Origin of the sequence: Candidatus Midichloria mitochondrii IricVA (genome assembly GCF_000219355.1) — a bacterium.
Classification (GTDB): Bacteria; Pseudomonadota; Alphaproteobacteria; order Rickettsiales; family Midichloriaceae; genus Midichloria; species Midichloria mitochondrii.
In genome coordinates this window covers 1,059,126-1,115,549 of the sequence record NC_015722.1, presented here as the reverse complement: position 1 = coordinate 1,115,549, position 56,424 = coordinate 1,059,126, and the positions used below count along the sequence as shown (strand labels likewise).

The window sequence follows — 56,424 nt, the reverse complement described above, 5'->3', positions numbered from 1 at the left end:
CTCCGGCTCCTCACCCAGAAACATTTTACTGAAGTCCATTGGCTTTTGAAGAATAGGAAATTTTTGTGGTATTGACGTTAAACCGTCAGCTATTGAATCTGGCTCCAGTAAACATTTCAAATCTGGCAGTATATCTTCTATATCTGATGAAATTGCTGATGCGGCGTTGCTCACAGAGCCCGGATCTAGTAGGTATCTCAGATCTGGCAATATATTCTCTATATCTGCTGAAATGGCCGATGCAGCTTTGCCCACCATTTTTGTACTCCGCTCAATAACTGTGCTTGTGCTGACATCAGGAAGCTCTGTTAACTCACTAAGAGCAGGAGCGACAGCTGCAGATTGGTCTGGTATGAAATTCCCAACCGCTCCAGATATTGTGTCTGGCAGTATAAATTGTGCTGCCTGTGATAAATTAGATACAGTAGCCTCCGAGATAGAAGTGGATACAGGACTTAAGACCTCTGTAACCCTTAAGTCCCCAGTTACATCAGTAACTGGGGAAGCTGATACTGCACTGCCAATTCTGCCAAATATTGTATCTTGTACTGCTGATTCGGCCGTTTGCAATAAATTAGGAACTACTACTTTTGGCATAGAAGTTGCTGCTCGAGTACCAAATGTAAAGGTGCTGTTTTTAACTATATCCCGTGCAATTGATGTCATGCTGCTTGCAGGAACATCAGCTGGTTTTAACAATGTAGCTGTCGCTGATAAGAGCCCAGTATTAAACACAGCTGGAACTTTTGTGGCTCCTGCTCGGCCATGCTCTTTTAAAGCGCTCAAGCTAAAAGCAGCCATATTTTTAAAAGTTGACCTGGCTGCACTTTCAAGTGCAGCATTATATGCTAATTGCTGATTTTCCCAAGTCTTTGATATAACCGGTATGGCTGACCTTGCTGCTAGATTTGTAATCCCCCTCGAAACTATGGACGACGCGAACATCTTTCCCTCCCTCATTATAATTTTCTGCTTATGATAAACGTTGAGGCTTACATAAGCAACTTAACATGACTAATTAATCAATAAAAAAACAACTTTTTGTATTCTTAAATTACGAAAAGAATAACTTAGAGGCTTAACGCTTTTTAAACGAACAAATTTCTAATAAGTTTTCTTTCTCCGCTGATCAGTTTTTAAGATCACATGGTTAACGACTTTTTCAACGCCATGGATTTTACTACAAATCTTAATAGCCTTTTCTAGCTCATCTTGAGATTGAGCAACTCCTAATAAGTAGACGACTGAATCATTTACATCATATTTATAATTCAGAGAATCAAAATGTTTTTCTAATAAAAATTTGGTTTTTATTTGGCTAGAAATCCAAATATCCTTTGCTTTATTTTGAGGAGTTGGAGCGACAACTAACTCATTTATCACCTCTTTCACCCCGTGAACCAGCCATGCCCGTCTAACTGCTTCATCAACATATTCATGAGCTTTTAAGGTTCCAGTCAACATTACTCTGCCTTCATAGGAATTCACACCTATTTTAGTTAACAGATTACTTGCATTAGTCTTTGAAAATTCTGATTTGATTTTAGTGATTACAACAGTATCATCAATTAACTCACCTGATGTTCTCTCATCAAGAACTATCATTCCGGCTGTTGTTGTGGCAGCAACAGGAACCAACACACTACAGCCAGTATTAAGTAACATAGATAAAGAAAGCAGTATACCTAAACCAAGACCTCTGATGTCAGCCATATTCCTATTTAAACCTTAAATCCCACAGCAGGATAGACATTTTTGGAGAAAACTACAAGAGAAAAAAGGAATTTGTAGCAATAAATACCGACAATAACACTAAGTTAAGGCTTTATTGCTGCAAAAAGTTTTTATTTAAAATCTGCAGGTGAGACCCATAGATACAATGGGCCACCACTTTGTGATTTTAGATAAATTTTCATTAATCTCCTCTCTTCCCCTTCTAAATAATCCAACAGTCCTGGAATTTGAGTTAAACATCCAGTGACAATTGATTTGGTAGATAATTGTGCCCTTGATACATGACTCCAAGCTCTGCAAAGAAGTGCCAAGATCCGTTATTAGTAAAAGCGCCAGAATAACCAACACTTAAGTAGGGTGAGTTTTTCAAATCCGGACCTCAATTCAGCGCTGCCTATTTCTTCCTTAACCAAAGTACGGCCTTTACGCGTTATATCATGAGCAGGCTTAATCTTAGTGGTAAGATTGTTATTATTGTGCATCAATCCGCCAGATAAAAAGAAGCCATTTGCAAAGGGTGAAGATTTAATCCTGAGCCAAGGGTAAAAGTAACTTCACCCTCGATATCGTCGCTTACATCTTCCATTTTAATAGGAGCTGAAAGAGAGAAATAATCACCCGCTAATCGTCCTACAAGGTAATCATTAATTTTATGTTCTCCTCTTAATCCAATCCCCAAGGCGCTAAGACCAGCTCCAACTGCAAAGTTTGAGTTGGTAGCCTCGGCTTGTAATAATAAAAGATAACCTGTTATGAAAAAATAGTGTTTTTTTCGAATTCGTTTTATAATTCAAATTGTGTTGAAGTACTGTACATAACCTGTAGTTGCTTCAGATGCAAGGAGTTTATCCGTTATGGTAGAAAAACTAAAAAATGCCGATACTAGAAAATAGTAACAACTATAGGCCGAAGCAGCATGAAGATGATCAAAGGATTCTACATTTCATTAATGGGTTCAATGCCAAGAAGCTTTAGTCCGCTGCTTATTATATTTGCAACAATTTGTACAAGTACTAAACGAGATTGAGTTAATTTTTTATCTTGTTCATTGATAAACCGAAGCTTGTTATTTGAGTTACCACCCGACCACAGTTGGTGAAAGCTGTTAGCCAGTTCTTGCAAATAGTAATTTAATCTATGAGGCTCATGGTAGCTAGCCGCTGCAGCTAGAATTTTTGGGTAGAGTGCAATCATTTTGATTAAGTTCATATCTTCTGGAAAGTAACTATAATCTAACTCTTCATTACTGCTTCCTAACTCCTGAGCTTTTTTTAGTACAGATTGGCACCTAGTGTGAGCATACTGCACATACCAGACAGGATTATCTTTATTTTGTTCTTTTAACGCTGCAAAATCGATATCTAACACCGTATCATTTTTCTTCGTTAGAATTGCAAACCTGAAAGTATCTTTTCCGATTTCATTAAGAACATCTCTTACAGTAATAAAGTTACCAGCTCTTTTAGACATCTTAAACGGCTGACCGTTTTTGTATAGATTAACTAATTGATTAATCTTCACATCTATTGTAGCTTTATTATCGCTTAAAGCGCTAACAATCGCTTTAATTCTTTTCACATAACCGCTATGATCCGCACCAAGCAGCAGTATCATATCATTGTAGCCTCTTTCAAGTTTGTAGTAATGATAAGCAATATCGCCGACAAAATAGGTATAGCTACCGTCAGATCTTATAATGGTTCTATCTCCATCATCACCAAAATTTGTTGACTTAAAAATAGTCTGTTGGGTCGCTTCCCAATCTTGTTCGTTTACTGATTTTGGTGCTTCTAGAATTCCTTGGTAGATTAATCCTTTCTCTTCTAACATCTCTAGAGCTATTTGAATTTTACTTTCTTTAATGATGTCATGATACTCAGAAACAAATACGTCATGTCTTATCCCCAAGTCTGCTAAGTCTTGTTTGATTAAATTCATCACCTCATTTACTGCAAAGTCGGCTAGTTCTCTTTGATCCACCACATCCAAATCAGCCTTGAATTGCTCTTTGGCTTTACTAGCTACATCAATAAGGTATTCACCGGGGTAACAGTCCGCTGGTATGCTTAAGTTTGCACCTGACAAATTTTTATATCTAATCTTAAGCGATTCTATAAGAGTGTTAATCTGTTTGCCCGCGTCATTTATGTAATATTCTTTGGTTATGTTGTAACCCATGGCGCTTAATATATTGGCAATTGCATCACCATATATAGCTCCACGTGCATGGCCTATATGAAGAGGGCCAGTTGGATTTACTGAGACAAACTCTAGATTTATTTGTTTGCCATTACCAATATTCTCCAAGCCGTACGTTTTAGAGCTTTTCAGGACATCTTTTAGAAATCCACTCCAGAACTGTTCTTTCAATCTGAAATTGATAAAGCCCGGTCCTTCAATTTGGACTTCTTTTATGAATTCTAACTTCCTAAAATCTCCTAAGAATAAGGTGGCAACCTCCCTGGGATTTTTCTTAATTGTCTTGCCGACTACTAAAGCGGCATTTGTCGATAACTCACCATGTTGGGGATTATTTGGTATTTCAACAACTATGTTTTCAAGATTATCAATAGAAAAAGACGACGTCAGAATCTTGTTAATATATTTAGACATGAGTAAGAATACGTTATCCATAATCGATTGAAACAAAATTAATAAAATTCACTTGCATAAAATTGATTTATCCGTCAATACTCTTGCAGCATATGCAATTTAATTTATAATTGGCTTTATGTCCAGTTCTTACACTACAGTTTCTATATCATTTTTGGTTTCAAAAAGGCCGTATATTGCTTGGATTGCTGCTGCAGTTTTCTACCTTTATCAGTATATGCTACGGGTCTCACCTGGTATGATGATTGAGGATATAAGGTCTTCGTTTTCTATAAGGGCAGAAGAATTTGCAACCTTAGGTTCTATTTACCTGATTTTTTATTCTCTGTTACAAATCCCATTGGGAATTTTAATCGATAAATTTGGTGTGAAAAAGATTCTAAGCTTATCCATTGTATTCTGTGTTATTGGATCTTTTATTGCCTCAATTGCTCCGAATTTTTTGGTAATGCAATTCTCAAGAGCTGTAATAGGTGCAGGGTCTGCTGCAGCTTTTATAGTTTCCTTAAAGATTGTTGCTGATAACTTTTCGCCAGGGAAGCGAGGGTTTTTAATGGGAACTACATTAACTCTGGGCACAGTAGGAGCATTATTTTCGGGACAAATAGTAGTTATGTTGCTGCAGGAATTTCATTGGCGCTACATTTGGCAATTCGCTAGTGTGCTCGGTATCGGCATCTTATTCTTGTCTCTGATATTTATTCCAGCCAGACAAGAAAAAGTTTATAAAAATATATCCAATGTAAAGCATAGTAAGAATGTTTTGCTAGAAATCGTCCAGGTAATGAAAGACAAAAATGTAATTTTGTATTCAGTTTTAGCATTAGGTCTATACACGCCACTTGCGGCTGTTGCTGATTTATGGGGCGGAGCTTTTATTAGCACAAAGTTTGGTTTTTCCATGGGATGCTCAACTCAACTTAATATGATGCTTTATTTAGGGTTGGCAATTGGAAGTATTCTACTGCCTTGGTTTTTTGAGCGTAACTCGTTATTAAATGCTGGCATAAGGTGGAGTGTGTTCATTATATTGATCGCATTTGCAATTGTTCTTTATGGGCCAAAGATATCTATCTTCAGTTTAACGGCTTTATTAATTATTATTGGCGTATTTTGCGGATCTGAAATGATATGCTTTACCGCTGCATTAAGATATGCGAATGAAAATAATTCTGGAGAGATTATTGGGGTCGTTAATACTTTAAACATGCTTGGAGGAGCACTTTTGCAACAACTGATTGGGTATCTTTTGGATATGAATTGGGACGGTGTTGTTGATCAAAGCGGTTTAAGGGTATATTCACTGCAAGATTTTATTTTTTCTTTATCAGCATTAATGATAGTGATATTTTGTTGTTGGTTGATTTCTCTAGTTTTAGATAAAAGACAATAGGGTTATTAGACTCCCTTTAATATGTTGTGATATGGCATTGCCTAATATTTATAGATAGAAGTTTCAAATCCAGCAAGTGCCTATGGAAGAAGAGGGTAAGAGTAGCGCAAAGCATCCTCAGGAATTTGCTGTAGCGCTTCATTCTTCGATTAAAACTAGCTAGATAATGCCTTAATTAAAGAATTCTTTGATTCTACAAATGAGGTCCCAGCTTTTGTTTTGTGATGGTGCGTGGAGATTTTATAGTATTCATAAACGCTGTAATCATCTGTACATGCTCAATTTATAACGTTCTTCAAAGCCTAAATGACAGGTTCATGTAGGGTTGCCTTGCTCCCGTCAACCTACCTTCAAAATCAATAATTTCACCCGCTCCTCTATCAACAGCAATCCATATAAAGGTGTACTCCCACTTCCATTCTTTGGTCTTTTTTTTATATATGTGCACAGCTCGTCAATCTCTAGGACCTCGATATCCTTAAGTGACTTTGTGCTGTTGCAGCTCTTATCTAACTTTTCTTGCACATAGCGCCCCCCCGTCCCTTCGATCCATGAAGATATTTGGCTGTTATGGATTCCAGTCAGTCTCTCTATCGTCCTAATCCCGCAGTCCTCAAGATTAGGTTTTAAGTCTATCATTCATAGTGTATTTCTGTCGCTTATTACCTTCTCGGTAATTCTTTTTGCAATTCTTGCAATCTACCTCTGCTGTCCCTATACCACGCCATTCTTCACCTGCTCGCTAGAGCCGCAATATTTACACTTGATTGTCATTTCCTACTCCCGTTTTACTGCGAAGATATCAACACCCTCTTATTGCTGTCTATAATTACTAGGCAAGCCTGTAATATAGACAGCTGTTAGTTGCTTTTGAAAGCTCACTGTGGTTAACTTGAATAGTATATAATTTAATTTTGTACACTATGAAGGAATCAAAAGACGAGACGCTCGTTGAATATATATCTAAGGTGATACTTAGACATGCCGGAATGAGCAAAAGTGCAATTAATGCAATATATAACAGCTCAGAGCTTCCTAGAAATAAAAAAATTATTCATGAGTTGACTCAACAGGCTAATGCGTTAATCGAAAATTGCCAGAACAAAGAAGGTAAGTTTAACAAAGAAGTTTTTGCTGGCAGAATAGAACTTAACACCAATAAAATGCTTGGTCAAATAGGGCAGGGACGTATTTTTGATTATAAAGGTGATGAAAAAATATTAGTGGCTGGAAAAAGGGATAAAGAAATTGCTTTAGAGAAGGGGGGCACTCCTGACTTTGATAAAAAAATTGAAAATGCTATTTTGCATCAAAGTAATCAAAGGAATAGAGGAGTAATGAGAGAATGTACGCTTCGTACTGGGGAAGTGGTGAAGCAAACTTCTAAACAAGCTGGTAATATTTTATTTAGGAAAGTCGTTGATAGTAAACTCGGGTTAGGACTAACCTTTTTTATAGGTATGACTATAGCACTAGGACCTGCGGGCCCCATAGCTGCCGCCCCTTTACTGGGGTATTTCGCTTATAGGGTTTTGGATAAGGTGGGCATAATGAAGCCCCTACTAGGAATACTTAAAGTTACTGAAAAGGGATTGCACGCCAGTAAAAGTTATAATGAACATGTATTGCAAAATTTTGAAAGTGAGCTGTCAGAAGTACTGCAAAAGACAGAATTATCTAAGAAACCCGATCCGGCTCCAGAAAAAGCACCGGAACCAGATGTGAAACCAGCTATATCAATCAAATTGACTCCTAATACTGTTGGGTCAGAAATCGAAATCACCCCAATACCCACAAAATTATCTGAAGGACATAAAGCAGCGCTCGCCGGTGCTTCACCTTCAAAAGGAAAAGGTAGATAATTTCAATCTGGATAACCTTTAATTAACCCCAGTTTGACGTAAGGAGTAGGCTCGCGAGCCTACTCCTTACGTCAAACTGGGGTTAATTAATATAAACAATACAAATTTAAGAGGGATAATGAAAGATACAAATCAACTAGTTGATCAAGCCCGAAGAGCCGGAATCAAGCTTGAACCTAGCAAATCTTACAGAAGCAATTCTAGGGATTAAAAACGAAGAAGAAACTTCTGTTATCGGTAGTGTAAATTTTACTCTTACAACAAATAGCAGTAAAAACCATAATGATATTCTAGTTAATATAAATTTGACGCTCGCTTAAAAAATGAAAAACATACGGACATCATAGCAAAAATAGAGTTTAAGGCAGATGAGTTAACTGTAGAAAACGAAGATAGAAAATATAAGAATACTACAGGGAATATAGATTTCACCGTTACTGAAGATAATGGCAAAAGCCAGAAAGAGGTTGCAGGTAAAGCGCATTTTAAAACAGAGGCTCTAATTACTGAAGATGAATACCATAATAACATTCTAGAAGATATAGATCTTAAGCTTACTGAAAGCGATGGGCAGACGTCTAAGAGCTTTATCGAAAGAATGGAGATGAAAAGCATGCTACTGTCACTGGTAATATGGATTTTACTAACAATACAGTAATTTAGAGTTTTACCAATCTAATTCCAGTTTGCCGTTGGTGCTAATACCTACCAACAAGCTACCCACTTTAAAGGACAGTACTAAATCTATTACTGATTCTATAAAACGCTACTTCCACTTAGGTTTAGGATTAGAGCAACCAATCTCTGCCCAGTTGTACTTACTGAATAAAATCGAAGAAGTAAGTATGAACCTTCGGGAAAAAATCACGTCAGAGACATCAGATGCTGCAATAGATATGATCAGTACTGCTGGCATAGAAGAAGTAATCTAGTTTTAGTCGCTCTCTCTAAGATCAAGTAAATCTCTATTTTCGTAAAGCATATAGCTGAGCTTCATAATGTGACTATGTGGCTCATTCTCTACCTTCGCTTTTTTTCTCGCATTCAAATTAAAATACTTTAGCTATGCGCTCATAGAGAGACAATCAATACCCATATAAAGTTTGTATAATACAACGCATAAGCCTTAGTGGTCAAATATTAGTAATATTTCAATGAAATACACAGAGTAGGGTTTTATATCAGTAGGATTGTGATTATAGTATATAGAACACAACTTCAGGAGGATATTAAGATGAAACGCAAAAGACAAGCGGAAATATGTCACTTGAATTCCATATTAGATATAGAGAACAACAATACAATGCCAGCTATGGTAAATGAACCGAGTGCTGTAAACGAAGAGGAGAGATACGGTGCTATCCCCCCCCTTTAGCTTATCTGAAGCGCTAAGCGCTCCCAATATAATCCAAGAAGAATTTACAAAGCGCCATTAGTACATGCGTAAAGGAAACCCCTTCTAGTATAGGCAACACAAATTTCACAGCAGATGAAGCAAGCATTAAAGATTATGGAATAGAGGTTCTGCCGCTCGCAAGCAAAGAAGAAGCAAATGGCGCCATTAGCGCATTATTAAGACTACACGAAAGTTTAATGAACGAGCTGAAAGCAATTAAACAACAAGAATTACAAAGTAATACAGTAGAGCTATGTCTCATAGATCCTCAAGCCCAAGCTGATATGGAGCTTGCTTTGAAGCTACACAGTAAAATGAAATAGATCGCCAAGAAAAGGCCTTGCGCGCTCAACAACTAAAAAAAGACGAGGAATTTGCGCATATGCTGCAACAAGAAGCTAACTAAAATTCAACTAGATACTACCAAAAAAGAGTTAAGCTCTAATTACATAAATCCAGGAATAAGAGATGAAACGTCTCAAGATATGGAAGGTACCTGGGAGATAATTACGGCTTCGGAGATATAGTAGGCATATTCAGTAATAATCAAAAAGAGTATTTTACTTTAGCAGAGAGTCTTTAGTTTACATTAAAGACTCTTTTTTTTGCAAAAAATAGCAGATTATGTTAATCAGGTTTTTGTATTTGAATTAATATTTTTAATGCTTGTGCGCTACTTCATGTTTTTGCTGTCTTTTCAATTATTACTTTCATCCTGCAGTGTTTTTGATCCAAATTATAATAAAGAAAAGTTGCCCGGAAAGCGTCAAAAGGTATTTATATCGAATAACAAAGAAGGCACTTTAGGTAGAAAAGTAGCTTTAACCAAAAGATGCACTAGTCTTCAATCTCTGGATAAAATAAAATTGCTTGCCCAGAAGAAAATAGATATGTTCCAAACTCTTGGTGTTACAAACAAACCCTTAATAACTAAGGACAAAGTGATAATTTTAACCTCAAAAGGGAGATTGTTAGCTTATAATTTGGACCTTAATAAAAAATTATGGAACAAGTCATTAAGTAGCTCCTTAACAACTGTAGGAAAAATTGTTGAAGAAGACGACATCTTATATGTTACTTATGGTATCAATAAATTGATTGCGGTAGATAGTCAAAGCGGCAAAGAAATTTGGACTGCCAAGTTCGATGATGTAGTGAAGGGCAGATCAATCATTTACGGAGATAAAATATTTCTCCATAGCGCCCATAATGAAATTTATGCCCTAAAGAAAAGCGATGGAACAATTATATGGCGCCATATAGATACAGATCATGTACAGTCAACAGTTGCCGATTTTGCACCAGTTGTTTATGATAAAAATGTTATCTTTCAGGTAGCAAATAATGAAATTATCGCACTCGATATAGAAAAAGGAACAGTTAGTAAAATATTCGTTATCAATAACCAATATGGATTTAACCGCGGTGAGACTCACAAACATATTCCGAACCACTTTTTTATTGAAAATAATATAATCTATGCTACCTCTAAGGATGGAAAATTTCTAGCAATTGATTATAAAACTCAAGAAGAACTGTGGCAGCAAGAGATCAATTCCAGCGCAAAGTTTCTGGTATATGGTAAGTTAATTTATGTTATCACAGATAAAGATGAATTAGCAGTACTAAACAAAAAAACAGGGCAAATTGAATATCTGGTTGATTTAAATAGCTGCATAAAGCTTAAGAATAATTATCATAAATGGACTAAGCCGGTAATTTACAATAAAAACAGTATTTTGATTACTAGCTATGACGGCTATTTGTTGAAATTTGATATTCATTCTGGAAAATTACTTGCGAGTATTGGAGATATGGAGTTTGTTACCTCTTCTCCTGCAGTTGCCGGTGATTATATTTATGTCGTTTCTAACAACGGACATATTTACAAGTATAGATAAGATATCCTGCTGCAACCAAAGTATCGCTGTAATTGATTACGGACTCAATTATGGAAGCCTTGGTTTACTCATGACAATGTTCGTAACTGGCATAGTTGGTAGCTTTACTCACTGCATTGGCATGTGTGGCCCAATAGCGATCAGCCAAATGAGTATGAGGCTTATGAACCTTCCTAAAGAGAAGATGACGCAAAAAAATAAGGTATTATGCGCCGCTTCTATACCTTACTATATAGGAAAAAAGCTTCAGTTATGCTCTTCTAGCAATGAGCTGGTTTGGTTTAGCTACTGTAACCTCTCAGAGTCATTTTATTAAAATACTAGGGGCAATTCTGATGTTAATCGCCGCACTATTTTTTATGACAAGCGCATTTGCCGGCAATCCGAGGATAGCGTCCAATTGGAACAGACTTAAAATTATGAGATCCTTTAGTAATAAGCTTGTAGCCATAGCACAATCATTTACTCATAACCCCTTTGGTTTTAAAGGCTGGGTACTTGGGTTACTTTTAGGGCTTATACCTTGTGGCTTAGTATATGCCTCAATTGCAACGGCCGTTTCTTATAGTAACAATTTTTTGTTAGCTGGACTCAGTTTATTTATCTTTGGTCTGGGCACAATCCCGGGGCTATTTCTAATAGCTTATTCTGGGGGTAAATATATTAATAAGGTGGAATAAGCTTTTCAGTGTGATATACTTCCTTGGTATGTTGTTCAACGCCTACCTGTTGGCTCGCGCTGCGCTGTACTATATAAAGGATTTTTTATGAATTAAATAAATGATAAAATAAAGCTATGGATGTTGTTGATAAGTATGATAATCAGGTGGTTAGATGGTTTGCAGCCGCCTCTATTTTTTGGGCAGTGGTAGGTCTCTCTGCTGGTGTTTTTATTGCTCTGCAAATGGCTTATCCTTTATTGAATTTTGATCTACCATGGACTACATTCGGAAGACTCAGGCCAGTACATACTTCTGGAGTAATATTTGCTTTTGGAGGGAATGTATTAATGGCAACTTCGTTCCTTGTGGTACAGCGCACCTGTAATATAAAGCTTCCTAATCCACTACTGGCGCGTTTCGTTTTTTTTGGTTACCAGCTTTTTATATTACTCGCTTTGTCTGGTTATGTAATGGGCATTACCCAAGGAAAGGAATATGCAGAACCTGAATGGTACGCTGATATACTACTGACTATTGTTTGGATAACATATTTATACGTATTTATGGCAGCTATTATCAAACGGCAAGAACCCCATATCTATGTAGCCAATTGGTTTTTTTTGGCATTTATAATTGTAGTTGCTATACTGCATTTGGGGAATAATGTTTCCATACCTGTTTCCCTACTTAGTACAGAGAGTATTAGCGCCTTTTCAGGGGTGCAGTCGGCTATGATTCAGTGGTGGTATGGTCATAATGCTGTAGGTTTCTTCCTAACAGCAGGTTTTCTTGGAATTGCGTATTATTTCTTGCCAAAAAGAGCTAATCAGCCCGTTTATTCTTATAGGCTTTCCATCCTCCACTTCTGGGGGTTAGTGTTTATTTATATTTGGGCAGGTCCTCATCACTTACACTATACTTCCTTACCAGACTGGGTACAAACGCTTGGTATGACTATGTCAATTATCCTATGGCTTCCTTCATGGGGAGGTATGATAAATGGTCTTATGACTTTATCCGGCGCTTGGCGTAGACTAAGAGAAGATCCGGTATTAAAATTTCTTATTACAGCCCTAGCCTTTTACGGAATGAGTACCTTTGAAGGACCGTTAATGGCAATAAAGTCAGTAAACGCATTTAAGCCATTACACAGAATGGACCATTAGTCATGTTCATTCTGGAGCCTTAGGGTGGGTTGCTATGATAAGTTTTGGTGCAATATATCACATGCTACCTATTTTATGGAAAAGAGAAAAAATGTATTCAGTAGAATTAGTAAATGTACACTTTTGGTTAGCAACAGTTGGCATTGTTTTATATATAACTTCTATGTGGACAGCGGGCATTACCCAAGGCTTAATGTGGCGCAGTTATGATAATATGGGCTTTTTAAAATATTCTTTCTTGCAGTCTGTTATAGCCCTGCATCCTTATTATGTGATTCGGGCAATAGGCGGTATTTTCTTTTTGTCTGGAGCACTTGTTTTAGTTTATAACGCGTTATGTACAATTGAGAGGATCCAAAAACAGGTTTATAATCAACCAGTATCCTTGGCAAGTTAGATATGACACAAAATTACCATAGCATTATAGAAAAAAGTTTGTTTGTTTTAGTTGTACTTATTGTGGTCGTTGCTTCGATAGGTGGCATGGTGCAAATATTACCACTATTTAAAAGAGAAATCGCGATAGAGGTAGTTGACGCTGGAAGACCTTATACTCCACTAGAACTTTTAGGCTTTGGCATATATAAAAGAGAAGGGTGTTATGGATGCCACAGTCAACAAGTCAGAACATTAAGAGATGAAGTTGAAAGGTATGGTCATTATTCGATATCAGCCGAAAGCCAATACGACTTTCCTTTTGTTTGGGGCTCAAAAAGAACTGGTCCTGACTTAGCACGGATAGGAGAGAAATATTCTGATGATTGGCACATTGAGCATTTACACGATCCACGTTCTGTAGTGCCAGAATCAATTATGCCTGGATATTCTTTTATGTTAAAGACTTTGCTTAATCTTGAAGATTTACGCAGAAAAATGGAGATATTGCAATCGTTAGGGGTCCTTATACTGATTCAGATATAGAACACTGCTATGAGGATATAAAAATTCAATTATCCCTCAGTGAAAATCAGGCAGCTACAGAAGATTTCAATAAACGTTACCCTGGCGCTAAAATAAGAAAGTTTAATAATAAATCTGCGGAAATTACAGAGATGGATGCAATTGTTGGCTATCTACAGAGTCTTGGCACAAGGCTAGATTTGAAAACTAATAAAGGACGGAAGTGGTAAAACTATGAATATAGACTTTATACCAATCGCTGAGCTTGTTGTAGTAATTGCTTCATGCATCGCAATTGTTGTTTGGCTCTATCGACCAAATCGTAGTAAAATTTATGATTAGCATGGTTGTATACCACTTAAAGACCAAGATAAGCAAAGTAATTCTGATGAACTGATATGCCTAGAGAAGTAAAGAAAAGGCCTGTTACTACTGGCCATGGTTGGGATGGTATAGAAGAATACAATAATCCTGATCCATTTTGGCTAAGATTATTTTTTTACGGCGCTTTATTCTTTACCTTAATATATTGGATGCTCTATCCATCCTGGCCCACTCCCCACAGCAATGGACTATTAGATTGGTCTTCACAAAAAGAGTTAGAAGAAAATCAAGCTGAGATAGTAGCAATTCGAGCTGAATATCAAGCTGAATTTGACAACGCCTCTTTTGAAGAAATCTTAAAAAATGAAAAACTTTTTAAATTTGCTCTTGCCGGCGGTAGATCAGCATTTGAGAACAACTGCGCCCCTTGTCATGGTGTAAGCGGCAGCGGCGGCATTGGCTACCCTAATTTAACTACGGGTGCTTGGCTTTGGGGTGGAAAGTTAGAAGATATTTATACCACAATAAAGTATGGTATTAGATCAGGCCATGAGGAAACAAGAGAGTCTCAAATGGCTGCCTTTGGTAAAGATAAAATTTTAACTTCAGAACAAATTGCTGCTTTAACTAATTGCGTCGTTTCTTTATCCAGCAAGAAACCCGATGAAGATTTTAGTGCGCACAGGCTATTTATAGAAAATTGCGCTTCCTGTCACGGAGTGGATGGAGGGGGAGGTCGGGAATTTGGAGCTCCAAACTTAAGGGATGCAGTATCACTTTATGGTAGCAGCTATGAAAGTATATTTGATGTCATCTACTCCGGTAGAAGCGGCGTAATGCCTTATTGGATCGGCAAACTATCTGATTCAACTATAAGACAATTAACGATTTGTGTGCATCAACTTGGAGGAGGAGAATAATTATTTTTTAGATGATTGGTAACTATTCCTGTGTATAATGTTACTTAATCGTTGTGAAATAAGTAGAACTGTCCTTCATTGGGAAATTGACAATAGCAGTATTATAAGGAAAATTTAAGTTTATAAATTAGTAAGATAAGGTATGGCGAAGTTAACTGTCAACGGTATAGAAATAGAAGTTCCAAATGGAGCAACGGTTTTACAAGCATGTGAAGCAGCTGGCGCTGAAATCCCAAGATTTTGCTACCATGAAAAACTAGCGATTGCAGGCAATTGTAGAATGTGTTTAGTAGAAATCGAAAAAAGTCCAAAGCCGGTAGCAAGTTGTGCTCAACCTGTTGCAGAGGGTATGATTGTGCATACTGATACTGCGATGGTAAAAAAAGCAAGAGAAGGAGTAATGGAATTTTTGCTGATTAACCATCCACTAGATTGCCCAATTTGTGACCAAGGTGGTGAATGTGACCTCCAGGATCAAGCTTTGAAATATGGCAATGGATACAGCAGATTTGAAGACGAAAAGCGTGCGGTTGTTGATAAATACATGGGGCCTTTGATCAGCACTAACATGAATCGCTGTATCCATTGCACAAGATGTGTTAGATTCTTAGAAGATGTAGCTGGAACCAATGAGCTTGGGGCTATAGGACGGGGTGAGGATGTAGAAATTACTACTTATATTGGAAAAGCTGTTTCTTCTGAATTATCAGGTAATATTATCGACCTTTGCCCAGTAGGAGCATTAACTGCTAAGCCATACGAATTTCAATTCCGTTCTTGGGAGCTCAAGAGGACCAACTCAATAGATGTATTAGATGCGGTTGGTAGTAATATAGTAATAAACAGTAGAGGAACAGAAGTGATGCGGATACTCCCAAATCCTAACGACGATATTAACGAAGAGTGGATTTCTGACAAGACAAGATTTGCATACGATGGCTTAAAATATCAAAGGCTTGATATACCAATGATCAAAAAGGACGGCAAATTAGAACCATGTGATTGGGATACCGCTTCAACCGAGATAAAAAATAAAATATTAGCTACTAATCCACAAAAAGTAGGAGCCGTAGCTGGAGACTTTACTGATGTGGAGACAATGTTTCTAGCTAAAAAACTTCTTAAGAGTCTTGGCAGTGATAGTTATGATTGTAGACAAGATGGCAGCCTCTTAGATAATTCTGAACGGTGGTTTTATACTTTTGGTACTACAATTAGTGGAATAGAAAAAGCTGATTTATGTCTCATAGTTGGCAGTAACCCAAGACATGAAGCCGCGATTATTAATGCAAGAATCAGAAAAGTCTTTTTGCATAACAAAACTCAAATTGCATTAATTGGTGAAAAGGTTGATTTGCAATATGACTACAAGCACTTAGGCAATAACCCTTGGATTTTAAAGCAAATTGCTGAAGGAGAACACCCGTTTAGTGAGCAACTGAAAACTGCTAAAAATCCAATAATTATAGTGGGTGCTGCAGTTTTCACTCGCCCTGACTTTGAAGCATTTGTGTATTATCTAAAAAAAATGTGTACCCAATTTGACATCATAAGGGATGACTGGAATGGCTTCAATATTCTTCATACTTCTGCTTCAAGGGTGGGTGGTTTAGATATAGGCTTTATACCAGAATCCAAATCTATTAATATTCAAAATATTCTGGAGGATTCAAAAGTACTTTTTTTGTTCGGCGCTGATGAAGTAGACTTAAAAAAGATTCCCCAAGACACTTTTGTGATATATCAGGGGCACCACGGTGACAAGGGAGCGTATAGAGCTGATATTATACTACCTAGCGCTGCTTATACCGAAAAAGACTCAACTTATGTTAACACTGAAGGTAGAGTTCAAAGGACTTATGCTGCAGTTCCACCTCCTAGATATGCTAAATCTGATTGGGAAATAGTAAACGCGTTGGCAAAGCTGTTAAAAGTAGATCTGGGAATCAATTCCTTAAGCGAACTAAGAAGAGCAATAGCAAAGGAATTCTCCATCTTCCAATATGTTGACAGTGTAATTCCGAGCGAAGTGAAAATTAATCCAGGAAAGATGAGGGAGTTTGAAAAAGACTCTTTTACTAATCCTAATAAGAATTTTTATATGAGTGATTGTATATCAAGAAATTCTAAAACAATGGCCCAATGTACCCAAGAAATATTGAATAAGCAATATGGTAATTTTAGCTTATAGAGCCCTTATTAGGATGTCTGGAACTGATAGAGCAGATTTCCTTCAAGGCATAGTAACTAATAATATCAATCTATTAAGTGATGACAGCCTTTTATATGCGCTAATGCTTACTCATCAAGGTAAGATGTTGTATGATTTTTTCATTCTAGGGCGAAAAGATCATTACTTAATCGATATCCCAGCAAAGTACATGGACGAAATAATAAAAAAATTTAATATGTACAAGTTGCAATCAGATATCAGAATAGACATTCTGAATAATATGAAAGTTGTCATTTCCCAATCTTCTTTTAATGATGGTCTCCTTAGCGATCCTAGAAGCCATTCTCTTAGCTATTATAGAGGCTTTATGGAAGAAAAGCAGGTCGAAAACCAACCAGATAATCTTCTTAACTATCATATTGAGAGAATCAATTTAAAGATTCCAGAACTATCTATAGACTTTATGCCAGGAGAGCGTTTCGCGCTGGAATTAAATATGGATCAGCTTAATGCAATAAATTATCAAAAGGGCTGTTATATAGGGCAAGAGGTTACTGCAAGAACAACCTATAGAGGTACAGTACGCAAAGGCATCTATAAAATAAGTTTTAAAAGCTTGTATGAAGCTGAAAAAATTTTACCGGGAGCAGAAATTTTTGTAGGTGAAGAACTTATAGGACAAGCAATGCAGCCTTTTGGTATCAATTGCCTTGCTATACTTTATAAAGAAAAGGTACAAGAAGTCATTGAAAAAACTTAAAACTGCAGTTGAATAGTGTAGAGGTCTTTATCAATTAATAATCACAAGTCATGCGAGATTCCTCATTCAAGTCTCTCTTGGTATTGTTGCGGTTTTTTAGGCTACTATTCTGTTCGGCTTGTGCTACAGGGAGTAGGCAATGCTTGGTAATCATAGACGGCAATAAGATGATATGATATCTTCGTAGTAAAACGGGAGTAGAAATGGACAATCAAGTGTAAATATTGCGGCTCTAGCGAGCAGGTGAAGAATGGTGTGGTATAGGGACAGCAAGAGGTAAATAGGTGCAAGAATTGCAAAAAGAAATTACCGAGAAGGTAATAAGCGACAGAAATACACGATGAATGATAGACTTAAAACCTAATCTTGAGGACTGCGGGATTAGGACGATAGAGAGACTGACTGGAATCCATAACAGCCAAATATCTTCATGGATCGAAGGACGGGGGGCGCTATGTGCAAGAAAAGTTAGATAAGAGCTGCAACAGCACAAAGTCACTTAAGGATATCGAGGTCCTAGAGATTGAGGAGCTGTGCATATATAAAAAAAGACCAAAGAATGGAAGTGGGAGTACACCTTTATATGGATTGCTGTTGATAGAGGAGCGGGTGAAATTATTGATTTTGAAGGTAGGTTGACGGGAGCAAGGCAACCCACCTGAACCTGTCATTTAGGCTTTGAGGAACGTTATAAATTGAGCATGTACAGATGATTACAGCGTTTACGAATACTATAAAATCTCCACGCACCGTCACAAAACAAAGGCTGAGACCCCATTGGTAGAATCAAAGAATTCTTTAAGAGGCATTATCTAGCTAGTTTTAATCGAAGAACGAAGCGCTACAGCAAATTCCTGAGGATGCTTTGCGCTACTCTTACCCTCTCCTTCCATAGGCACTTGCTGGATTTGAAACTTCTATCTATAAATATGAAGGCAATGCCTATTTAACCATAGCACCTCCCCTAGACCTAGCATTAAAGATTTTCTCAGGAGAGGAGTGCAGGCAAAGAGCACCCATTAGCATCTGATGACACTTAAAACCGGTACCTCAATCTCTCTTATATATAAGCAAGCTTGTTCAGGCACCCTTATACTAGGCTTTTCAAAAGATAAACACACTTTTACCCTCATCTTCATACACCCAAATTTCTCCAAAGAAGTTGAAGGAATGATGAATCACTTGACACTCCTTATCAGCATGCTTACGCACACCCAAACAGGCCGGCAGCACAGCAAGCGCAAGCATCACAATAAAAAAACGCCAATCTTTAAATCTAGTTTGTTCCTTTAAAGCTACACCAAATCCTTCACACTGACATAATGATTAGTAGTCATGTTTTTATAAATCTAACCACGAACAGCGAATATTATCAAGGAATTTAAAAAAATCGTTCTTACTTTTTGTGGTTGTAATCCATATTTGAGCAGAAAGATTTCTAAGCTCATTAATTACATCTACCTGTTTAACTGGATCAAAATAGGCTAAGATCTCATCCATTAGCATGAGAGGAGCCATGCCATTAATAGTTTTGATTGCAGAAGCTTGGGCTAAAAAAAAGGAGGTAAGTAAAGCTTTTTGTTCGCCTGTTGAACAAAGTCCTGCTTTTTGCCCTTTGTTACGGCTTACTACCGATAAATCCGTTTTATGTACACCAAAATTTGATCTACCACTTTTTTCATCTAATGTTCTAAATTGGTTGAATGACCTCAAGATAAACTCATTGTCTAATGGTTTAATTAAATTTATCAGCTCAATATCTGGCTTCAAGAACTTAGAAGATATATTTTTTACCTGTTCCTTTAGTATATCTAATGTGCGCTCCCTACTCTCTTGAATAAGAATAGTGAATTTCGCTAAATTTTCTTCAACAGACTCAATCCAGTCCACACCCACGTACTCATTTTGTAATAACTTTAATCGCGATTTAAGGTAATATTCATACCGCACAATGTTTTTAGCATGTTCAGGAAAGAGATTATAACATATCCTATCAAAAAACTTTCTTCTGGAACTTGCAGGCCCTAGAAATATATTTTCCATTTGGGGTAACAGCCAGAGTACTTTAATATCTTTCAGAATATCTGTTTGAGACTTTAAGTGTTCTCCATCCTTCTTTATTCTTCTCAAAGAATTAGGAGAATAACCAGTAGAAAACTTTATATCTTGAAAAGCAATATGCGCTCCCCATCCGTTACAACTCGCTTCTTGGTTGTTAATTATTTCATCAAATTTACAATTTCTAAAGGATCTTCCAGGAGCGAACAAAGAAATAGCCTCTAATATATTGGTTTTTCCTGCTCCATTTTCTCCAGCGATAATCACTAACCCTGAATCAAGTTCAGCTTTAAAATTCAAATGATTGCGGAAACAAATTAGATGAATATTTCTTATCACAACTACTAGACTTGCATTGGCATGATAATATGTATAGATGAGGAATCCGAGCCGTCCTTTATAAGTACTGCGGCATTACTGCTGGAAACCGAAAAATTTACCACTGCTCCACTAATAACCGAAAGAACGTCCAATACATACTTGCCGTTAAAAGCAATTTCTATAGGATCTGAGTTATAACTCGCTTCAACTTCCTGTAGCGCCTTAGAAGCTCCATTTACACTGTTATGCACTGATAGAACAATTCTTGTTGGTGAAATGCTAAATTTCACGGCTTTTGTTTTATCAAAAGAAATAGTGGTAACTAAATCTATTGCCTCAAATAAAGTCTTAGCACCTACTTCAAACCGTTTATTATTTTGTGTCGGAATAGCCTTGTTATAATCCGGAAACTTACCATCAATTAGCTTAGAAGATAGCTTGAGGCTATCAATTATCACCATAATTCGGTTAGTCGATATACTTAATTCAACTGCTGAGTCCGTATCCTCTAAAAGCTTGATTAATTCATTAACAGTTTTTCTTGGTATAATTATCCCAGAGACATTACTATTAGTGGCCTCTAACTCTATCTCTGAGGCTGCAAGCCTATGACTATCAGTTGCAACTGCTTTTAAAAAGCTCTTACCCTCTTCTCTTGTAAAAGAATATACAAATACGCCATTCAAGTAATACCTAGTTTCCTCGGTTGATATTGCATACTTAGTAGTGGTAAGTAGATTTTTTAGTTTTTTGGCTTCTAAGGTAAACTTGTTATTATACTCAGTTTCTGCAAAACTTGGAAACTCTTCAGCAGGCAACACAGGCAGAGAACACTCCATTTTTCCAGCTTTAACTACTGCTCCCTCACCAGAGTTTTGCTTATTAAAAGTAATATCTATTAAAGCAGTTTCTGGAAGTTTTTTAATGATCTCAAATAAAGTATGGATAGGTAAGGTAACGTCCCCACTCTCTGTAACAGTCGCTAGAACTTCATCTACTGCATATAAATCCATATCAGTAACCGAAAAGAATACGCCACCTTTCACCGCTTGTAATTTCACATTCGCAAGTATTGGAATGGAATTTCTCCTTTCAACTATAGAATGTATCTTCCCTAACGATTTAACTAATATTTTCTTCTCTATGGTTACATGCATCTCTAGACTCTAAACTAAAAATTTTTGTTGTATTAGAGACGAGCACTAACACACCACACATGATATTCATTATGTAAAAAGTTGCAAATAATTTTCTAATTTTTATTATACAAATTACATTTGTGCGTATACTCTGAACTTGTATTTCTATATACTTTGTACAATAAAAAAACTTAAATATTTAAGTGTTAGATGTAAGAGTAAAAATATGTGGGTTAAATAGTTCTCCAGCTGTTGATGCTGCAGTTGATGCTGGTGTTAATTACATAGGCTGTGTTTTTAACATTAATTCTGTGAATTATGTTACTCCTTTGTTCGCTCGAGACATCTGCTTTCACATCCCAAACCACATAAAAAAAATAGCTGTAGTTTCAAATATCTCTGACAAGGATTTAGACGAAGTAATGTTTTATTTTCAACCGGACTTTGTTCAATTTAATGGCACTGAGACCCCTGAGTATATATCGGTATTTAAAGATAAATTTAATAGCAAGGCTATTAAAACCTTTCTCCTATACTCTAAAAAAGATTTAAGCGAAATCAGTTATTATGAAGATGTTACAGATATGTTTTTATTTGAACCTGCCCCTGATTATCTAGAACGCTACTATACACACAAAAAATTTTTTGATTGGCAGATGCTGAAGAAACTTCAAACATCCAAACCATGGATTATATCGGGGAATATATCAAAACATAATTTAGCATTGATCATAAGATCTTCCAAAGCAAAAATAATTAATGTAGATACTTCTCTTGAATCTGTTATAGGGACTAAAGCCCCTGTTTTAATTAGTGAGTTTATGAAAAACTTAAGAGAGTTTTTGTGAAAATGAAACAAATGATTAATAAGCCTATCATCGGTATTACTGTAGACTTTCCAGAAAATGAAAGCTATTCAAAGTATCCTTGGTATGCTCTAAGAAAAAACTATGCCGGTGCTATATCCAGTTTTGGAGGGGTCCCACTTCTATTATCTTGTGACCCTAATAATATTACTGATTATGTTAAAATAATTGATGGTCTAATTATAACTGGTGGGGATTTCGATATAGATCCGTATTACTATGGGCAAGGTATAACTAGCGGAACAGTTCGTATAAATAGCACCAGAACAAATTTTGAAATTGAAATTCTAGGACAATTTCTGAATTCAAACAAACCAGTTTTTAGGAATCTGTGGGGGAATGCAGTTGCTAAATATAATTAAAGGCGGCTCATTAATTCAAGATATCGCTGAAGAAATGGGATCTAGTTTTCACCAACAAGGAATGCCAAAGCATATCACAACTCACTCAGTCAAAATCACAAAAGATACCCTTTTGTATAATATCCTACAAAAGGACACAATTGATGTTAATACAAGTCACCATCAAGCAGTGAAAGCTCTAGGCAAAGGAGTAACATTATCTGCAGAAGCTCCTGATAAAATAATTGAGGCAATAGAAATTCCTGATTATAAATTCTGTTTAGGGGTGCAGTGGCACCCAGAATATTTAGAGACCAACGCTGATAAACAGCTCTTTAAGGCTTTTATTCAGTCTATGAAATAAGTAGTATAAAGCCATTAGTACCATTTAAACTTGATATATTAAGTTTGGAAGGAAACGTGGGATAATCCTGTAAAAATAATTTAAATTTGCCCTATTTTTATTCATAGACCTTATATACTGCGTATGAATTAGGAATCGGAAAATCCTAATCGGGACATATCAGATTTACTGTTGCAAGGCTAATTTGCCTTTTTAACATGGCCCGCCTTGCAAGCAAAGCTTGCTAAGGGGCAGAGGGCGGGCTGCTTTTTCGTTGCAAACTCGCTTTAGTTCCAATCCTTCAAGTTAAAGAAGTATACTTCTTTTTTAACAGCTGAAATAATCTAATACATTCGGAACATTTGTCATGATCCCTAGATCCTCATAAATACAAAGCTCAGAATCTGAAGTCTTAAGTACCTCGTTACCACAAGTTTCATCGGCACAACCAATCATTCCACTTCCACATATACGAAGTGCCACATTACTATTTAATGTTATACCTGCAATTGCAGTCTTTAATTCGCCATTCTCATACTCAACTCCGCATTTACCTTACCATATATAATCGCTCTAATAGTTCCGATTAAGGTTAAAGCATTAAAAATATGGATTTGAAACTCTAGATAACGGTGTGCATAGAGATGTAGTAGCGGTAGTGGTTGGTGAGTATATATGCTAAGCAGCGCATAAACCTTGTAATCATATCTAACTGTTGCAACAATATCTGCTCTACCATCAGTTGTTGACATCTGCTATAAAAACACTACCAGGATACCCCCCCAACTGCGTGGTCTTGGTTGGTTGCAAAAGTCCCATCTCCATAACCGAGTAATACAGAAATCGTGTTCACACTCCAATTTGTCGTTTATTATATCTGGCTTCGCATCACCACTAATATCTTTGACAGCAATACGATAAAAGGGGGCCCCCTGCCCCTCCCTGGCTCACGACCTCTAGAACCCCAACTCCACAAAGAAACAGCAGGCTTTTAAAAGCCCTATCGCTGTTGCCTAGTGTAATACAAAAACCGAATTATTATCAATGTTTGATGTCAATGGCATCTGGATTACCGTCACCATTAACATCAACTACACTTAAGGATACAGCCTCCCCTCCAACTGCATAGTTCACCGCTGGCGCAAAAAAATATCGCTCATAATAAACTCCCTAAAGTATGCTTCTTTATATGATTGGTAAATAAAAAGTCAGTGTTTTTTTATAAGCAAGATGTGCAATTCCCCTCCAATCGAGCGTGGGTGGCTCGTTGGCGCTTTGCACATTTTACAAAAACGCCAACGAGCCACCCACGCTCTCATGTCGTCAATTACTGGACTCACTCTCCAAATATTTTATACAGTGAATTGATTTTTGTGCGGCCTCCACATTCATCACTCACCTCGCTCCATCATTTCTTGAGCCCAACTGAATCTACTATAACCTCAGTTTGACGTTAAGGAGTAGGCCCATGAGCCTATTTTTCCATGAGATATATTGGGTTGAAGACGTAAGCCAAGAGCCCTGAGAAAGAGGTCTGCCAAGAAATTGTTTGGCGAGTGATGCCGTGGCGCTGGATTTGGCAAATCTCTTTCAATTCTCCGATGGCTGTTTCAATCAATCCACGCCCTGCAAGAAGCAGTTGTTTAAAAGCCGCAAGCGGGTTTTGTTTTTCTTAAGCCGTGTGATGAGCTCAATACCTTGATTGCTCAGTGTTTTTGCTTATATACCACTGATCTCCGAATAGAAGGCCTATCAAATATTGAGTCAGTTTCCCGACAGCGGCTCGATCATCTGTATTACCCGAAGTCAGTGTGAATGACATAATTTCTCCTTGATCATTGAGGCCAAAGAACCATCCGGGTCGACGTTTTCCCACGCTGAGCGATGCCTTTAAGGATCTTATTACTGCTAGTACGTGAGTTATGACAAACCTTCCAGCTTTTTGTTGAGTCAACGTACCTGTTTGTTTCCCTTTGCAGCAATTCAGCAGAATGACCAACGGGATGACCGCGTCTCGCATCAGCTCAACAAAGCGATTGTAGCTGATAAGCTTCGGCAATTCCTCTCTGAGAGAGGTTTGAACACAGTTTAGGTAAAAATCTTTGAATCCGGTAATGCCCAAATAAAACAAAACGAGGATCGTTATAACTTCGGAAAGCATCATCCCAGACTCTCATTCCCTTTGTCTCTGCGAGTTTCTTAAGGATCTTTGGTACATGAGTTGTTGCTTGCAAAAACCATCAATCAAACAAAATATTTCTACTAGGGGAACCACTTTTCTTATTTATCGTGAAATTGAGAAGAACCTAATGGTTATACAGCTTCTTTAAAACCATATCAGATAATTTCTTTAAAACTTACCTCAAACTGGGGTTAATAATGTAAATTTCTCCGCAACCAATTTTGCTTGAGATTTGTCCTATCTTAATAATATGATGGGCTCGGTCACCTATAAAACATGAGTTCTTTTCTACAGTTATAGATTCTTGTTTCTCTTTAGCATTACTTTCTACTGTTACTAGATATAATTTCTTTTTCTTCATTCAAAGTAGTGTCAGCAAAATCTGCCCATGACGAGTATCCTCTACTTCTTCGCATCCAGGAAAGTTTATCCTCATTAAATTCTAAATGTATGGGGTAGAGGCTTAAGGTCATTAGCTGCAAACTTAAGAGATCTGCTTGTTTTTTCTGCGAATTCTTCTCCCTTAAATTTTATAGTGCGGTTGATTAAATTATCCGGCATATTAACTGTTGTTACTTTATCATTCAATAAAATAAACCTCTCATTGATCTTATGAACATGAATCTTATGTTCTGTGCCGAATAAACTGCGTTGAAATTCTGTTAAAATATATTTATTTAGACCTATTAACTTAGCGTCCCTAAATTGCACTATCTCTTCTCCTATTAAAGCAAGATTGCCTTTATTAAGAAATTTCTCATTCTTTATACCAGTCAACTGGCCGTTAATTAAATGGACTTCTATGCTACTTTTTTTATCAATAAGATAAGGGTCAGTAACTTCTAATTATATTTAAGGAGGTACAAATGGTTGCTGCTTTATCAACACTTGTGATTTCAATTAAGTTGCTATTAAAACGGATCAGTATAATAGAGAGAGCATCCTACACAGTTTTCGTCTTCTCCTCCCGTAACAAGCTAAAAGTAATTTTGCTGTGTAAAGCTCTCTATCGCAACTGACTGATGGAATATCCAGTGGCTCGACCTTTGCTTTAGAGGGCAAACTAGGGGCAATTTGTTCATGAGGTGTATCATCGTTTTTTATACTGCGCCAAACTTAACACTTCAAACTCTTCAGAGAAGCCACGTAATCTGAGACAATTGTTGCTTCCTATATCAACATCAGTAACCCTAATTGTATGCTCTATATTATCTAAATTTAGCCACACTCTAAATCGCCTGGGTTAATATCAATATAGGTGAGAGGCAGCATTAAACTGTAAAGATTTCTGTTGCTTTGTGTTGAAAAAAAAGCAGTTTGTTCCCTAAAGTCATAACATCATTTTCAGAAGCTATGATAGGTAGGTCCAGCACCATCGATTTATTTCCATCTGTAGCGCAGCAAGGTATGTATTTGTTTTTTATACGATATGGTTGAATTTATCTATATAATTAATATTTACTTTAGATAAGATATTCCAATTTTGGGCCCTTTGAATATTTAGTAATTCCAAGCCTGCTTCGGAGTTAACAGGCAGTAGATTGGTCGCATCTACCTGCTTAATCTCTAGAGCATTTTTTAATTTAAATGAGATTTTGTCAGCATCTTCAATGGTAAAAAAGTCATAAAACAACTCTGCAATTGTGCAATAATTTTTTTTATAGACTGCGAGCTGGTAATCATCATACCACTTATATTGTAATCAAGTAATTCTTGTATCTCACCCCTCTTTTATTTCTTTAATGGAGATATTATTATTTATAATATGCGAAGTAAGTGGATTATAAATAAGCATCCATACCTACAAAATCTACATCTTTGGAGGACTATAGCTCGTCCATATCATACCATCTACCAATTGTATGGTGGTATTCTGACCAATCTGCGGCATAAGAAATTTTTACCTGAGGTCCTAGGAATTTGTTCTAACTTGTTCTGCTAACTTAACTAGCTCCGGAAATTGCTTATATACATTTTTTATAGAAGTTAAACCAACCAGCTCAGAACCGATAATAAAACAATCAACTAATCCTTTGGATAATTTGGCATAATGAAGGATGAATTCATTATATCCACCCATTTCTTTTATTGAAAAGTCCAACTACTGCCGTAGGAGTCCCAGTTAATCTGCCTCGCCAAGGCTTACCTTTAGCATCAATAAAAAACATCGGGAGCAGCATAATATTTAACTTCCGTCTTTTTAGCTCCTGTAAATATCTAATTATACTAATATCACTAGGGGACCCACCATAGTTAGCCTTCCCATCAGTTTGTGATATTAAGTAAGCGTTAGTTCTAATTTATAACGGCCAACCCTTCCACTAATCAGGAGTAGTTGTACCATTACCTTTGAATTCAACTCCTGGCAGTATTGCACATTCTGCTATCTCAAGGCTATTAGCAAACCAACCGACAACAGGAGCGGCCCACTTAATATCAGGTAAAATTTGCGATAATTGGTTAAGGGATAATATGCTGTTTGCTATATCAGAGGGATTATGCTGGTTTACCTTTAATAGAGCCCCCCCCAGTTGGCACCCAGGTATCGCGATTCTTAGTACCTGTAATCTTTTTTTGTACTAACAGGTGTCATAAACAAATTCACCACTTCCCTGGAATCATCACAACCGACTCTGCATTGTCTTCGAGAACTCGGAGGTTGCTAATCGAAGTTCTTTTTTTAACCTCAAAAGTAAAATTTGGTAATCTATTACCGAATCCTTTCAAATTAAGATTTTCTATCACTATACAAGCCAATCCTCTATAAGCAGGGATTAAGCCAATTCCCACTGTATTCTTTCTCCAATCAAAGGATCGGGCAATTGCTCTTCAGATCCCGTATATATCCGTATATTATAGGCTAGAGCATTAAGTGAAACGTCATTAGCCCAAATTTGCTCTATTGATAATATCGGTCCTTCACGTATAGCAATTGCTAAGGAAATACTATAACTATATATGAGGTGTGGGTGTGCCTTACTCTAGATGGCTTACCACCCGCTGGTATGATGTTGTTCTTGGCGCGTTTCTTTCAATTTACTGGCCCAAATAATGTTGCCAGATAGCTTTGCTTGCCCATAGATAATTGGTATAAACTTTCCATAAGCCGCAGAATTGGAAATAAACCCTTTCGAGTTTACTACCTTCTGTTTCAACCTTTGGAGAGCCAAATATAGTTTGATCTAAAACCTGTCCACCTCCCCCCTAATGGGGTGACCTATTGGTCCACCGATCATTCCGACTATCAACGTTGATCCAATACCGCCACCTATACCACTAAGTGCAATAGAAGCCATTTGTTATTATAAAGTTAAATCTTTTGTTAGATATTATCTTGATATTCTTTAATCAGGAAGTAACAAAATTTGGTATTGTTTAACTAACCTGATCGATGCTAAACTTAGCTGAATAAATATTTTAACTGATTAAATATGGCGGCAAAAAAATCTTATGAAGAAGATGTAGATCTAGCTAAGTCTTTTAAAGAAATCATAATTGAAGGACCAAGAAATGAATTGGAATTTGGTATAGTGAAGTTTGTCGGTCGTCATTTTTCAGATCAAGCCATAGAGAACGCGTTAAATAGCGACTTAACCATAGGGGAGGTTCTAGGTGAGGCCGATAAAGAAATTGAGAGTTCAGAAAAGAAGCTAGATGAGAAGTTACAAAAGCAGACTAGGTCTGCTGTAGGGGAAATTGCAAGAGCAGCAGCACCAAATCCTGCAGGAAGAAGGAAGAGAGGCGCGCCAGGAAGCTACTATAGAAAGGGTGCTAAATATTGCTGAAAGAATTTTTCCTGAGAAAAAAATGATGGATTATGACAGTATAAGTGAAGGATTTGGGGCGGTTAAAAATGCTATAGAGAGTGAGAGCCAATTTATATCGACCGGAGTAAAGGACGTTCCAGCTTCTGAAATTGGTAACTTAAGCACTCCTGATACTCCTGAAGTTTCCAATCCAAGTAAAGCGCAAGGAAAATCAAAATAATAAAAATACTTGTATAATTCTATTAATTGATTCAATCTGTAATAGATAACAACAATCTAAAGTGGATCATGAAAGACAGAAAAATTATTATCACTAAGATATCAAAGGGCGAGAGCTTAAGTCACCAAGAGATGGAGAATATCTATAATGTGTTTAAATCTGGTAGTCCGCAGGGGAAGAAAGAGCGTAGTGATTTTCTCAATGAGGTGAGCAAACATACTTCTGTGGACGGCTTTCATCAATTTGTAGATCAAATGTTTACCCATTATACAAGGAAGGGCGGACCTTTTGATTCTAAAAAAGATACACTAAAAGGAGAGCCTAATATTTTTAGGACTGCCGGAGCTGAGACATTTAATAAAGATTTAATTGTTCATGAAGCAAAAATTAACGGCTTTAAAGCTACTGTTTCAATGGATAATGGGAATTTTGATGCTACAGTTAGTGAGATACCACCAAGAGTGCTAGCCCACTTTGCTAGATTCCAAGATTTTGTTAAAGCGAATAAAGACGGTCCAGAAAGCGTAGCCGAAACTTTTACAAGAAATTTATCCTTTGTTGTATGTAATAATGTGTTGATGGAAGAGGCGGAAAAGGCTGGCCTGTTGACACATATATCAAAAAGCTCTAACTTTCAAGGTGCTACTTGGCTCGATGCTCAGAAAGAAACTATAGTGGAAGATATTCGAAAAGCTGCGCAGGAATTTAACAGCTTAGGAGTAAAAAGCGGAGCTACAGCCTCAGAAAAACAGGCTGAAAAGCCTACCTCTAAAGTTGAGATGTTTCAAAAGAAGAGTTCTCTAACAGATTATATAAAGTTTGCTGCTCAAATGATAACCACAATAGCTGCTCATCCTAATTCTATGAAACTTAGTATAGCACTTGTGAAAAGCTTATTCGGCTCGGGGCCAAACCCATTAGATGAAATCTATACCAAACCAATGAAGCAAAACAGCTTAGGTGAATTGAATCAACCAACTGCTCAAGAGAAGGATGGTCAAAGCCAAGCTCTAAAGCAAGAACAGCCGAAGCCCAGCCTCGAAACAATCGATAGCAAAGAGGCGGTTAAAGACAGCCCGAATTCCAACAAAGGAAAAATGACTGCTGCAATTTTAGCTGAACATAACAAGACAAAATCATCCAGTAGAGGAATATAAACTTAAAGTAGCATAAAACCTATGGCACTATAATTGGCTTAATAAACAGTATAATACTCCTTCTTAACAAAAGAAGGGCAGCCGGTGCAATTTTTCTCCTTAAGCTTACAGCAATTATTTTCATCATCAATATTTTTAATTTTATTGTTCTGGATTAATTTTGTGATCACAGCCATTATGGTGTGCTGGTCCAAAAACAATTCCCTCTCTAGTTGTTGTATGGTCATTAACCCATTATCTTTTATTAAGCTAAATATAGCGTCATACAGCATCTTTTGTTTCTCTATTGATATTAATAACCAAGGTGAAAAATATTAATATTGATAGCGAGATACTAACAATCATCGGTAAGATAGAAATCTTATCATACACAGCATATGTTCCCAATTGATATAGGAAAACTGCGCATGTATATGCAATAATAGTAGACCATAAGGTGCTGATAACCGCCCATAGTAGACTTAATTCTTTTTGAATACTTGCAAAAACAGAAAAGCATGGGAAATAAAGCAAAATAAAAACCATATAACAGAATGCACTTAAGTTAGTATGAAATAGATTGTGTATCTGATTAATTGCCTGATCTTTTAAAACCTCGTTATCGGTTGCAAAATCTATTATACCTTGTTTTGGTATATCACTATTTGTCATATAGAGAGAATTAAGTGTACCTATAATTACTTCTTTGGCTAATAGTCCTGTCACTATACCAACTGAAGCTGGCCAATTTTCTTCGGTAATCCCCATTGGCTTTAAAATCGGAGTAATAGATTTACCAATAATAACCAATATTGAATCCTGTTTGTTATCCTTTATAAAACCTTGAAGTGAAAAAGAATTCATCAATTGAACTACGAAGCAAACCATAATGATAGTTTGACCCGCACCTAGTACAAAATCTTTAGTTTTATGCCAGGTCTTATGTAAAACAGTACTAATTTTAGGTAGTTGGTAGTCTGGTACTTCTATTAGAAAGTTGTTAGCTTTTTGATTGAAATTGAACTTACGTACAACCAGGATTGATATTATACCAAAAACCATTCCTATGAGATACAATAAGAATATAATATCATTCACATGATCTTTAAAAAAGATTGAGCCCAAGATTAAAAATACTGTTAAGCGCGCGCTGCAGGACATAAAAGGGGTAGCTAGTATCACGGCCAGTCTATTTGCTTTATTCTTTATAATTCTTGAGGACATAATTGCAGGAACATTACAACCGAATCCTATAATAAGTGGTATTAATGATTTTCCTTCTAACCCTAATTTTTTTAGAAATCTGTTCATTACAAAAGTAGCCCGTGCAAGATACCCTGATTCTTCAAGAGCTGAAATAAAAAAGTATAGACAAGCAATTAATGGTATAAATTCTGCAACCGTTTTAATACCATTACCTATGCCATAAATTAACGTTGTAAATAATTGATTTTCCATTCCTAACTTGCCTAAAAGGGCAAGAGGCGTGTATACGAACATCTTTTCTGCGATATCTTCAAAAGGTTCTCGTAGTGTGCCTCCTACTTCTATACTGAAATAGAACATAAGGTACATCATTAGTAAAAAAAATGGCAGTCCTATAAATTTATTTAGTAAAAACTTATCTATAAAATCTGATTTATTTGGCTTTCTGACAATTTGTGTATGCAAGGCGCTCAGTACTTTTTTTACTGCTTCATATCTAAGCTCTATTAAGAATAAGTCTAGATCTGGACCGTGTTTATCAATTAGTTGTTGCTTCGTTAGCCAAACACTGAGTTCCTCTTCGGCAGATTTAATTTTTTTTAAAAATTCGTAAAAAGTAGTTTCTTCCTGTTCAAATATCTTAATCAAGTCAGCTGGATAAAAGTCTAGGAATTTACGATTATTCCAAGGTTGTGAGAGATCAAGGGCACTAAGAAATTGCCCAAGCTTGCCTAAGCTACCTTTCTTTTTTGCAGAGATTACTAAAACTGGACAGTTTAATAAAGAAGCTAATCTAGATTTTAACACCAACGCTTGCCTGCTTTGAACTAAATCCAGCTTATTTAGGATCAGCACAACCGGTCTTCCCAGTTCAAGTAATTGTAGAGTTAGATTTAAGCTCCTTTCTAGTGATGTAATATCTATTAGATTTAAAATTGCATCATATTTGGTATGAAGTAAGAAATTAGTAGTTTCTTTCTCATCTAAAGTAGTGCCCTCCCTTAAGCTATAAGCTCCAGGTAAATCAAAAAATTCAAAACCCTTATTATCAATAACTACCGATTTGGAATGAGCTTCCACCGTAACTCCAGACCAGTTCCCTACCCGAGTTTGTGAGCTGGTCAACAGATTAAAAAGGGTCGACTTACCTGAATTAGGGTTACCCACTATACAAATTTTTTTCATATTTTGCCTTTAGGCGAGGGAAACTATAATGTTATTACACAACACTTTATCTATAGCAATTCTGTTTTCATCCAGCTTAATGATAAAGTCACTATTTTTCAATACTACGTTAAACCTCACCCCTGGCTTTATGCCCAGCTCAAGCAAGCGTTGCAGCATATCTCTACTAAAAGACAAACTCTCCACAACCGCAGAAGCTCCACTTTCAAGTAAGGACATAGGTATTAACATAAACTACTTCTTGAAAATTATTCTTGAGTTCATTCTACTGCAATTGAGAATTATTCGCAAGTACTAAAAAATAATTTCAACGAATTTTTATTTCGCTAGATAAAAATTTGGTATACCTATAGCTACTAAATAATTTGAAAACTCTACACATGGCTTGCCTTTTATGTATCACAACAGCTGCTGCAGGCGGTATAGTGCTTTATAATGCATTAGCAGAGCCATTCGCAAGGTTGCTTCCTTGGCTACGGCCGCATTATGCTTATCTCCAATGACATATCACTTTTGGTAAGGAAGTCGACTCAACTTCTATTCAAGAACAGGAAGTAGCAGAACTGCAGTGCGTCGCAGGAGGTATTATTAATGAGTGAAGGAGCGGAACTAACTGCTTATGACTCGCTGGTATTATAGTCTGCTCTTGCATAGGAAGCGAATTCGCTACCCTCCACTTCGTAATTAAGTCCATTATAGGAGTAATATAGTTATCATCATCAACCACTGAAACATAAGCTTCTTTATAATGAAGCTTATTCAATGTGGCATCGAGGTTACCTAACGTTTTGTCCACTTCTTCATAAGTGTGAACATCATACTGAGCTGAATCCCAGCCAGGCTGTCTATGAGCTCCTGGTAGATTTGGATCATTAAGATCACCGGGGGGAGCCCTTTGCGCCCTCCCCCGGTGCATGTTGTAAACGTTTATAAATTATACTTACCTACATCACTATTGCAGATACGATACCTCCAACAATGCCTCCGACCATTGCTATATTTGAAGAGGACACTGCGCCTTCTCCTAAATCTGCTCCAACTGTTGTGTCTGCGAGTGTTGTGGAGGGTGCGGTACTGCTTGTTGTAATGCTTGCACTTGTTGGAATTGTAGAAGCAGTCGCAGAAGATAAAGTGCTGGTTGTTGTAGTACTCATAGTTGGCGGTACTGTAGTAGGGGCAGTTGTGGTGGCTGTGGTCGTGGTGGTAGGTTTAGTGATTGTAGTAGGTGAAGTAGTAGTGGCAGTTGTTGAGCTTATAGGAAGGTTAAGCAATACAGAGACTGTGCCAGAGCCAGCATTAATTGTAGCTATATCAGGAGTATCATCTCCCCATTAAAGTCTGAGGTTGCGGCCGCTATAGGGTGTTTGCCAACACTATAAGATGTTGCTAATTAAAAAGTTCCATCCCCATTTCCTATTAGCACTAATACTGTTGTATAGCGTACCCATATTAATATTAGCCATGTCTAGTTTGCCATCCTGGTTAAAATCTCCTACCACTATTCCTGTAGGATAGTTACCAACATTATAAGGAACAGCCGGCTTAAAAAGTTCCATTACCGTTTCCAAGTAGTATAGCAACATTGTCTAAAAGACGATTAGTAGTAGCTATATCACTTACCATCACGATTAAAGTCGTCTACTATAAACTCCCCCCCAAGGGCTGTTATCTCCAATACTGTATAGTAACCGCCGAGTGAAATGTTCTATCGCCTCTTCCTAAAAGTAAGGCTACTGAATTTCCATCTGAATTAGTATTAACTATGTCCATTTTGCCATCTCTATCAAGACCTGCCACTGCTAAAAACCATGGGTAAGTTCCAATGTTATAAAAAACAGCAGGCTTAAAAGTGCCATTACCATTTCCTGTTAATATGGAAACTGTATTTGTATTACGGTTGACATCGGCTATGTCTTGTTTTCCGTAATTATTAAAAATCGCCTACTGCTATTCCTGCTGCACCAACATTAACATTATAAGAAACAGCAGATTTAAAGGCACCATCCCCATAAGTACGAGAACAGAACCTGTGGTAGAATCAGTTCCTGCTGTATCTTGTGTTCCGTCATTATTAGGATCACCTACTACTTATTCCTTCAGAAGCTCCACCTGCATCATAATGAACTGCCGGCTTAAAAAAAGGGGTTACATCGCCATCACCAAGTAATATAGCAACCCTGTTAACACTACCGCTCACCATATCTGTCTTACCATCCCTATACTAAAATCACCCACTGCTACCTGCCAAGGATTCCCTTTACCAATGCCATAAAGAGTGGCTGCCTGAAATGTCCCATCCCCTTTTCCTAGTAGTATAGAAACTGAACTTGTATTGCAGCTGGGGCTTACCACGTCTAGCTTTCCGTCTCGATTGAAATCTGCTTCAGTAAGCGTATTAGGACTGCCACCCACTACATAATCTACTGCTGGTGCAAACATATTAGTCACAATCCAACCTCGCAATGAAGGTGTTTATTTGAAAAATAATTTCAAGAGGTCAACTAAAGAGCAATGCACCCGCCTTTTAGCGGTACCTACAAAATGGCAAGTGTACTGCCCATTTTAATCCGCGTCAATACTAATTTAAAGCATTTTCCCATCAGATGCCGATGACAATGGAGAGGTGTTGTCCTATCTAAAGTGACAAACTTGCAAACTAAAGTATTAGATAGCTCTTCTTTTACATTAGCTCTTTTTCTGAAGCTAAGTATATTAATTCTGCCATATCAGGCGGCAATGCACATTCAAAATACATTTCACTATTTGTAATCGGATGCAAAAATTTTAAAGACTTAGAATGTAAAGACTGCCTTGGAAAATTTTTAATTAGTTCCTTTATTTTTGAATTTATACCTTTCAGGGCATGATTATGCCCTGCGATATATTGCTTATCGCCCACTATGTGATTCTTCTTATAACTCATGTGCGCCCTTATTTGGTGCGTCCTGCCGGTTTCTAATTCGATATGCACTAGGCTTAAAGCATTATCTGCAAAGATATTTAAAGTGTTGTAGTGAGTAATAGCAAGCTTTCCTCCACTTTTCGTCACCATCATTTTTGTTTTATCAGAAGTACTGCGACCAATATTTGTTTCTATCTTGCCAGAAAGCGGATTTAATGCTCCAAAGACTAATGCAGTATAAGATCTTTTAACTTGTTTATTGGCGATTTGTGCAGCCAACTTGAAGTGTGCTTCGTTGCTCTTTGCAATAATCATTAAACCGCTGGTATCTTTATCAAGCCTATGAACAACTCCTGGATAAAAGCCCTTAACATTGGAGAGCTTATACTCAAAAAGCAAAATATCTACTAAAGTTCCAGCCTGGTTTCCGGCTCCGGGATGGACTACCAACCCTGGATTTTTATCTATAACTAATAAATCTTCGTCCTCAAAAATAATAGTAAATGGTAACCCCTTGCTCTTAATCTTAGTATTATCCTTTGGTTCTATATTTTGAATAAACTCGATCTGATCTCCGGCTCTTAAAGAATAATCGCAGGTATATATTTTTAATCCATTGACTGAGATTAGACCCATCTTTATCAATTGTTGAATTTTAACTCTTGAAATATCAGCCAGTTGAATAGATAAGAACTTATCTATTCTTATCCTTTCATTACTATGAAAAATCAGTTTAATATTATTCATCAACTATTTAAAAAAGAGCGCTAGCTTATTATAATGGTTTTTTGTTAAATGAAAATGTTATATATTAAGAAAACAAGTGATGTTTGTCATAAAAAATTAAAATATGAAGTGTCCCTTTTGCAACTTTATTGATACTCAAGTTAAGGATTCTAGGCCTTCTGAAGATGCTGACTCTATAAAAAGAAGGCGGTGTTGTCAGAATTGTGGGGCAAGATTTGTAACTATAGAGAGAAGGGAAATTCCTGAAATAAAAGTAGTCAAACGATCAGGAGCTAAAAAACCTTTCGATGCGCAGAAGGTATTGCAATCTCTTAGAATTGCTACTAGGAAAAGACCGGTTAGTAATGAACTGCTTGAAAAAATTGTTTCTCATATCTTGAAAAAAATTGAAAAATCTGGTGAAACAGAGATCTCTTCAACTTTTATAGGGCAACTAATCATGAATGAATTAGCCAAAATTGACCAGGTTGCATATGTTAGGTATGCCTCTGTATATCAGTACTTTAATGCGGTTGATGATTTTAGTGAATTTATACAACGCATAACCAAGCAAAATGAAAAAAAACAATAAATTTCAGTCTATTGCCCTTGCAGCCGGAGGTACGGGTGGTCATATTTTTCCTGCCCAAGCCGTAGCGGAGTTGTTAATTAATAACCACAAATTATTCTTAGTCACTGACCAGCGTGGTACGAAATTTCTAAAAGGAGCTCTTTTGAAAGCAGAAAAAGAGGTACTGCCAGTAAAAGGGTTCACTGGTTCAATAAATGATAAAGCTCATGCTCTCACGGGCTTGATTTTCAGTTTTTTAAAATTATTTTTTAAGTTTTTCTTTAAAAAACCCTCTATAGTGATTGGATTTGGTGGATATCCTTCAGTGCCTGCAATAATGGCTGCATTTTTTCATCAAATTCCAACCATAATCCATGAACAAAACGCTGTTATGGGTAAGGCAAATAAATTCTTGGCAAAGTTTGTTAATGTAATCGCGTTATCCTTCAAAAACACTCTCAATGTAGATGGTATTGCTAATTATAAGATAGTTTATACAGGCAACCCAGTGAGGCAGCAGATTTTTGCACTGTCAGATAGGCCTTATAAAAAATTAGATAAAAACATTTTTAAAATACTAGTAATAGGTGGTAGTCAGGGAGCGGCGATTTTCAGTCATACTATACCTCAAGCAATTAAATTGTTGGATCCTAAGATCCAGGAGAATTTATATGTCTATCAACAAGCTCAACAAGATTTATTGCAAAAAACTATAGATGAATATCACTCCACTAAAAGTAAAGTTGAGATGAAAAGCTTTTTTGAGGACATAGAAAATTTACTTTATAAATGCGATTTAGTAATTGCAAGGGCTGGTGCTGCCACAGTTACGGAAATTATTGCTTCAAGAAAGCCATCTATATTAATTCCTTTTGCAGCGGCTCAAAACAATCACCAACTTTTTAATGCCAAATTTTTGTCTGATCAACAGGCTTCTGTCTTAATAGAAGAGAAGGAACTAACTCCTGACTTATTGGCAAAAATAATTTCAGAACTTATCACCAATACAGAAGAATTTTCTAAATTACAAGCAGCGATGAAGAAAGTTAAATGTCAGAATTCCGTCCAAGTACTTGCAGATTTGATTCTTAAGCTGAAGGCATAATTATTTAGTTACGTAGTGGCGCTTTTAAAGCAATGAGGGTTCCTTAGTAGTGAATTAAGGGTGCAATAATAGAAGGCTGTATGTATAACTAAGAAAAAACTGGCGGATGGAGTGGGATTCGAACCCACGGTACGTTTGCACGTACGTCGGTTTTCAAGACCGGTGCCTTAAACCGCTCGGCCATCCATCCGCCGCTCGTTTTAACAGATAGCAAAATAATTTGCAAGAATTAATAATGCATATCTCGGCAATGCCTGGTAATTATAACGGCAATAAGATGATACGATATCTTCGTAGTAAAACGGGAGTAGAAATGACAATTAAGTGTAAATATTGCGGCTCTAGCGAGCAGGTGAAGAATGGCGTGGTATAGGGACATCAAGAGGTAAATAGGTGCAAGAATTGCAAAAAGAATTACCGAGAAGGTGATAAGCGGCAGAATACACTATGAATGATAGACTTAAAACCTAACCTTGAGGACTGTGGGATTAGGACGATAGAGAGACTGACTGGAATCCATAACAGCCAAATATCTTCATGGATCGAAGGACGGGGGGACGCTATGTGCAAGAAAAGTTAGATAAGAGCTGCAACAGCACAAAGTCACTTAAGGATATCGAGGTCCTGGAGATTGACGAGCTGTGCACATATAGAATGGAAGTGGGAGTACACCTTTATATGGATTGCTGCCGATAGAGGAGCGGGTGAAATTATTGATTTTGAAGTAGGTGACGGGAGCAAGGCAACCCACCTGAACCTGGCATTTAGGCTTTGAGGAACGTTATAAATGAGCATGTACAGATGATTACAGCGTTTACGAATACTATAAAATCTCCACGCACCATCACGAAACAAAGGCTGGGACATCATTGTGGTAGAATCAAAGAATTCTTTAAGAGGCATTATCTAGCTAGTTTTAATCGAAGAACGAAGCGCTATAGCAAATTCCTGAGGATGCTTTTGCGCTACTCTTACCCTCTTCTTCCATAGGCATTTGCTGGATTTGAAACTCCTATCTATAAATATTAGGCAATGCCGAAAAATTTAATGGTTATACAGCTTTTTTAAAACCATATTAGATAATTTCTTTAAAACTTACCTCGAACTTGGGGTTAACAAAAACACTGAGCAATCAAGGTATTGAGCTCATCACCACGGCTTAAGAAAAACATGAAAAACAAAACCCCACGCTTGCAGCTTTTAAACAACTGCTCCTTGCAGGGCGCGGACCGATTGAAACAGCCCATCGGGTAATCGAAAGAGATTTGCCAAATCCAGCACACACGGCACCGCTCGCCAAACAATTTCCTGGCAAACCTTCCCCCAGGGCTCCCGGCTTATGTCTTCAAACCCAATAAACCCTCTACCTCATGGAAAGATAGGCTCGCAGGCCTACTCCTCACGTCGAACTAGAGGTTAGAAAGCAAAGAATAATAACGACTATACCAACAACGGTATGTATATTATACATTAATTTTTGGCATACACATCTATAATACATATTAAATACAACTGTTGATTTAAAAAAAGCAAATTCTTTGGATTATGCAGTTGATTCTTAAACTAATTGAAGAGATTTCTTGTTCTGTAGTCCGTTTCTTGTTGAGGATTTACCGCTTAAGTGTTAAGGCGATATCGACGGATCTGTTTGCTTAATTTACTACACGATTCTTCAGTGGTATTAATACTGACAAAGAGAATAGTTCTATGGAAAGTTAGATTTATTCTATTCTTAATATTTTATGCAGCTGCATAGATAAAATTGCATTGTGTTTGCGGGCTACTTGCATTGCTAATATAGCGTTGGCTGCATTTAATTTTTCATCGAACTCATCCATTGGTTGAACATATACTTTAATATCAGCATTTAATTGGCCAATTGTCCCTATATCTTGGTAAAGGTTGTTCGAGGCTGAGATGAGAAATTTTATAGCTTTAACATGTCCTAATAAATCTTTTCGTATCTGCTGATAGCCATTTCCAGTGTTTTTGGGAGAACATATTACCTCAACTTCTTTAGGAATATTTCGGTATAGCAAACCATTAGTCTCTATTTGAATTTTAAATCCCTCGTTTACCAATTTTTCACATAATAGAGAGATCGGCTGCCTAAAAGGTTCTCCTCCAGTCAAAACCACTAATTTTTTTGTAAGTGTGAGAGAATGCCTTAACCCTTTTGATGATTTCTTCAACAGATATTTCCTGATATTCATCGAACTCGGTATCACAAAAAGTGCAGGCTAAGTTACAGCCAGCAAGCCTTATGAAAATAGCAGGAGCACCAACGTATAGGCCTTCACCTTGTAAAGTATCGAATATTGAATTTACCTTAAGACAAGACCCATCACCTTTTTCAGGTCTGAGTATGGTGTTATTTCCAAGCATATTTATAATCCAGTAGACCCGAATCCACCTGCACCCCGTGCAGTTTCATCTAAAGATTCTGTCAAGTTCCAATTAATTCTTTCGTATCTAGCAATGACCATTTGGGCGATTCTCATGCCTCTTGTAATTCGGAAAGCTTCCTCGCTTAGGTTGATTAAGGATACAAAGATTTCGCCTCTATAATCAGCATCAATGGTACCTGGAGCATTAGTAACCGTTATACCGCTTTTTATAGCGAGCCCAGATCGAGGCCTAATTTGCGCTTCAAAACCCTTAGGCAAAGCTATGGCTATTCCAGTTGGAATTAATTTCCTTTGTCTTGGTAATAATTCAACTGACTCATTTTCTGAAATCGCAGCCACCAGGTCCATACCAGCGCTATCAATTGTGGCATAAGACGGTAAAGGTAATTCTTTATAATGTTCAAGCTCTTTAATGGGGACTAAGACGCTGCTCATATCATCTATTTTGAATTCAACATCCTCTGTATATCAGAATTGTCAACATTGTCACCTTCTTTTTGCAAATCTTCAGAATGCTCTAGTTGTAGAGCGTCGCTTTGATATTTTTTTACTGGTCCACCACGCAGTTTAATTAATTGATCGATAATGTTTGCTTTGTCCCATTTTATGTGCTGATTTGTTCTCATAATTTCCATGAGATTTTTGTCTAAAATTATAGTGTAGGGTGCTCCGCTAATTTCTAAGGTTTTCATAACTTTTTTATTTTGATCAATAAATAACCCGAGATTAGCAATACCAGTATTTTTGTATACAGAGTGTAAAAATTCAGGCTGCTTAAAATCTATTGAGATTGGAATAATTTCAATATCTGCAACATTTTCATACAGTAATTTTGATTTTAAGGTATCTAATCTTTTTAATTCATTGATACACTCAACACACCAACTCGCCCAGGAATAAAGGATAACTATTTGACCTTCAAAATCTTTAATGTCATAGTTATTTTCTACTTCGTCTACAAAATTAATTTTGGGTATTTTTCTTACCGCCTTAGAAAAAACCAGTTCCTGCATGATTGCCTTTTGTTCAGTTTCACAAAAAGCAGCTTCGGCGCTTAAAAAAGCAGTTAATAAAAATATAAAAAAGCGTTTCATTCAGAAAATATACGATTAAAATACTCTGCTAATAAAGTATATAATAATTCCAGACTTCGTGCAATAATGGCCTAGGCAGCCATTTCTTTTTTCTTTTTAGGAATCTTTTGCATCTGTGATCTAACCAGCAGTAAGCCGGCTATTATGATTAAAGTATATCCAATATAAGAAAACTTACTATGCTGCTCGGCGAAGAAGAGCCAGCCTAAAAATGCGCTAAACATCAATTTGGTATATCTAAAAGGTATTACCACAGATAATTCTGATTTTAATGCATTAAAATACATGACGCCATGAATAAAATAACAGGCTGCAATAAAGCCTATTAGAAGTATATGATCTAATTTCAAATGAGTAGTTGATAAATCAATGAATTCTGGGATAAGTGGTAAATTAATATTCCAAAGAGTTACTTCACTCCATTTAATGAAGGCAGAAGGGATAGATAAAATTGAGGCGGTTAGCAATAAATAGAACATTTGAGTTTTGTTATGTTCGGTGCTGCTTAATAGTTTTACCGTTATAGTATTGCAAGCCCAAAAAGAGATTGCGAGCAAAATTAAAATATGTCCCTTATTATAACTCGTACTTTGTATTGTACCAAATCCTGAAATGGTTTCGAAATTTACCACAATAAGCGCCCCAATAAAGGCTAAAATTATTGCCGCTATTTTTGAAACAGAAATTTCTTCTGAAAAAAACATAATTCCAAAGATGGCAACAATTAAATATTGAAGATTTTCAAGAGCTGCAGCATCCGCCATATTAACAAAATACAGGCCATGATAAAAGCATAATGCGCCAGCAACACTAAACAAACTGCGCAGCATGTGCGACATTATTCTTTGAGTCTTAAGTCGTTTCAGTCCATCTTTCAAGACCCATGGCAATATTATAATAAGCAGGCTGAACTTATATAAAAAAACTATTATGCCAGCATGCAAATCTTGTCTTAGGGTTTTTACTGCGATATCTAGCCCTGCCAAGGCCAGAGTATTAACTAACATGAATAAAATGCCATAGAGAGAACGCTGCTGTTTCATAACAACGCTCCATACATTGGGGATTGAAGGGAATAGATTTCTGAAGAAACGGATACAGCAAAAGACTTCATAGCAAAGAAATTTTAGATAGCCTTATATCAATGATTGTGGTTTTAGTCAATTGTTTTGATTAAGTATTGATGGCATTGCCTAACATTTATAGATAGAAGTTTCAAATCCAGCAAATGCCTATGGAAGAAGAGGTTAAGAATAGTGCAAAGCATCCTCAGGAATTTGCTGTAGCGCTTCGTTCTTCGATTAAAACGAGCTAGATAATGCCTTTAAAGAATTCTTTGATTCTACCACAATGATGTCCCAGCCTTTGTTTCGTGATGGTGCGTGGAGATTTTATAGTATTCATAAACGCTGTGATCACCTGTACATGCTCAATTTTATAACGTTCTTCAAGCCTAAAATGCCAGGTTCAGATAGGTTGCCTTACTCCCGTCACCTACCCTTCAAAATCAATAATTTCACCCGCTCCTCTATCAACAGCAATCCATATAAAGGTGTTCCCCTACATTCTTTGGTCTTTTTTATATATGTGCACAGCTCGTCAATCTCTAGGACCTCGATATCCTTAAGTGACTTTTTGTGCTGGTTGCCAGCTCTTATCTAACTTTTCTTGCACATAGCGTCCCCCCCCCCGTCTTTCGATCCATGAAGATTTTTGGCTGTTATGGATTTCCCAGTCAGTCTCTCTATCGTCCTAATCCCACAGTCTTCAAGGTTAAGTTTTAAGTCTATCATTCATCGTGTATTTCTGCCGCTTATCACCTTCTCGGTAATTCTTTTTGCAATTCTTGCAATCTATACCTCTGCCGTCCATATACCACACCATTCTTCACCTGCTCGCTGGAGCCGCAATATATTTACACTTAATTGTAATTTCTGCCCCCCCCGTTTTACTACGAAGATATCACACCCTCTTATGCCGTCTATAATTACCAGGCATTGCCGTTTTATTGAGGCAGCTCTGAGGGATAGCAATAGTTCTTTTAAGATATAGCTCGTACTAATGATATTTTTTTCGCTGCTGTGGTTTCAAATTTTCAATTGCATAGCGTAAGCATTGTTCTTGGCATTTTAAGTACATTCTTCTCTAAGAATTCTATTAGAGCTCGTTCATTACGTTTCCCTGCTTCACGTAACATCCAACCAACTGCTTTATGAATTAGGTCATGTTTATCATTAATAAGTAGGTATGCAATATTAAATGTCCAGTCTAAGTCCTCTTTACGAATAAAATACCAAGTAGCAATGATAGCTATTCGGCGCTCCCATAAGTCTTCCGAGTTCCCCAGCTGAAGCAAAATGGATCGATCTTTATCCCATGAGAGTGCGCTCCCCATAATTAAATGAGCTGAACTATCCACAAGATTCCAATTATTCACGTATTGCAAATTTTTCAGATAAAATTGATATAGCTCTTCCTTCAGATTAACTTCTGCTTTTTTATACTGATGGACGAGTATTAGTAACGCCAACACAACCTCTCTTCGTTAATTTTTGAAGATAGAAGTGACTCCAAGTAAGGAGCTTAGGCTAATATTAGAGAAATTTTTAGCGATCTTGTGCGCAAATTTGGTACGGTCACTCCTATGAATTCACCGCCTTCAGCATAGTGACCGCTGCCAATTTTGAAAAATGCCTTAGCTCGGAAAGAGGGAGGCGTAGCATGGGAGGCTGTCACTGCTCTGATGTGGTCGATGTTTACCATAGTCTTAGGAATCTATTTTTTGTTTAGTATATTATAGAACTCGCATAATGGAAGCTAGCATCTAGGGACTTTCAATTTTTTATAAACTATATTTTCAAGGCCCTTATATTATTCCTATAGTTGGTGTTATTAAATATGAAGCTGCCCGCGACTAGGATGTTAGCGCCCGCCTCTTACTCTATACATTGTTTAGCTGTTGTCTCATTTAATGCCTCCGTCTACGGACAACAATATATCGCGGTTTGTGGTGTTGATTTTACTGCGAATATTAGCAATTTTTTTAGCTGCGAAGGTAAAAACTTCTGTCCAGCAAGGCCAGGGTGTACTGTCATTACTAATATTAAATCTATAGAATCATATAAATTATCCAGTATCGGGAGATACAGAAATACCGGCAGCAACTCCATAACTCTTAATTTCTTGAAGGGATTGCCTTAGGATTTTGTGTTGCTTCTAAGTGGATGGTTAGAATTGAACCGCCAGCTGTTATGAACTCTTTTTACACATAGCGTTATGGCCTTTCTATCATGAGGTGCGCATCCAAAGGAATTTGGGAGTGCTTGGCAATATCTGCAATAACTTTAGGGCCTAAGGTGATATTGGGTACGAACATATGCCATCCATAACATCAACGTGTATGTAATCAGCGCCCGCCTTTTTGAGTTTCATTATTTCTTCTTTGAGGATAGAAAAATTAGCGGATAATATTGATGCAGAAATTTTTGGCATGATATTTGCTGTTAATTATTAGAATATTAAAAAGTTTACTATGACACAAAACATTCCAAAAATTTTTTTACCTGTCAATAAGGATAATTCCCAGGGGCAGACTGCTCCGACTATCAAGCAGCTATTTATAGGGGCAAACCTAAATTTTTTAGATTTGTTAGTAAATTTAGGTGGTAAAAACTTTGTGATCGGGAACTTAAAAGAGTATATAGAGCCTAATAATGAGTTTGTTGCGGAAGTTGCACCGGCTGATAACGAGAATCAATTTTTTGATGTGAATTTTAGTACCTTTGAGCTGGTTAATATCAAAGCAGAAGTGAAACAAGAATTACTAAATGAATCTTCTAAAGTCTTCACAATTAAAGAGCAATTATGGCCTAAGCCTCAGTTATCTTATGAAGATAAAAAACAGGTAGTAAAGCAAGTTGCTGAGTTGCCGATTCAAGATGTAAATGATGAAAGTATTATACAAAATGTGCTTAAGCAGCCTACCAACTCTACAGCCCTACCGTTTGAAATGCAACTTAATGACGGTGCTATAGGAAAGGTAGATGAAGGAACAAATCAGCAAAGTTCTCAAACAAAAACAGTGGAAGAAGAGTTAATTTACCAATTTTTAAATCCTATCGAGATAAGAATTGATCCAGCTGAAATTTGCTATAAATATGAAACAGTTGAACAAAATAATCTTGAGGATATTAATAATCAAATATTAACCCACATATCAGCTACTAAGAATGGTAGGTCTGACAAAATTGTTGTCCAACTGGAGCCTGCTCATCTTGGTTCTGTCGAAATAGTATTTGTTCCGGATCAAGAAAATCGTGAAAAGCATAGCATCCAAATTAATGTTGGAAGGGAATCCACCTATTTTATGTTAAAACAAAATAGTGAAAGACTAGTGTCAATGCTTGCGGGTATTGGTATAAACCAAGCTAATATTAATTTTGCCATGCAAAGCTTTGAAAGAAAGACAGGAACTAGTAGAAATAGCTCCGGTACTTTGTTGCAGACTACAACAAATGAATGCTTAGGAAATGGCCTTGATAAAAAAATAAAAACTGCTAGCATTTTGGTTAATGGCATAGTTAGTGGTGTGAATTTATTAATTTAAATAAAATCATTTTTGAGGTACTGCCTTGTGGAAATGGATATAAAATCTAAAGTTCAGAACGAAAAACCTAAAATAGCTTCAGCATCGTCCAAGAAGCGTTCTGTACAGGAACTGAAAAGTGATATGATGAGGTTACTTATAGCTTCGTTTAGGAATGTTAACCCACTGCAACAAACCGACCCAACGACTTCAATGAATATGGTGAGTACTATTATCGCGCTTGAACAAGGGGAAGCTCAAGTTATGACAATGGAGCGGTTAGAAAAAGTCATGCAATCTGCTGATAATATTGGTAATTATTCGCACTTATTTGGTAAGGGTGTACTAATAGGAGGCGATAAGGTAGTCATGCAGGGTGGTAAGGCTTTATTAAATTTTGAGATTAAAGAGGAAGCTAAAAACCCGGTATTAGAAATAATTGATGCCGTCGGGGACGTTGTATTTACTGAATCAATTAGAAATTCGGACACAAAATTTACTTGGAGCGGAATACCAGGTAAGAGTGAAGATTTTTATAAGGGGCTAAAATTTAGAATTATAGATGAGTTCGATGTTGAAAAAAAAGATGTAGCAAATATGAAGGCCTACTATACCTATGTTGATGAAATTATTCAAGAAGGCGAGGATTCAAAAAGAATAAGATATTTGCTGACTAAATGCGGAAGAAAGGTTGAAATGGACAAGGTGCAGGCTTTGAGATATGATCAAAGTACCCAATCTGCAATCCTAAATACGCTACTTGAGGCCGATGTTAATAAGCTTCTGCAAGGCAATTTAAATAATTTACCGAATTCTACAGCTGGAGCTGGTTAATCTAGAGCTGGTAATTTTGATACAGCAAAGGCGAATAGGCCGGCGCAGTCAAAAAGGTTACACGAAAATTAAAGCTAAGTGTGAGCGAATTATAAACGCTTTAACCATAGACCGAAATGCCTTACTTTTTCTCAGTTTGACTTGACGTAACATTCCCTTTAAAAGCTTAATATTACTTGCTCTTCTGTTAGGCTTTGCTAGTTTGGCGACATTATTTAGAAAAGGAAAAAGCCACGAGAAGAATTCGTGGCTTTTCACATATTTAGCAAATGCTCATTAGAAAGCAAACCTAACGCCTGCGCTTACGTTATGAGCAAGATTTTTTTGCTTTAAATTTAGCAGCATGCTCGTTGTTTGTAGATACTTCAGCTGGCAATTTTGTTTCAGCTTTAGGTAAGGTTTGAACAGCATAAGCTAATTCTAAGCTGACTTGGTTGCTAATTTTGTAAGCAACGCCAAGGGTTCCGCCGAAAACAAAAGCTTTCTTGGTTGCTTTGCTGCCTGCTTTTAATGCAACGTCATCTATACTTCCGATAGTACCGATCACTGTAGTAGCAGCTTTAGCTTGGATACCTTCTACTGCATAAGTTCTAGCACCGTAACCTAAGCCAACGCCGATGAATGGAGTGAAAGCAGAAGTGTTTAAGAAGTCATAGTAAAAGCTAGCTAAAACATTCCAAGATTGAGAAAGTTTTAATTTTGGAGCTGCATTAACTTTATTAGTTTCTACACGTTCTTTGTTATAGGTGTTTTTTTGATCAAAGTTGTATTGGAAAGATAAAGCTGTTCTGAATTCGTCAGAAACTACATAACCAAAAGCCGCATTAACAAATGGACCTCTTGGAGCTCCTTCTAAGTCAACGCTTGGTTCAATAGCTGCATCAGGTGTTGACTTAGTTGAGTATTTAAATAAGTCAGCTTTAACTTTACCAGGAATCATTTGATAGCCGCCATTTAAACCGACATACACACCGCCAGGAGCAGCCAATGCAGAAGATGCAGAAATTGCAGCAGCTGCAAAAGCAATTAAAGAAGTTTTTTTCATAATTATCCTATTTTTTGTTTATTATTGTTGTTTATTAATCAATAAATTGCGACCTAATGAGCGCGGGATCCCAAGAGTACAATTTATAGCTAAAACAACTATAATATTTCTGTCAACGTGGTCAAATTGATAATACTATAAATCTGTAAAAAAGACCTAATAGTTGCTTTTTTGCAACGGGCTTAAACGACACCGAGTTTCAACTTATGCGATTGAATTTTAGTCTGTTTTTGCTAGAAAATTGTGACAATTAAGATATTCCCATTCTTGATAAGTTCTTATTGGTAAAAAGTTTGTAAAAGCCTAAAATCAACAACAAACCTGGTAATAGCCACAGCCAAGTAGTTTTTAGTGAAAAAAATGGATTTAATAATATTTCTTCTCCGTAGGCGCTCACGACGTCATTAATAATTTGTTCTTCATCTCGGCCTTGTTCTAATTCGCTTCTAATAAATTCTCTCATAGCTATTGCAAAATTAGAGTTTGAATCATATACAGATTCTCCATTACAAACTAAGCACTTAAGGCTTTTTGTAATTTTGTGCATTGTCTTATCGCGCTCTACAACTTTATCATTCGCTATAGCACCCATTGTTATATACAAGCTAGTTATTAAACTTAAAATTAATAGCTTTAGCAAGCTTTTCATATGACCCCTTTATATCTTCGCTTTCATTATATTTTTGAGAAATGAATGAGCAAATTTTATCATAATATTGAATTGCTTCGTCTACTTCTTTATCAGTACCTTTCTTATAAGCACCTATTCTCACCATATCAGCCATATCGTTATAAGTAGCAATAAGTTTTTTAGCTTTCTGTATTAACTCATTTTCCTTATCGTTATTACATCGAGGCATTGTTCTCGATATGCTTTTGGCGACATCAATAGCTGGAAATATTCCTCTACCAGCTATATCTCTGTCTAGCACGATATGACCATCTAAAATTCCCCTAACTGCATCAGCAATTGGTTCATTAGTATCATCTCCTTCCACTAAAACACTGAAAAAAGCAGTAATAGAAGCCTGGTCGTGAGTTCCAGGGCCTGCTCTTTCTAATAGAGAAGGTAGCCCACTAAAAACACTTGGTGGATAGCCTTTCGTTGTTGGAGGCTCGCCAACGGCTAATCCTATTTCTCTTTGGGCCATAGCAAACCTGGTTATATTATCAAGCATACATAACACTTCCAAGTTAGAATCTCTAAAGTATTCGCTGAGTGTTAAAGTAAGGTAAGCAGCTCGTCTGCGCTTTAAGGCTGATTCATCAGAAGTTGCAACAACAACTACTGCTTTTCTCAATCCCTCTTCACCAAGATAGTCTTCTATAAACTCCTGGACCTCTCTTCCTCTTTCGCCTATTAGACCTATTATTTTGATATCTGCAGAAGCAAATTTCGTCATCATTGCCATCATCATAGACTTGCCAACTCCTGAGCCGGAGAAGATACCCATTCTTTGGCCCTTGCAGCAGGATAAGAAGGTGTTTATTGCTCTAATACCAACATTTAGCTTTTCACCAACCCTCTTGCGTGCCTGAGGAGCGGGTGGAGTGGAGTGCAGAGAATATGCTTTGTTGCCAAGGGGCAGAGGGCCTTTTCCATCAATTGGCTCTCCAAACGCATTGAGTACTCGGCCTACCCATTGTTTAGTCGGATAAATTAATTGATCATTAGCTATTACTCTAATAACCGCTCCAACACCTATTCCATTGATATTATCGAAGGGCATTAAGAGAGTAGTATTCTCTTCAAAACCTATTACTTCGGCTAAAATATGATGATCATCACGTGCTTCAATTTGGCAACGTGAGCCAATATAGGCCATTTTTTCTATTCCTTTAGCTTCTACTAATAGACCCTTAACAGCCGTGACAACACCGCTCACCATGAAGTCTGGTATAGCCCGTACCTCTCCAATCAAATTTTGCAGTTTCCTCTGCATTATTGTTCAAAATAGTAATTTGTAGCTTCCCACAAATGTAAGGATAAATCAGAAACATTGTCAATTTATAATTCGAATAATATTTGGAGGGATTATGAAGAATGGTGCTGTAGTCTCTAGTACGTACATATAACTCTAGAAGAGTTGAAAAGCCTCCAACAAGATATAAGAGATGCTCTGTTTGAGAGGCTCTTTTGCTTTTTTTATGGCTTGCCTTGTGTAAAGCGAAGCTTGCAAAAAAGGTGGAGACGGGCCATGTCTTGTCATTGCAAGCTTGCCTCAGCTATGGTTATCAACTTTTCAGGCTAAAGAAGTATATAACCTATGTTATAGATGTATTTTTCTAGATAGATCAGAATCTTATCACGCAAACGACGAGGTAATGTTAAGATATTATCAATAGTTGTTAACATAAATTAATAGTAGTTGTACTCATTATTGGGTGCGCTTAAATGGCGCTACCTATGATTTCTTATCAATAAATAGCCCAAAATTTTTAAAGACTAGGTGGTCCTTGGCTAATAGGGGAGTTATGCTTTAGGTTAATCTCTTGAAGTTAAGTTATGTATACGGAACATATTTAAATTGCTTGAAAAGCAAAAATATCGTAGAAAAATAAGGCACTTTTAATTGAGGAAAACCTATGGAGCTAAATCAAATTCGAACATCTTTTCTGGATTTTTTTAAGGGCTTAAATCACCGCATCGTACCTTCTAGCTCACTAATTTCTCACAATGATCCTTCATTGCTTTTTACTAATGCCGGAATGGTACAATTTAAAAATTATTTTACCGGTACAGAGGTACCAACGTTCACTAGAGCTGCAACTAGCCAAAAATGTATAAGAGCAGGAGGGAAACATAATGATTTAGAGAATATTGGCTACACCGCAAGACACCATACTTTTTTTGAGATGCTAGGTAATTTCAGCTTCTTAGGGGATTATTTTAAAGAATTTGCCATCGAAGCGGCTTGGAAATACCTTACGGAAGTACTATCTATAGATAGAAATAGGCTTTATATCACAGTGTATCATGAAGATGATGAAGCGTATAATATATGGCAAAAGTTAACAGGTTTTAGTTCTAGTAAAATTATTAGAATTGCGACCAATGATAATTTCTGGGCTATGGGCGACGTTGGACCATGCGGTCCTTGTTCTGAAATACTTTTTGATCATGGCGATAAATATCAAGGAGGTTTGCCGGGTACTCCTGACGAGGGTGGTGATAGGTATATAGAAATCTGGAATCTAGTTTTCATGCAATACGAGCAATTGAGTTACGGTAAAAGGGTTGCTTTGCCAAAGCCTGCTGTAGATACTGGTATGGGGATTGAGAGGATTACTGCTGTGATGCAAGGAGTGAACGATAATTATGATATGGATTTATTCTTAAAACTTCGTAGAGCCTCTAGCGAACTTTCTAAAAATGAAGGCCAAATTGCATCCCACAAGGTGATTGCAGATCATTTGAGATCTAGTTGCTTTTTAATCGCGGATGGAGTGGTGCCTAGTAACGAAGGTAGAGGATATGTGTTAAGGAGAATAATGCGCAGAGCCATGCGCCACATTCACATGCTTGGCGGCAAAGATTTAATGCTGCATAAATTGGTACCTATTTTGGTTACTGAGATGTCAGAAGCTTATCCGGAACTTAAGAGGGCCGAAAGTGTTATAAAATCTGTTTTAGAATCCGAAGAAGAACGGTTTGGTGAAACCTTAGATAGAGGACTAAAAATTTTAGCTTCGGCGTCGGAACATCTAAAGGCGGGAGACCAACTTAGTGGAGAAGTTGCTTTTAATCTATATGATACTTATGGGTTCCCACTTGATTTAACTAAGGATATATTACGTGGAAGAAATATATCAGTCAACGAGATCAGTTTTGAAGAAGCAATGGAAGACCAGAAAAAAAGAGCAAAAGCTGCTTGGGCAGGTTCTGGAGAACAGGCGGAAGAAAAGATTTGGCATCAAATATACCATGATCATGGTGCAACTCAGTTTTTAGGATATGAAACGCATGAATCAAAGGCTAAAGTTTTAGCAATTATTGTAGGTAATACTAAAGTAGAAGAGGTTGAGCAGGGTAGGGCAATAGTGGTGACTGATAAAACGCCTTTTTATGCCGAATCTGGAGGGCAGGTTGGAGATATTGGGTTGGCTAGCAAAAATACAGTGCTTGATGTAAAGAAATACTCACAAGGAATTTTTGGCCATCATATCGAAGTAGTTTCTAAAATTAGAGTTGAAGAGGAGATATTCTTATCCGTTGACAATAATAATAGAAGCAAGATAAGGGCAAATCATTCGGCAACTCATCTATTGAACAAAGTTTTGCGGGATATTTTTGGTGAACATATTACTCAAAAAGGCTCCATAGTAAATGCTGAAAAGTTACGTTTCGACTTTTCTCATAATAAACAACTATCTAGCGAAGAGCTTGCTCTAGTTGAAGAGAAGGTAAATCAAATGATTGTTGAAAATAAGCCAGCAATCGTCGATCTTTCGACTCCTAAAGAGGCTATTGAGAAAGGAGCAATGGCATTATTTGGTGAGAAGTATGGCGATGAAGTGAGAGTAGTGAGTTTAGGCAGCTCTGTTGAGCTTTGTGGCGGTACGCATGTCAGTAGGACCGGCGATATCGGATATTTCAAAATCGTGAGCGAGGAATCAGTTGCAGCTGGAATTAGGAGGATAGAAGCTATGACTGGTATGGCTGCTGTTGTATTTTCAAATACTAAGCAACAAGTGCTAAAGTCTCTTGCAACTAGCTTAAAGTGTGCGGAAGTTGAGGTTATAAATAAAGTATATTCTCTTCAGGCAGAAATAAAATCTTTAGGGAAAGATTCATCACATTATAAAGGTGAATATCTTGCTTCTGACGTAATCATTAAGAGTGCCGATGGTTATAATTTTATCTATAAAATATTTTCCCATATTGATAATAATAGCCTGAAGGCTGTATTAGATATCATTAAAAAGAAAAATCCTCATAGTTTAATTTGTTTAGTTAACGAACTGAACGATCAGGCTACAATTATTATATCGGTATTAGGTAACGCCATTGAAAAACTTAAGGCTAATGATATTGCTAAATTTTTTACTGAAAAAGCAGGGGGACGAGGAGGTGGTAATGTGAATTTAGCTCAACTTGGTGGATGTGATCCTCACAAAATTAAAGAAGCTTTAAAAGCATTAGAAGAAACAAGTCATGTTAAGTAGCCTAGAAAGTGATTTAAAGCGTATTGAATTTTTACGGTCTGAGCTGAAAAGACACAACTATCTTTATTATCGATTGAATAAGCCGAAAATATCGGACGCTGAGTATGATTTCTTAAGCAAGGAATTAGAGAGACTGGAAAAATTACATGGTATTGAAGAGGTGGATAGCCCTACTCAAACAGTAGGAGGAGCTTTGGATGTTAAATTTAAGAAGGTGGCTCACTTGCGTCCAATGTTATCTTTAGGAAACGCGTTTTCTTTCAGTGATATCGCTGATTTTTATGAGAGAATAACTAAAGTTTATCCCGAGGTCGAGTTCATATGTGAGCCTAAGATAGATGGATTATCGTTCTCTGCGCTATATCAGAAGGGCAAGCTCAAATACGCCCTAACCCGAGGGACTGGGGAGTATGGAGAGGATATAACGGAAAATTTTAAACAAATCACAGCTGTGCCCCAAACTATCGATTACTATGAAGAATTAGAAATAAGAGGTGAAGTGTATATAAGGAAAGATGACTTTATGGCTCTCAATAACGAGCGGAGTTTAAAGGGAGAAGAAGAGTTTGCTAATCCAAGGAACGCTGCAGCTGGATCCTTAAGGCAATTAGACAGCAATATAACAAAAGAAAGAAAACTCAGGTATTTCGTCTGGGGAGGATTTTTTGAGCATTGCGTTTCCCAGAGCAACTTTCTAGTAAAAGCGAAAGAGTTAGGATTTTGCGTTAACGAAGATATTATTCTTTGTAAAACTTTAGAAGAGGTCAATAGCTATTATCTGAAGATGTCTGAAAAAAGAGCTGCATTGCCTTACGATATCGATGGCTTGGTATACAAGGTTAACAATGTTAAAATGCAACAAGCGCTCGGACGAACAAGTAAAGCTCCAAGGTGGGCTATTGCCCATAAATTCCCGGCTGAAGGTGCTATAACACAAATAGAAGACATTATTGTACAAGTTGGCAGAACAGGGAAATTAACTCCAGTTGCATTGTTAAAGCCTGTGAATGTTGGGGGGGTTTTAGTTTCAAGAGCCACCTTACATAATGAAGATGAGATAAAGCGTAAAGACTTCAGAATAGGAGATGTTGTTAGTATTAAAAGAGCTGGTGATGTTATACCTCAGGTTATTGAAGTAGATATTAGTAAACGAAATGGCAATGAAAGAATTTTCGAATTTCCTAAAAACTGTCCGGTTTGTGAGTCTAGCGTTGAACAAATTGAAGGAGAGGCGGCTATTAGATGTACAGGAGGTAGAAATTGTCCTGCACAATTACTTGAATATCTTTGTTATTTTGTGCGGAAGGATGCATTTGATATTATTGGTTTAGGAGAGAAGCAACTAGAGGAATTTTTAGAAGATGGCTTAATCCAAGAGCCGGCTGACATATTTAAAATTCCGGAAGTAGGAGCTGACATTCTAGATAACTTAGAAAAGAAGACCGGTTGGGGAAAGAAGTCTATTGCTAATTTATTAGATGCAATTGAAAAGTCAAAGAGAATAAGACTAGATAAATTTATTTATTCCCTTGGAATCAGGCACATTGGACAGGTTAATGCGGAAATAATTGCTAAACATTTTAGAACATTTGAGAATTTCTATGGAGACTTAAAAGATAATAAATTTGATGCCTTAGAAAGGATTAATGGCATTGGTCCAACCATGATAGAGTCTATTGAAAGTTTTTTTGCCGATGTAAAAAATATAAAATTTATAGAAGAACTGTTGCAGTATATTACTATAGAGTACATGGAAGAGAATGATAATATATATTCTCCTTTATATAATAAAAAGATTATTTTTACTGGATCTTTAGAATCTATGGCTCGTGACCGAGCAGAGCAGATTTCAAAAGAGTTGGGAGCTAAAATAGTATCTAGTGTTTCTAAAAAAACAGATTTTGTGATTGCAGGCAGTGAAGCTGGTTCTAAACTTAACAAAGCAAAAGACTTAGGGGTTCAAGTGTTGGCGGAACAAGAATGGTTGGATATGATTAATTTGTTGAGAACTACCTAAGACACTTTTGAAAAAATTTATTAAATCGAGTTACAATGTATTGTCAATAATTGTAATGTGTGTTACTCCTGGGGGTCTAGTTCTGCGGGCTAATTTTGTTAAATGATTCGACAAAAAAGTATTATTAAAAAGTATGCAAAAACTCTATATGAGATAGCAAAAGAACAAAGCTCTATAGAGGGTGTTAAAAAGGATCTAAATGCTATTTCAGAGAAATTAAGCAATAACAAACATTATGAAAAGCTAATGTTCTCTCAATTTTCTCCATATAAGATGAAAAAAATGTTTATCAATACTGCGTTAGATGGACTTAATATTAGGGATGTTACTAGAAACTTTATAGAAGTTTTGCTGGTTAATAATAGAATTAGTATGCTATATGATATGATTAAATTCTTTAATGAGATCATTCTTTTTGAGTCTGGCATTATAAGGGCGAGTCTGACGATTTGTTCTCGTCAAGAAGATATGGGTCAATTCATTAAGGAGCAGTTAAAGAGTGCATCGGGCAAGGAAATACTACTAGAGTCTGAAGAAAATAAAGAGATATTAGGTGGTTTTATTATCAGAGTCGGTAATAAAGTGCTGGACTACTCATTAAGAAATAGGCTAAATAAGCTAAAAAAGTACTTGAATGAGGGTAAGGAATGAAGGCTTCAGAGATATCTAATGTATTAAAACAAAAAATCTCAGGTTTTCAGGAGGTTGCATCTCTTGATGAAATAGGGCAAGTTGTTAAAGTGTCGGATGGAGTTGCTATAGTGTTCGGCCTTGACGCTGCGCAGGCTGGTGAGGTTGTTGAATTTAGTAGTGGCGTAAAGGGCCTGGTGCTGAATTTGGAAGCAGAGAGCGTTGGAGTAGTTATATTTGGTAGCGACCGAGACGTTGTTGAGGGAGAAGCAGTTAAAAGGATCGGAGAAATTCTTGAAGTCCCAACTGGCAAAGGCCTACTGGGTCGGGTCGTAGATGGATTAGGTAACCCTATAGACGGTAAGGGACCCTTAGAAAGTGTTGAATATAGGCGAGTAGAAGTAAAGGCACCTGGGATCATAGCTAGACAGTCGGTTAGCGAGCCTATGCAGACTGGTATTAAAGTAATAGATGCGCTTATCCCAATAGGTAGAGGGCAGCGGGAATTAATCATAGGAGATAGGCAAACAGGTAAGACAGCTATAGCAATTGATACTATATTAAACCAAAAAGAGGCTCATATATCAGGCGATGATAAAGATAAGATACACTGCATATATGTCGCAATTGGTCAGAAAACCTCCTCTGTTGCCAAAATAATTAAAAAACTTGAGGAAGAAGGAGCGATGAGCTATACGACGGTTGTTTTAGCATCAGCTTCAGAACCAGCTCCAATGCAGTTTATTGCTCCCTATACAGGTTGCAGTATTGGC

The 56,424-nt window shown here is 36.9% G+C and carries 71 protein-coding genes, 1 tRNA gene and 1 pseudogene (2 of these 73 running past the window's edge); 35 read left to right on the top strand and 38 right to left on the bottom strand.

Annotation, left to right across the window (positions count from 1 at the left end):
- The 4 genes from MIDI_RS05750 to argS form a co-directional block, all read right to left on the bottom strand.
- Positions 1-945, bottom strand: partial view of a hypothetical protein gene (locus MIDI_RS05750; protein ID WP_148234182.1) — the 5' portion only. 537 nt of this gene lie to the left of the window's left edge; the window shows 945 of its 1,482 coding nt (coding positions 1-945); the start codon lies at positions 943-945; the stop codon falls past the left edge of the window.
- Between the two features lie 159 nt (positions 946-1,104).
- Positions 1,105-1,713, bottom strand: coding sequence for a BON domain-containing protein (locus tag MIDI_RS05745; protein WP_013951652.1), 609 nt, complete (start codon positions 1,711-1,713; stop codon positions 1,105-1,107).
- Positions 1,714-2,215: 502 nt separating this feature from the next.
- The gene (locus MIDI_RS05740) at positions 2,216-2,413 is read right to left on the bottom strand and encodes a hypothetical protein (protein WP_041185565.1); all 198 of its coding nucleotides are present in this window, start codon (positions 2,411-2,413) and stop codon (positions 2,216-2,218) included.
- A gap of 257 nt (positions 2,414-2,670) precedes the next feature.
- Entirely contained in the window at positions 2,671-4,383 is a 1,713-nt protein-coding gene (argS, locus tag MIDI_RS05735; protein ID WP_148234181.1) for an arginine--tRNA ligase, read from the bottom strand.
- An 82-nt stretch (positions 4,384-4,465) separates the two neighbouring features.
- On the opposite strand from argS, the gene MIDI_RS05730 reads away from it, so the two are divergent.
- Positions 4,466-5,740, top strand: a complete 1,275-nt coding sequence (locus MIDI_RS05730; RefSeq protein WP_013951649.1) for an MFS transporter — start codon at positions 4,466-4,468, stop codon at positions 5,738-5,740.
- Positions 5,741-6,079: 339 nt separating this feature from the next.
- Here MIDI_RS05730 and MIDI_RS05725 read toward each other — a convergent pair whose 3' ends face one another.
- Positions 6,080-6,379, bottom strand: a complete 300-nt coding sequence (locus MIDI_RS05725) for a hypothetical protein (RefSeq protein WP_013951648.1) — start codon at positions 6,377-6,379, stop codon at positions 6,080-6,082.
- 284 nt (positions 6,380-6,663) lie between these two features.
- Between MIDI_RS05725 and MIDI_RS05720 the strand changes: the two genes are divergently transcribed.
- The 15 genes and pseudogenes from MIDI_RS05720 (at position 6,664) to MIDI_RS07520 (ending at position 18,443) form a co-directional block, all read left to right on the top strand.
- The gene (locus MIDI_RS05720) at positions 6,664-7,602 is read left to right on the top strand and encodes a hypothetical protein (RefSeq protein ID WP_041185563.1); all 939 of its coding nucleotides are present in this window, start codon (positions 6,664-6,666) and stop codon (positions 7,600-7,602) included.
- Between the two features lie 170 nt (positions 7,603-7,772).
- Complete coding sequence (locus MIDI_RS08760) at positions 7,773-7,922, top strand: hypothetical protein (RefSeq protein ID WP_160162301.1); 150 nt, start codon at positions 7,773-7,775, stop codon at positions 7,920-7,922.
- A gap of 372 nt (positions 7,923-8,294) precedes the next feature.
- Entirely contained in the window at positions 8,295-8,534 is a 240-nt protein-coding gene (locus MIDI_RS05710; RefSeq protein WP_148234180.1) for a hypothetical protein, read from the top strand.
- Between the two features lie 661 nt (positions 8,535-9,195).
- Complete coding sequence (locus MIDI_RS09945) at positions 9,196-9,321, top strand: hypothetical protein (RefSeq protein WP_272940959.1); 126 nt, start codon at positions 9,196-9,198, stop codon at positions 9,319-9,321.
- 282 nt (positions 9,322-9,603) lie between these two features.
- The gene (locus MIDI_RS05700) at positions 9,604-10,899 is read left to right on the top strand and encodes an outer membrane protein assembly factor BamB family protein (protein WP_041185559.1); all 1,296 of its coding nucleotides are present in this window, start codon (positions 9,604-9,606) and stop codon (positions 10,897-10,899) included.
- A complete protein-coding gene (locus tag MIDI_RS10485) occupies positions 10,859-11,215 on the top strand; it encodes an urease accessory protein UreH domain-containing protein (protein ID WP_083809665.1) in 357 nt (118 codons plus the stop codon). Before MIDI_RS05700 ends, MIDI_RS10485 begins: the two co-directional genes overlap by 41 nt.
- Positions 11,154-11,579: pseudogene (locus MIDI_RS05695) on the top strand (urease accessory protein UreH domain-containing protein); the annotation flags it as partial. The gene MIDI_RS10485 and the pseudogene MIDI_RS05695, both read left to right, overlap by 62 nt.
- Positions 11,580-11,695: 116 nt before the next feature.
- Positions 11,696-12,727 (top strand): cbb3-type cytochrome c oxidase subunit I, encoded by a 1,032-nt coding sequence (locus tag MIDI_RS05690; RefSeq protein ID WP_013951642.1) that lies wholly within the window; start codon positions 11,696-11,698, stop codon positions 12,725-12,727.
- Entirely contained in the window at positions 12,723-13,124 is a 402-nt protein-coding gene (locus MIDI_RS09940; RefSeq protein WP_272941000.1) for a cbb3-type cytochrome c oxidase subunit I, read from the top strand. The genes MIDI_RS05690 and MIDI_RS09940 overlap by 5 nt, the downstream gene beginning before the upstream one ends.
- A gap of 2 nt (positions 13,125-13,126) precedes the next feature.
- Entirely contained in the window at positions 13,127-13,648 is a 522-nt protein-coding gene (gene ccoO, locus MIDI_RS05685; RefSeq protein WP_013951640.1) for a cytochrome-c oxidase, cbb3-type subunit II, read from the top strand.
- Between the two features lie 377 nt (positions 13,649-14,025).
- Positions 14,026-14,871, top strand: coding sequence for a cytochrome-c oxidase, cbb3-type subunit III (gene ccoP / locus MIDI_RS05680; RefSeq protein WP_013951639.1), 846 nt, complete (start codon positions 14,026-14,028; stop codon positions 14,869-14,871).
- Between the two features lie 142 nt (positions 14,872-15,013).
- Positions 15,014-17,062: an NADH-quinone oxidoreductase subunit NuoG gene (nuoG, locus tag MIDI_RS05675; RefSeq protein ID WP_013951638.1), complete on the top strand. Its 2,049-nt coding sequence runs from the start codon at positions 15,014-15,016 to the stop codon at positions 17,060-17,062.
- Positions 17,043-17,804 carry a CAF17-like 4Fe-4S cluster assembly/insertion protein YgfZ gene (gene ygfZ / locus MIDI_RS05670; RefSeq protein ID WP_013951637.1) on the top strand — a complete coding sequence of 254 codons (762 nt, stop codon included), beginning with the start codon at positions 17,043-17,045 and terminating at the stop codon, positions 17,802-17,804. The genes nuoG and ygfZ overlap by 20 nt, the downstream gene beginning before the upstream one ends.
- A 344-nt stretch (positions 17,805-18,148) precedes the next feature.
- Positions 18,149-18,280 carry a hypothetical protein gene (locus MIDI_RS09935; RefSeq protein WP_272940951.1) on the top strand — a complete coding sequence of 44 codons (132 nt, stop codon included), beginning with the start codon at positions 18,149-18,151 and terminating at the stop codon, positions 18,278-18,280.
- The gene (locus MIDI_RS07520; RefSeq protein WP_237697360.1) at positions 18,261-18,443 is read left to right on the top strand and encodes a hypothetical protein; all 183 of its coding nucleotides are present in this window, start codon (positions 18,261-18,263) and stop codon (positions 18,441-18,443) included. The genes MIDI_RS09935 and MIDI_RS07520 overlap by 20 nt, the downstream gene beginning before the upstream one ends.
- Positions 18,444-19,145: 702 nt before the next feature.
- Here MIDI_RS07520 and recF read toward each other — a convergent pair.
- On the bottom strand, positions 19,146-20,201 hold the full coding sequence (gene recF, locus MIDI_RS05665) for a DNA replication/repair protein RecF (protein ID WP_237697359.1): 1,056 nt from the start codon (positions 20,199-20,201) through the stop codon (positions 19,146-19,148).
- A gap of 5 nt (positions 20,202-20,206) precedes the next feature.
- Positions 20,207-21,340: a DNA polymerase III subunit beta gene (gene dnaN / locus MIDI_RS05660; RefSeq protein ID WP_013951632.1), complete on the bottom strand. Its 1,134-nt coding sequence runs from the start codon at positions 21,338-21,340 to the stop codon at positions 20,207-20,209.
- Between the two features lie 185 nt (positions 21,341-21,525).
- On the opposite strand from dnaN, the gene MIDI_RS05655 reads away from it, so the two are divergent.
- The 3 genes from MIDI_RS05655 to MIDI_RS09120 are packed head-to-tail and all read left to right on the top strand — an operon-like array spanning position 21,526 to position 22,893.
- Positions 21,526-22,170, top strand: coding sequence for a phosphoribosylanthranilate isomerase (locus MIDI_RS05655; RefSeq protein WP_041185556.1), 645 nt, complete (start codon positions 21,526-21,528; stop codon positions 22,168-22,170).
- Between the two features lie 2 nt (positions 22,171-22,172).
- The gene (locus MIDI_RS09125; protein WP_013951630.1) at positions 22,173-22,550 is read left to right on the top strand and encodes a gamma-glutamyl-gamma-aminobutyrate hydrolase family protein; all 378 of its coding nucleotides are present in this window, start codon (positions 22,173-22,175) and stop codon (positions 22,548-22,550) included.
- Complete coding sequence (locus MIDI_RS09120) at positions 22,528-22,893, top strand: gamma-glutamyl-gamma-aminobutyrate hydrolase family protein (RefSeq protein WP_013951629.1); 366 nt, start codon at positions 22,528-22,530, stop codon at positions 22,891-22,893. Before MIDI_RS09125 ends, MIDI_RS09120 begins: the two co-directional genes overlap by 23 nt.
- Before the next feature lie 497 nt (positions 22,894-23,390).
- On the opposite strand, the gene MIDI_RS05645 is transcribed toward MIDI_RS09120, so the two are convergent.
- The 9 genes from MIDI_RS05645 to MIDI_RS08750 form a co-directional block, all read right to left on the bottom strand.
- Positions 23,391-23,624, bottom strand: coding sequence for a hypothetical protein (locus tag MIDI_RS05645; RefSeq protein WP_013951627.1), 234 nt, complete (start codon positions 23,622-23,624; stop codon positions 23,391-23,393).
- A 722-nt stretch (positions 23,625-24,346) separates the two neighbouring features.
- Positions 24,347-24,490, bottom strand: a complete 144-nt coding sequence (locus MIDI_RS08755) for a hypothetical protein (RefSeq protein WP_160162211.1) — start codon at positions 24,488-24,490, stop codon at positions 24,347-24,349.
- Between the two features lie 72 nt (positions 24,491-24,562).
- A complete protein-coding gene (locus MIDI_RS10635; protein WP_192805756.1) occupies positions 24,563-24,931 on the bottom strand; it encodes a transposase in 369 nt (122 codons plus the stop codon).
- On the bottom strand, positions 24,897-25,106 hold the full coding sequence (locus MIDI_RS08200; protein WP_148234178.1) for a hypothetical protein: 210 nt from the start codon (positions 25,104-25,106) through the stop codon (positions 24,897-24,899). The genes MIDI_RS10635 and MIDI_RS08200 overlap by 35 nt, the downstream gene beginning before the upstream one ends.
- A 123-nt stretch (positions 25,107-25,229) precedes the next feature.
- Positions 25,230-25,415 carry a hypothetical protein gene (locus tag MIDI_RS05635; protein ID WP_013951625.1) on the bottom strand — a complete coding sequence of 62 codons (186 nt, stop codon included), beginning with the start codon at positions 25,413-25,415 and terminating at the stop codon, positions 25,230-25,232.
- Between the two features lie 74 nt (positions 25,416-25,489).
- Entirely contained in the window at positions 25,490-25,876 is a 387-nt protein-coding gene (locus MIDI_RS05630; protein ID WP_458692676.1) for a GTA baseplate fiber-binding domain-containing protein, read from the bottom strand.
- 598 nt (positions 25,877-26,474) lie between these two features.
- Positions 26,475-26,687 carry a hypothetical protein gene (locus tag MIDI_RS05625; protein WP_041185553.1) on the bottom strand — a complete coding sequence of 71 codons (213 nt, stop codon included), beginning with the start codon at positions 26,685-26,687 and terminating at the stop codon, positions 26,475-26,477.
- Positions 26,688-26,966: 279 nt separating this feature from the next.
- Positions 26,967-27,155 carry a baseplate megatron protein TIM-barrel domain-containing protein gene (locus MIDI_RS06510; protein WP_052567739.1) on the bottom strand — a complete coding sequence of 63 codons (189 nt, stop codon included), beginning with the start codon at positions 27,153-27,155 and terminating at the stop codon, positions 26,967-26,969.
- A gap of 500 nt (positions 27,156-27,655) precedes the next feature.
- Entirely contained in the window at positions 27,656-27,799 is a 144-nt protein-coding gene (locus tag MIDI_RS08750; RefSeq protein WP_160162299.1) for a hypothetical protein, read from the bottom strand.
- A gap of 686 nt (positions 27,800-28,485) precedes the next feature.
- Between MIDI_RS08750 and MIDI_RS05615 the strand changes: the two genes are divergently transcribed.
- The 3 genes from MIDI_RS05615 (at position 28,486) to MIDI_RS05605 (ending at position 30,198) form a co-directional block, all read left to right on the top strand.
- A complete protein-coding gene (locus MIDI_RS05615) occupies positions 28,486-28,839 on the top strand; it encodes a hypothetical protein (RefSeq protein WP_013951623.1) in 354 nt (117 codons plus the stop codon).
- Positions 28,823-29,041 carry a hypothetical protein gene (locus tag MIDI_RS05610; RefSeq protein ID WP_041185552.1) on the top strand — a complete coding sequence of 73 codons (219 nt, stop codon included), beginning with the start codon at positions 28,823-28,825 and terminating at the stop codon, positions 29,039-29,041. Before MIDI_RS05615 ends, MIDI_RS05610 begins: the two co-directional genes overlap by 17 nt.
- A gap of 68 nt (positions 29,042-29,109) precedes the next feature.
- Positions 29,110-30,198 (top strand): hypothetical protein, encoded by a 1,089-nt coding sequence (locus tag MIDI_RS05605; protein WP_013951621.1) that lies wholly within the window; start codon positions 29,110-29,112, stop codon positions 30,196-30,198.
- 38 nt (positions 30,199-30,236) lie between these two features.
- Here the strand turns inward: MIDI_RS05605 and MIDI_RS05600 are convergent, their stop codons facing one another.
- The 4 genes from MIDI_RS05600 to MIDI_RS05585 form a co-directional block, all read right to left on the bottom strand.
- Positions 30,237-30,470: a MarR family transcriptional regulator gene (locus MIDI_RS05600; protein WP_013951620.1), complete on the bottom strand. Its 234-nt coding sequence runs from the start codon at positions 30,468-30,470 to the stop codon at positions 30,237-30,239.
- The gene (gene feoB / locus MIDI_RS05595; RefSeq protein WP_013951619.1) at positions 30,460-32,568 is read right to left on the bottom strand and encodes a ferrous iron transport protein B; all 2,109 of its coding nucleotides are present in this window, start codon (positions 32,566-32,568) and stop codon (positions 30,460-30,462) included. Before feoB ends, MIDI_RS05600 begins: the two co-directional genes overlap by 11 nt.
- A gap of 9 nt (positions 32,569-32,577) precedes the next feature.
- Positions 32,578-32,787: a FeoA family protein gene (locus tag MIDI_RS05590; protein ID WP_013951618.1), complete on the bottom strand. Its 210-nt coding sequence runs from the start codon at positions 32,785-32,787 to the stop codon at positions 32,578-32,580.
- Between the two features lie 322 nt (positions 32,788-33,109).
- Positions 33,110-33,484 (bottom strand): hypothetical protein, encoded by a 375-nt coding sequence (locus tag MIDI_RS05585; RefSeq protein WP_013951616.1) that lies wholly within the window; start codon positions 33,482-33,484, stop codon positions 33,110-33,112.
- Positions 33,485-33,546: 62 nt separating this feature from the next.
- Here MIDI_RS05585 and MIDI_RS05580 point away from each other — a divergent pair, with 62 nt between their 5' ends.
- Positions 33,547-33,903, top strand: a complete 357-nt coding sequence (locus tag MIDI_RS05580) for a hypothetical protein (protein WP_013951615.1) — start codon at positions 33,547-33,549, stop codon at positions 33,901-33,903.
- A 38-nt stretch (positions 33,904-33,941) separates the two neighbouring features.
- On the opposite strand, the gene MIDI_RS05575 is transcribed toward MIDI_RS05580, so the two are convergent.
- The 5 genes from MIDI_RS05575 to MIDI_RS05565 all read right to left on the bottom strand — a co-directional run bounded on the left by MIDI_RS05575 (position 33,942) and on the right by MIDI_RS05565 (position 36,217).
- Positions 33,942-34,124, bottom strand: coding sequence for a transposase (locus tag MIDI_RS05575; RefSeq protein ID WP_013951614.1), 183 nt, complete (start codon positions 34,122-34,124; stop codon positions 33,942-33,944).
- 109 nt (positions 34,125-34,233) lie between these two features.
- Positions 34,234-34,506, bottom strand: coding sequence for an FG-GAP repeat domain-containing protein (locus tag MIDI_RS09930; protein WP_148234177.1), 273 nt, complete (start codon positions 34,504-34,506; stop codon positions 34,234-34,236).
- A gap of 139 nt (positions 34,507-34,645) precedes the next feature.
- Positions 34,646-34,768 (bottom strand): hypothetical protein, encoded by a 123-nt coding sequence (locus MIDI_RS09925; RefSeq protein WP_013951613.1) that lies wholly within the window; start codon positions 34,766-34,768, stop codon positions 34,646-34,648.
- Complete coding sequence (locus MIDI_RS05570) at positions 34,762-35,007, bottom strand: FG-GAP repeat domain-containing protein (protein ID WP_013951612.1); 246 nt, start codon at positions 35,005-35,007, stop codon at positions 34,762-34,764. The genes MIDI_RS09925 and MIDI_RS05570 overlap by 7 nt, the downstream gene beginning before the upstream one ends.
- Positions 35,008-35,248: 241 nt before the next feature.
- A complete protein-coding gene (locus MIDI_RS05565) occupies positions 35,249-36,217 on the bottom strand; it encodes an RluA family pseudouridine synthase (protein WP_013951611.1) in 969 nt (322 codons plus the stop codon).
- A gap of 103 nt (positions 36,218-36,320) precedes the next feature.
- On the opposite strand from MIDI_RS05565, the gene nrdR reads away from it, so the two are divergent.
- Positions 36,321-36,788, top strand: a complete 468-nt coding sequence (gene nrdR, locus MIDI_RS05560) for a transcriptional regulator NrdR (RefSeq protein ID WP_013951610.1) — start codon at positions 36,321-36,323, stop codon at positions 36,786-36,788.
- Positions 36,772-37,872, top strand: coding sequence for an undecaprenyldiphospho-muramoylpentapeptide beta-N-acetylglucosaminyltransferase (gene murG / locus MIDI_RS05555; RefSeq protein WP_013951609.1), 1,101 nt, complete (start codon positions 36,772-36,774; stop codon positions 37,870-37,872). The genes nrdR and murG overlap by 17 nt, the downstream gene beginning before the upstream one ends.
- Before the next feature lie 100 nt (positions 37,873-37,972).
- On the opposite strand, the gene MIDI_RS05550 is transcribed toward murG, so the two are convergent.
- Positions 37,973-38,062, bottom strand: a tRNA-Ser gene (locus tag MIDI_RS05550).
- Between the two features lie 30 nt (positions 38,063-38,092).
- Here MIDI_RS05550 and MIDI_RS08745 point away from each other — a divergent pair.
- The 3 genes from MIDI_RS08745 to MIDI_RS09915 all read left to right on the top strand — a co-directional run bounded on the left by MIDI_RS08745 (position 38,093) and on the right by MIDI_RS09915 (position 38,568).
- Complete coding sequence (locus MIDI_RS08745; protein ID WP_160162298.1) at positions 38,093-38,245, top strand: hypothetical protein; 153 nt, start codon at positions 38,093-38,095, stop codon at positions 38,243-38,245.
- 78 nt (positions 38,246-38,323) lie between these two features.
- Complete coding sequence (locus tag MIDI_RS09920; protein WP_272940954.1) at positions 38,324-38,452, top strand: hypothetical protein; 129 nt, start codon at positions 38,324-38,326, stop codon at positions 38,450-38,452.
- Positions 38,437-38,568 carry a hypothetical protein gene (locus MIDI_RS09915; RefSeq protein ID WP_272940958.1) on the top strand — a complete coding sequence of 44 codons (132 nt, stop codon included), beginning with the start codon at positions 38,437-38,439 and terminating at the stop codon, positions 38,566-38,568. Before MIDI_RS09920 ends, MIDI_RS09915 begins: the two co-directional genes overlap by 16 nt.
- A 1,025-nt stretch (positions 38,569-39,593) precedes the next feature.
- Here MIDI_RS09915 and MIDI_RS05545 read toward each other — a convergent pair.
- The 7 genes from MIDI_RS05545 to MIDI_RS08185 form a co-directional block, all read right to left on the bottom strand.
- A complete protein-coding gene (locus MIDI_RS05545) occupies positions 39,594-40,085 on the bottom strand; it encodes a 7-carboxy-7-deazaguanine synthase QueE (protein ID WP_013951605.1) in 492 nt (163 codons plus the stop codon).
- 174 nt (positions 40,086-40,259) lie between these two features.
- A complete protein-coding gene (gene dut, locus MIDI_RS05540) occupies positions 40,260-40,715 on the bottom strand; it encodes a dUTP diphosphatase (protein WP_013951604.1) in 456 nt (151 codons plus the stop codon).
- Positions 40,716-40,720: 5 nt separating this feature from the next.
- Positions 40,721-41,374, bottom strand: coding sequence for a TlpA family protein disulfide reductase (locus MIDI_RS05535; protein WP_013951603.1), 654 nt, complete (start codon positions 41,372-41,374; stop codon positions 40,721-40,723).
- Between the two features lie 71 nt (positions 41,375-41,445).
- Positions 41,446-42,417, bottom strand: a complete 972-nt coding sequence (locus MIDI_RS05530; RefSeq protein WP_013951602.1) for a DMT family transporter — start codon at positions 42,415-42,417, stop codon at positions 41,446-41,448.
- A 615-nt stretch (positions 42,418-43,032) separates the two neighbouring features.
- Complete coding sequence (locus MIDI_RS09905) at positions 43,033-43,167, bottom strand: hypothetical protein (protein ID WP_272940956.1); 135 nt, start codon at positions 43,165-43,167, stop codon at positions 43,033-43,035.
- A 302-nt stretch (positions 43,168-43,469) separates the two neighbouring features.
- Positions 43,470-43,907 carry a DNA alkylation repair protein gene (locus tag MIDI_RS05525; RefSeq protein WP_202795468.1) on the bottom strand — a complete coding sequence of 146 codons (438 nt, stop codon included), beginning with the start codon at positions 43,905-43,907 and terminating at the stop codon, positions 43,470-43,472.
- 50 nt (positions 43,908-43,957) lie between these two features.
- On the bottom strand, positions 43,958-44,137 hold the full coding sequence (locus tag MIDI_RS08185; RefSeq protein WP_148234175.1) for a DNA alkylation repair protein: 180 nt from the start codon (positions 44,135-44,137) through the stop codon (positions 43,958-43,960).
- A 135-nt stretch (positions 44,138-44,272) separates the two neighbouring features.
- On the opposite strand from MIDI_RS08185, the gene MIDI_RS10630 reads away from it, so the two are divergent.
- Entirely contained in the window at positions 44,273-44,575 is a 303-nt protein-coding gene (locus MIDI_RS10630) for a hypothetical protein (RefSeq protein ID WP_013951599.1), read from the top strand.
- Positions 44,576-44,648: 73 nt separating this feature from the next.
- On the opposite strand, the gene MIDI_RS10465 is transcribed toward MIDI_RS10630, so the two are convergent.
- Positions 44,649-44,750, bottom strand: coding sequence for a hypothetical protein (locus MIDI_RS10465; RefSeq protein WP_202795466.1), 102 nt, complete (start codon positions 44,748-44,750; stop codon positions 44,649-44,651).
- The gene (locus MIDI_RS09105) at positions 44,726-44,866 is read right to left on the bottom strand and encodes a putative phosphate binding protein (protein WP_013951598.1); all 141 of its coding nucleotides are present in this window, start codon (positions 44,864-44,866) and stop codon (positions 44,726-44,728) included. Before MIDI_RS09105 ends, MIDI_RS10465 begins: the two co-directional genes overlap by 25 nt.
- Before the next feature lie 40 nt (positions 44,867-44,906).
- On the opposite strand from MIDI_RS09105, the gene fliK reads away from it, so the two are divergent.
- Together fliK and MIDI_RS05510 are read left to right on the top strand one after the other, a co-directional pair.
- Positions 44,907-45,980 (top strand): flagellar hook-length control protein FliK, encoded by a 1,074-nt coding sequence (gene fliK, locus MIDI_RS05515; protein ID WP_013951597.1) that lies wholly within the window; start codon positions 44,907-44,909, stop codon positions 45,978-45,980.
- Between the two features lie 33 nt (positions 45,981-46,013).
- Positions 46,014-46,793 carry a flagellar hook assembly protein FlgD gene (locus MIDI_RS05510; RefSeq protein WP_013951596.1) on the top strand — a complete coding sequence of 260 codons (780 nt, stop codon included), beginning with the start codon at positions 46,014-46,016 and terminating at the stop codon, positions 46,791-46,793.
- Between the two features lie 307 nt (positions 46,794-47,100).
- Here the strand turns inward: MIDI_RS05510 and MIDI_RS05505 are convergent, their stop codons facing one another.
- The 3 genes from MIDI_RS05505 to fliI all read right to left on the bottom strand — a co-directional run bounded on the left by MIDI_RS05505 (position 47,101) and on the right by fliI (position 49,781).
- Entirely contained in the window at positions 47,101-47,838 is a 738-nt protein-coding gene (locus tag MIDI_RS05505) for an outer membrane protein (RefSeq protein WP_013951595.1), read from the bottom strand.
- 250 nt (positions 47,839-48,088) lie between these two features.
- On the bottom strand, positions 48,089-48,478 hold the full coding sequence (locus MIDI_RS06490; protein WP_160162297.1) for a cytochrome c-type biogenesis protein: 390 nt from the start codon (positions 48,476-48,478) through the stop codon (positions 48,089-48,091).
- On the bottom strand, positions 48,444-49,781 hold the full coding sequence (gene fliI, locus MIDI_RS05495; RefSeq protein WP_013951593.1) for a flagellar protein export ATPase FliI: 1,338 nt from the start codon (positions 49,779-49,781) through the stop codon (positions 48,444-48,446). The genes MIDI_RS06490 and fliI overlap by 35 nt, the downstream gene beginning before the upstream one ends.
- Before the next feature lie 643 nt (positions 49,782-50,424).
- Here fliI and alaS point away from each other — a divergent pair.
- The 4 genes from alaS to atpA form a co-directional block, all read left to right on the top strand.
- The gene (gene alaS, locus MIDI_RS05490; RefSeq protein ID WP_013951592.1) at positions 50,425-53,004 is read left to right on the top strand and encodes an alanine--tRNA ligase; all 2,580 of its coding nucleotides are present in this window, start codon (positions 50,425-50,427) and stop codon (positions 53,002-53,004) included.
- The gene (gene ligA, locus MIDI_RS05485) at positions 52,994-55,021 is read left to right on the top strand and encodes an NAD-dependent DNA ligase LigA (protein ID WP_013951591.1); all 2,028 of its coding nucleotides are present in this window, start codon (positions 52,994-52,996) and stop codon (positions 55,019-55,021) included. The genes alaS and ligA overlap by 11 nt, the downstream gene beginning before the upstream one ends.
- Before the next feature lie 102 nt (positions 55,022-55,123).
- Entirely contained in the window at positions 55,124-55,672 is a 549-nt protein-coding gene (gene atpH / locus MIDI_RS05480) for an ATP synthase F1 subunit delta (RefSeq protein WP_013951590.1), read from the top strand.
- Positions 55,669-56,424: the 5' portion of a F0F1 ATP synthase subunit alpha gene (gene atpA, locus MIDI_RS05475; RefSeq protein ID WP_013951589.1), read on the top strand. 540 nt of this gene lie beyond the right edge of the window; the window shows 756 of its 1,296 coding nt (coding positions 1-756); it begins with the start codon at positions 55,669-55,671; the stop codon falls past the right edge of the window. Before atpH ends, atpA begins: the two co-directional genes overlap by 4 nt.

Bases quoted from the DNA above. Each gene is read 5' to 3' on its own strand.
- MIDI_RS09925 (WP_013951613.1), bottom strand. From the start codon at position 34,768: ATGGTGAGCGGTAGTGTTAACAGGGTTGCTATATTACTTGGTGATGGC.
- ygfZ (WP_013951637.1), top strand. From the start codon at position 17,043: ATGGTAATTTTAGCTTATAGAGCCCTTATTAGGATGTCTGGAACTGAT.
- MIDI_RS05505 (WP_013951595.1), bottom strand. From the start codon at position 47,838: ATGAAAAAAACTTCTTTAATTGCTTTTGCAGCTGCTGCAATTTCTGCA.
- fliI (WP_013951593.1), bottom strand. From the start codon at position 49,781: ATGCAGAGGAAACTGCAAAATTTGATTGGAGAGGTACGGGCTATACCA.
- MIDI_RS05570 (WP_013951612.1), bottom strand. From the start codon at position 35,007: ATGTTTGCACCAGCAGTAGATTATGTAGTGGGTGGCAGTCCTAATACG.
- MIDI_RS09905 (WP_272940956.1), bottom strand. From the start codon at position 43,167: ATGATAGACTTAAAACTTAACCTTGAAGACTGTGGGATTAGGACGATA.
- MIDI_RS09920 (WP_272940954.1), top strand. From the start codon at position 38,324: ATGATAGACTTAAAACCTAACCTTGAGGACTGTGGGATTAGGACGATA.
- nrdR (WP_013951610.1), top strand. From the start codon at position 36,321: ATGAAGTGTCCCTTTTGCAACTTTATTGATACTCAAGTTAAGGATTCT.
- MIDI_RS10630 (WP_013951599.1), top strand. From the start codon at position 44,273: ATGAAGCTGCCCGCGACTAGGATGTTAGCGCCCGCCTCTTACTCTATA.
- MIDI_RS05585 (WP_013951616.1), bottom strand. From the start codon at position 33,484: ATGCACCGGGGGAGGGCGCAAAGGGCTCCCCCCGGTGATCTTAATGAT.
- MIDI_RS05605 (WP_013951621.1), top strand. From the start codon at position 29,110: ATGAAAGACAGAAAAATTATTATCACTAAGATATCAAAGGGCGAGAGC.
- MIDI_RS09125 (WP_013951630.1), top strand. From the start codon at position 22,173: ATGAAACAAATGATTAATAAGCCTATCATCGGTATTACTGTAGACTTT.
- MIDI_RS05590 (WP_013951618.1), bottom strand. From the start codon at position 32,787: ATGTCCTTACTTGAAAGTGGAGCTTCTGCGGTTGTGGAGAGTTTGTCT.
- MIDI_RS05615 (WP_013951623.1), top strand. From the start codon at position 28,486: ATGGCGGCAAAAAAATCTTATGAAGAAGATGTAGATCTAGCTAAGTCT.
- MIDI_RS05645 (WP_013951627.1), bottom strand. From the start codon at position 23,624: ATGTCAACAACTGATGGTAGAGCAGATATTGTTGCAACAGTTAGATAT.
- MIDI_RS09120 (WP_013951629.1), top strand. From the start codon at position 22,528: ATGCAGTTGCTAAATATAATTAAAGGCGGCTCATTAATTCAAGATATC.
- MIDI_RS05635 (WP_013951625.1), bottom strand. From the start codon at position 25,415: ATGAAGAAAAAGAAATTATATCTAGTAACAGTAGAAAGTAATGCTAAA.
- MIDI_RS05510 (WP_013951596.1), top strand. From the start codon at position 46,014: ATGGATATAAAATCTAAAGTTCAGAACGAAAAACCTAAAATAGCTTCA.
- MIDI_RS10485 (WP_083809665.1), top strand. From the start codon at position 10,859: ATGTCGTTTCTAACAACGGACATATTTACAAGTATAGATAAGATATCC.
- MIDI_RS05730 (WP_013951649.1), top strand. From the start codon at position 4,466: ATGTCCAGTTCTTACACTACAGTTTCTATATCATTTTTGGTTTCAAAA.
- MIDI_RS05690 (WP_013951642.1), top strand. From the start codon at position 11,696: ATGGATGTTGTTGATAAGTATGATAATCAGGTGGTTAGATGGTTTGCA.
- ccoP (WP_013951639.1), top strand. From the start codon at position 14,026: ATGCCTAGAGAAGTAAAGAAAAGGCCTGTTACTACTGGCCATGGTTGG.
- MIDI_RS05575 (WP_013951614.1), bottom strand. From the start codon at position 34,124: ATGGAACTTTTTAAGCCGGCTGTTCCTTATAATGTTGGTAACTATCCT.
- dut (WP_013951604.1), bottom strand. From the start codon at position 40,715: ATGAGCAGCGTCTTAGTCCCCATTAAAGAGCTTGAACATTATAAAGAA.
- dnaN (WP_013951632.1), bottom strand. From the start codon at position 21,340: ATGCATGTAACCATAGAGAAGAAAATATTAGTTAAATCGTTAGGGAAG.
- MIDI_RS05535 (WP_013951603.1), bottom strand. From the start codon at position 41,374: ATGAAACGCTTTTTTATATTTTTATTAACTGCTTTTTTAAGCGCCGAA.
- alaS (WP_013951592.1), top strand. From the start codon at position 50,425: ATGGAGCTAAATCAAATTCGAACATCTTTTCTGGATTTTTTTAAGGGC.
- MIDI_RS09945 (WP_272940959.1), top strand. From the start codon at position 9,196: ATGAACGAGCTGAAAGCAATTAAACAACAAGAATTACAAAGTAATACA.
- ccoO (WP_013951640.1), top strand. From the start codon at position 13,127: ATGACACAAAATTACCATAGCATTATAGAAAAAAGTTTGTTTGTTTTA.
- MIDI_RS09935 (WP_272940951.1), top strand. From the start codon at position 18,149: ATGATAGACTTAAAACCTAATCTTGAGGACTGCGGGATTAGGACGATA.
- MIDI_RS05720 (WP_041185563.1), top strand. From the start codon at position 6,664: ATGAAGGAATCAAAAGACGAGACGCTCGTTGAATATATATCTAAGGTG.
- MIDI_RS05530 (WP_013951602.1), bottom strand. From the start codon at position 42,417: ATGAAACAGCAGCGTTCTCTCTATGGCATTTTATTCATGTTAGTTAAT.
- MIDI_RS09105 (WP_013951598.1), bottom strand. From the start codon at position 44,866: ATGCCAAAAATTTCTGCATCAATATTATCCGCTAATTTTTCTATCCTC.
- murG (WP_013951609.1), top strand. From the start codon at position 36,772: ATGAAAAAAAACAATAAATTTCAGTCTATTGCCCTTGCAGCCGGAGGT.
- feoB (WP_013951619.1), bottom strand. From the start codon at position 32,568: ATGAAAAAAATTTGTATAGTGGGTAACCCTAATTCAGGTAAGTCGACC.
- MIDI_RS05600 (WP_013951620.1), bottom strand. From the start codon at position 30,470: ATGCTGTATGACGCTATATTTAGCTTAATAAAAGATAATGGGTTAATG.
- MIDI_RS05580 (WP_013951615.1), top strand. From the start codon at position 33,547: ATGCCTCCGACCATTGCTATATTTGAAGAGGACACTGCGCCTTCTCCT.
- MIDI_RS05545 (WP_013951605.1), bottom strand. From the start codon at position 40,085: ATGAATATCAGGAAATATCTGTTGAAGAAATCATCAAAAGGGTTAAGG.
- MIDI_RS05745 (WP_013951652.1), bottom strand. From the start codon at position 1,713: ATGGCTGACATCAGAGGTCTTGGTTTAGGTATACTGCTTTCTTTATCT.
- MIDI_RS08185 (WP_148234175.1), bottom strand. From the start codon at position 44,137: ATGGTAAACATCGACCACATCAGAGCAGTGACAGCCTCCCATGCTACG.
- MIDI_RS05565 (WP_013951611.1), bottom strand. From the start codon at position 36,217: ATGAATAATATTAAACTGATTTTTCATAGTAATGAAAGGATAAGAATA.
- MIDI_RS05725 (WP_013951648.1), bottom strand. From the start codon at position 6,379: ATGATAGACTTAAAACCTAATCTTGAGGACTGCGGGATTAGGACGATA.
- MIDI_RS10465 (WP_202795466.1), bottom strand. From the start codon at position 44,750: ATGTTCGTACCCAATATCACCTTAGGCCCTAAAGTTATTGCAGATATT.
- atpH (WP_013951590.1), top strand. From the start codon at position 55,124: ATGATTCGACAAAAAAGTATTATTAAAAAGTATGCAAAAACTCTATAT.
- nuoG (WP_013951638.1), top strand. From the start codon at position 15,014: ATGGCGAAGTTAACTGTCAACGGTATAGAAATAGAAGTTCCAAATGGA.
- ligA (WP_013951591.1), top strand. From the start codon at position 52,994: ATGTTAAGTAGCCTAGAAAGTGATTTAAAGCGTATTGAATTTTTACGG.
- fliK (WP_013951597.1), top strand. From the start codon at position 44,907: ATGACACAAAACATTCCAAAAATTTTTTTACCTGTCAATAAGGATAAT.